This is a genomic window from Rheinheimera sp. (assembly GCF_037442525.1).
In the GTDB taxonomy this organism is placed as follows: domain Bacteria; phylum Pseudomonadota; class Gammaproteobacteria; order Enterobacterales; family Alteromonadaceae; genus Pararheinheimera.
On sequence record NZ_JBBIQD010000014.1, the window covers coordinates 1 to 40,843 of the forward strand.

Below are 40,843 nucleotides of genomic sequence, written 5' to 3' on the forward strand. Positions count from 1 at the left end.
GTTTTTTCTGAATGACCTGCCTGCTTGCAGGTCTTTTTATTTATGGGGTACTGAATTATGGCATTTCCAATTCCAGTGGCGGTTGCTGATTTAACGTCAGCCCTGACAGAGCCGCAGTGGGACGCATTGTTAGTGGTGGCTGAAGATTTCTCTGCATTAGCTCCGGAAAAACTGCAGGCCGCTGTGACTGCTTTGCAACAGATTGACCAGCGTATTGGCAAAGAAACTGTGTTGTGTCAGACCGATGCGGCACCGGGCGGGCGGCTGGTTTTAGCGGCGACAGGCCCGCTGCACCGGGATTACGATGACGTACGTGCTTTTACGGATGCCGCGAAGCAAGCTGTGACTCAGGCCAAAGCTGCAGGCGCCCGCTCGCCTTTATTACTGGTGCTGGCACCGCAAACAAAGGAGTTCGCACAGGCTCAGGCTGTTGCTTACCTTGGGGCTTGCCAGGCCTTATGGCAGCCGCTGGAAGGCCGTGAGGCGCTGGGCGAAAGTAAAGTGGAACCTGTACAGCAGATTGGTGTGGTGGGCATCAGCAGCGCAGAGGCTGACTACCTGAATGCAGTGGAAGCAGGTAAAAGGTTGGCGCGCGACTTGTGTGGCACTGAGCCCGAGCGTATGGCACCACGCCGTTTTGCTGATTATTGCGTCGAGGCGTTTGCCGGCACTGCAGTGTCGGTGACAGTGCAAACGGATGTGATGCAGCTGAACCAGGATTATCCGCTGCTGATGGCGGTGGCCCGCTGTTCATTGCAGGTGGAACGCCATAAACCTGCAGTGATCCGTCTGGAGTACCAAGGGGAAGGCCCAATCGAACAGACCTTGTTGTTTGCCGGAAAAGGCCTGGTGTATGACACAGGGGGCGCCGATTTAAAAACCGGCGGTGCCATGGCGGGTATGAGCCGGGATAAAGGTGGCGCAGCTGCAGTGGCAGGCTTTTTAAAGACGGTCGCCTTGCTCAGGCCAAAAGGCTTAAAAGTCGTTGCTGAAATTGGTGCCGTGCGCAACAGCATTGGGGCCGATGCCTTTGTGCCGGACGAAATTATCCAAAGCCATGCAGGTGTACGGGTCCGTATTGGCAATACAGATGCGGAAGGCCGCCTGGTGCTGGCCGACCTGCTATCCCATTTGCGGGAAGAGGCCAAAACGGCTGTGAATCCGATCTTGTTTTCCATCGCGACGTTAACAGGTCATGCGGCCCGCGCTGTCGGGCCTTACAGTGCATTGGTTGAAAACGGTGCCGCGCGGCAGCAACAGTTGTCGGCTCAGTTGGCACAGGTGGGGGACGTGTGGGCAGACCCGAGTGAAATCTCACGCAGTCGCCGCGAAGACTTCAGCTTTATCAAGGGCCGCAGCTGTGCCGACGATATTTTAAGCTGCAACAACGCACCATCCTCCGTGACACCACGTGGTCATCAGTTCCCTATGGCATTTTTAGTGGCGGCCTCAGGCTTGGACCAGCATGCACTGGCATCAGAGCAGCCTGTGCCTTATTGCCATATTGATATTGCCGGCAGTGGTGTGGATGGGGGCGACTGGCAACACAGCAAACCTTCAGCGGCACCGGTGCAGGCACTGGCAGCGCTGTACTGCCGTTAATCGAAGGCATACAAAACCCGGAGCTTTTACTCCGGGTTTTGTGTTTCTGATGCTGCAGTCGCCGTCCAGGCTGCTATGCTATAACCCTTTGAAGATAGTGAGAAAGTTCAATGAAATCTTTGCTGGACCGCTGGTTTCGTATCAGTGAGCGCCAAAGCTCATTAAAAAAAGAGCTGGTTGCGGGTCTGACCACCTTTATGGCCATGAGTTACATCCTGTTTGTGAACCCCAGTATGTTGGCGCAAGCCGGTATGGATGCCGGGGCTGTTTTTGTGGCCACCTGTCTGGCTGCTGCTTTTGGTTCCATCCTGATGGGGTTGCTGGCGAATTTGCCGGTGGCTTTGGCACCAGGTATGGGGCTGAATGCATTTTTTACCTATGTGATAGTGCTAGAGCAGGGGTATGCCTGGCAGACCGCGCTGGCGGCCGTGTTTTGCTCAGGGGTGTTGTTTTTATTGCTCAGTATTTTCCGCATCCGGGAGTGGATTATTCAAAGTATTCCTTTTGCACTGAAGATGGGCATAGCCGCAGGTATTGGCATGTTCCTCGCACTGATCGCATTAAAGACAGCGGCAGTGATAGTGGCAAGCCCAGCGACTCTGGTGAAACTGGGGGATTTACATGACCCTCAGGTGTTGCTGGCTATTTTAGGTTTCTTCCTGATTTTTGCGTTAGCGCACCGTAAACAACAGGCAGCTGTCTTTATCAGCATTTTGCTGATCAGTCTGATTGGCTTATGGCGTGGTGATGTGGAGTTCCACGGGCTGGTGGCTATGCCGCCAAGTCTGGCACCGACTTTTCTGCAGCTGGATTTCGCCGCTGCGCTGCAATGGGTGATGATCCCGGTGATCCTTAGTTTGTTATTTTTGGATCTGTTTGATACCTCTGGTACTTTGGTGGCTGTCAGTCAGCGTGCAGGGCTGATGAAAGCCAATGGCCAGATCCCGCAGCTGGATAAGGCTTTATTGGCAGACAGCTCTGCCACAATAGCCGGCTCTCTGCTGGGCACATCCACGACAACCAGTTATGTCGAAAGCACAGCTGGTGTGGCTGCCGGTGGCCGCACAGGTTTCACTGCCGTAGTGACAGGGATCTGTTTTCTGGCGGCGCTCTGGTTGTCACCGCTGGCCGCTATGGTGCCTGCTTATGCCACAGCAGGCGCTTTGTTTTATGTGGCGACCCTGATGCTCAGCAGTTTGCAACATGTGCATTGGGATGAAGTAACAGAAGCGGTGCCTGTGGTTGTGGTGTTGGTGATGATGCCACTGACTTTTTCCATTGCAGATGGCATAGGTATGGGGTTTATCAGCTACACACTGCTGTGTGCCATGACCGGCCGTTGGTCACAAATCAGCCTGAGTGTCTGGGTATTAACGGCGGTGTTTGTCGCTAAGTTTGTGTTTTCCTGATTGTGCAGGAACAACAGTCAGATGGCGTCTGTACTTGGATCAGGCCTTATTTGCTTGTAGTTCCAGCAGGCTCTTTGTATGCTGATTGTCTTCTTTCAGGACGACGGTTGAACTACCCAGGGTATTCATGAGGTTACGCGAAACATTAGTGGTGTATATGCTACCAGTGATGGTCGTGCCTTTGTTATTTCTGGGCTATTTGTCTTACCACTACAGCAGCCGCTACTATGAGCAGCAGTTGTTTGCCCAAAGCCAAAAACAGCTCAATGCTGCCCGGCAACACTGGTTGCTTGGGTTAAAACATTATCAGGATGCACTGGCGTTGCTGAGTCAGCAACAAAGTGTCAGCCGTTATCTGGCCGGGGACACAGACACCGAAACGGCAGTGATCGACATGTTTGAGCAGTTTCGTTCGGTGAACCCTGACGTTGCTGGTGTCAAGTTTGTTCGTCTGAATGGCGATTACCAACTGCGTTTACCTTTGGATCAGCAACTGAAGGATGCCAACCGGCTGCGCAACCAATATTTCTCCTCATTGCAATCGATGATTGGCGATCAGAGCTTTTTTTTGTCGACTGAGTACGGCTCGGATCAAATCAATCTTTTTGTGGCGCAGAAACTGTATCAGGCCAGATACAGTGGCAATGATATTAAAAAGGTTTGGGGTTATCTGGTGCTGGTCATTAAACCCAACCTGTTTCGTCAAGTGCTGCTGCAGCTGAAATCCCCGCAGCAGGTGCCGCTGTTTATCAGCAATTCGGCCAATATTGCCTTTGCAGAAAATCCGTTGCTGATTGGCAGTGTATTTGGGCCCGCCAATTTTCAGCAATTGCAGCAGAGTGTAGGGCATTCTGAATACGAACAAAGCCTGCTGTTAGGGCAACGTATGTACGTCACCGGCATTGAACTGGATGGCCCTTATCAGTTGCTTCTTGGTTTAACACCAGAGCTGGTGCGGCAGCACCTGGGTTACAAACCTCTGTTATTTGCGGTATTCAGCCTTGTTTTTGTGATAGGGCTGCCACTGTTTTTTTATTATGTACTGGCACGTTTTATTCTGACACCTATTCAGCAACTGACCAATGCGAAGACCACAGTGGGGCGCGGGGATTTGACGGTTCTGCTACCGGTGCAAAAACAGGATGAAATGGGGGACATGTTCGCCGCGTTTAACGTGATGGTCAGGCAGCTGCGGGTCTATCGGGAGCGGGAACGGGCTTATCAGCAACAGCTGGAAGATAAAGTGATCAGCCGGACTCAGGATCTGGCCAGAGCCAATAGTCAGTTGGAAGAAACCAACCATCAACTGGTGCAGGCTCGGGAAGTGGCGGAACAGGCCAGCAGGTTGAAAAGTGCTTTTCTGGCCAATATGAGCCATGAGATCCGCACTCCACTCACCGCCATCCTTGGTTTTAGCGAACAAGCGTTGCAAGAGACTGACCCTCAGCGTCAGCGTGATTATCTGCAACGGGTGCGTAGCAGTGGCGATCATCTGCTGGCTTTAATCAATGATGTACTGGACTTGTCTAAAATTGAGGCGGACAAACTGGAGCTGCTGACAGAGCCATGCTCTTTAGCATCCTTGTTGGACGATACCTTTCAACTTGTCAGACAACAGTCGGAACAAAAAGGCTTGCAGGCTGAACTGAACCTCAATTTCCCCTTACCTGAAATACTGAAGGTCGACAGCCTGAGGTTCCGTCAGGTACTGATAAACCTGACCAGCAATGCAGTGAAGTTTACCCGGCAGGGGAAAGTGGTGATCACTGTCAGTTATTTGGTGCCGCAGGAACAGTTATCGATCCGGATTCGAGATACAGGTATTGGTATGACCCAGCAGGAAATGAATCGTTTGTTTCAGCCTTTTGTGCAGGCCGATGCCGCTGTTACCCGGCATTTTGGCGGTTCAGGGTTGGGCCTCTGTATTTCCAAACGCCTGATGCAGCAAATGCATGGTGATATTCTGGTGGAAAGTGTCAAAGGGGTTGGCAGTTGTTTTGAAATCAGGATGAACTGCGAACATCAGCATCTGAGTCTGGTGTCTGAATTTACCCAAAAACCGGCTGAGCCTGCAGAACCAGGCCTTCCCGTTCATCTCGGTGCTTTGCGTATCCTTGTTGCGGAGGATAATCCGGATAACCAGTTGCTGATTCAGCTGTTGTTACAAAAAATGGGGCTGCAAAGTGAAATCGTCGACAATGGCCACAAAGCGGTAGAGCGGATCTTGTCCGAGCATTTCGATTTGGTACTGATGGATATGCAGATGCCCAAAATGGGGGGGGAAGAAGCCACTATGTTGTTGCGTCATGCGGGCTGTCAGATCCCTGTTATCGCGTTGACAGCCAATGTGATGGCTGAAGACAAAGCCCGTTACCTGAAAGCGGGGTGTCAGGCGGTGCTGGCAAAGCCTATTGTGCATCATGAGTTTGTCCGGTTGATCCAACAGCTATCGAACAGTACAGTAACGGATGACATGCAGCAGCTGAAAGAGCAACTGGAGCAGGACCCCGTGATCCAGCAACTAAAACTGCAGTTCAGAATGCAGCTGCCACAATTGGAACAGCAACTGGAATTATTCTGGACTCAGAAAAACTGGTCCCGGCTGGAGTATGAAGCGCATAGTATCAAAGGCAGTGCCGGCAGTATGGGCTTCCCTGAACTGACAGAGCTTACCGCTCAGATCGAGCAGGCCGTCAAGCAACAGCAGTACCAGCAAGTTCGTCCGCTGCTTGACAGATTACATCATCAGATAGCCAGTATAGTGGCAACAACAGGAGCACCTCTGGATGCCTGAAGACTTTCATTTGGCCTCTGAATTCAGTCGGGACAGCCTGTGGCTGGCCGATTGGCCTTTATGCCAGCTCAGATTACAAAATGATGCCAATTACCCCTGGCTGATCCTAATCCCCAGACTGCCTGACTTAGTGGAAATTATTGATTTATCTGCAGCTGATCAGCAGCAGCTTTGTGTTGAAAGTGCTCATCTGGCTCGTTTTTTACGAGAGAAATTTTCTGCAAAAAAGCTTAATATTGCTGCCCTTGGTAATATGGTGCCCCAGCTGCACATTCATCATATTGTGCGCTACGAAGACGATCTGGCCTGGCCTGCTCCCGTTTGGGGTAAGCACCAGGCCCGGCCCTACAATGAAGTGGAGCTGGCCAGAATGATGCAAAAACTGGAAGGCCTGGGTGCGCCTGACAAAATGTTCTGAGTGTTAACCTGCTGCTTTGGCACAGAGGAATTTTGATATGTCGGCTGAAAATGCCTTGCTTACTATTCTGATTGAAAAAATTCGAACCGACTTACTGGTGCTGCCTACGTTGCCAGAAATTGCCATCCAGGTGCGCCGCACAGCCGACGATGCAAACAGTACACTGCAGAGCATGACGGACGTGATTGCTCAAGATCCGGCGTTGGCGGCCCGGATGATCAAAATTGCCAACAGTGCTTTTATGGGGCGTTCAATCCGGGTGACCTCACTGAACCAGGCGGTGACCCGTATTGGGTTCAGCCAGGTAAAAAATATTGCCACAGCCATGGCGATGGAACAGCTGTTTATCTCTCAGCATGAACAAATTAAAGAGCGCATGGCGCAGGTGTGGAGCGACAGTGTGCATGTCACCAGCGTGGCTATTGCCTGTCTGAAGTTTTATATGGAAAACAACCGACAATGCGGCCTGAACCTGGATGTGATGACGCTGGCGGGTTTGATGCATCAGATCGGCGCTTTGCCTATTCTGACTGAAGCAGAGCGTTATCAGACGGTATTCGGAGATCCGCGTTTTCTCGATCAGGCACTGAACAGTCTGACCGGTCAGATAGGGGCTGCCATTATGCGGGCCTGGGACTTTGCAGAACCATACCCTGAAATAGTGCAAAACTGGAATAACCCTTCCTACCTCACTGTTGAAGCCGGTTATATTGATTTTGTCCGAATTGGCGTGATCAGCCGGACTGTGGCGGATGATGGTCAGCGGTTTGCGTTGCTGCAGCCTTACGTGGAACGGGGATTGCTGCCAGAACTGCACTTTATGAAGCTGCCGGAAATCGGTGGAGTGTCTGAGGAAATCAGAGCTGTGCTGAGCTAATCAATATTGGGGCTGGTATCACAGAGACAAAAAGGAGGCTTAGCCTCCTTTTTGTCTCTGTGATTACTGCTCCAGGTTCTGCAGTAAAGGCTGTAAAGCTGCGCGCAATAATTGATGCATCAGCAGCAAATCGGCATCCAGTCGGGCCGCCAGGTCGTCCCAGCCCATTTCATCATTCTGCTGGCAAACCACGTCATGGAATTTCAGCCGTTTAATGCTGCTGTCTTCACAGACCAGCAGACTGAGTTGCTCAGGTAACTCCAGAGCCAGCCGGGTCACCAGTTTATCTTCCAGATGACTTTGTACTTCGGTTGCGCTCAGCACGTGATTGCTAAAACGAACCTTGGCCCCTTCTTCATCCGGTGCTTTCAGTTCTGCTTCATGGCCTAATTCAAAACCAGCAGGCAACTCCTTCCCTTGCAACCAGAAATGCAGCTGCTGATTGAGTTTGTGATTGTCCAGCAGAGGCAAAGCGGGTAAAGAGCCGAAGGCCTTACGCATCAATGCCAGCACTTCTTCCGCTTTGGAGCTGCTGCTGGTATCAACCAGTAACCACTGTTGTTCACGGTCGTACAAGGCTCGAGTGACACTGGAGCGACTGAAAGCGCGTGGCAGCAATGCCTGAACCAGCTCTTCTTTGAGCGCCTGCTTTTCTTTGCGGCTGAGCGGGCGGCCTTTCTCCTGTTCAGCGGCGGCAATTTTCGGTTCCAGTTCTTCCTGGACTACAGCACCTGGCAGCACTTTTTCCTGACGTTTGACGGCCACCAGCATCAAGTCTGACGTCAGGTGACAAAAAGATTTAAAACTGGGATGCAGCGGGCTGGTAAAACCAATTTTCATCGCTTCCTGCGCCATGCAGGGGCTGAACTTGAATTCGGTCAACTGACGTTCAAGTTGTTCCTGATCGCCGCTCAGCGCTTCATTCACTTTGTAAAGGCGTAAATTTTTAAACCACATAACTTAACTCTGACGCTTTAAACAAAGGCCAGAGTATACATGAGGCGGTTGACCTTTCAGGGAAATTTTGGCTGAAAATCTCACTGCGAGATGTCAGCGCACAGTCATAGTTCAGACATTGCGTTTCAGGTTTTTTGGAAAGCGGATATGGTAGCTTAATCCCTGACCAGGTTCGCTGCTGACCTGAATACTGCCACCCAGTGTCTGGCGGACCAGGTTGTAAGTGATATGGGTGCCTAAACCACTGCCCCCCTGATCACGTTTGGTGGTGAAAAACGGGTGGAACAGTTTTTCCAGCTGTTCCTGCGTCAGACCGCGACCATCGTCTGAATAGGTAATATCGACCATGGATCCTTCATCCAGCACAGTAATACGAATATGGCCTTCGTCCATTTCTTCAAAACCATGGATCAACGAATTCATCAGCAGATTGGTAAAAATTTGCGAAATAGCACCAGCCGGGCAGCTCAGAATCATATTTTCCGGGCAGTTCACATCGATATGATGGCGTGTCTTTTTAAAATTGGGCTGAAGCGAACGAATCACTTCACTCAGGTAATCCGCCAAATTGATGGTGCGCAGCGCGTCACTGGTCTGGTCAACGGCAATTTGTTTAAAGCTGGCAATCAGTTCGGATGCGCGGGTCAGGTTCGACTGCAGCAAGGTACTGCTTTGTTTGGCCTCTTCAATAAAATGTTCCAACATCTTTGGTGTCAGGGTTTTGTCTTTGTACTGGCTTTCCAGTGTGGCCAGCTTTTCCGCCAGAAAACTGGTGGCAGTGACGCCTATGCCAACTGGGGTATTCACTTCATGAGTGATACCTGCGACAAAACCGCCCAGAGCCGCCATTTTTTCTGATTGCACCAGACGATCCTGTGCCTGCTTTAAATCATCGACCGACTTTTCCAACTCGGCTTGTTTTTGCCTTAAGGCTTCTTCACTGTGGCGGCGACGCTCGATTTCTTCGCGCAACGCCTGTTGTTTCACTTCCAGTTCTTGCTTTTGCTGCTGCAGGTCCATCATGGCCTGGCTCAGGCCTGAGGTTTTGCGGGCCACTTCCTGCTCTAGCAGCAAGTTGTGCTGATCAAGTTTTTCGTTGGACTGCAGCAACTGCTTTTGCGTGCTTTCAAGTTGAGACTTGTAATCCTGTACCCGGGCAATCAGCCGGTTAAAGGCATCGGCCATGACCGACAGTTCGTTGCTTTCATTGTGCTGGATCTCGACCCGGGTGCCTTCCAGGTGGTCCAACTCTAAGTCTTCAATTTGTTGAGTCAGTTCATTCAGAGGCAAGGTGAGCTGGCTGCGAAACGCCAGCAAAAACAGAATGATCAGGAAGGTGGTTTTTAACACCGCATTGCCGACCAGGAAATAAATACCAATTTTGATCCGGTCCAGCACCACGGCCCGGCTGGAAAACAAGGTGACATCACCGACTTGGGTGGCCCGGCCGGAGAATTCAAAAATCAGCGGAAAGGTATAACCAAACAACCCTGAGTTTTGTTCAGTCAGCCGCACGCCTTCCTGCACCAGGGAGTTACCATAACGTTCACTGATATCGACATAACGACCGAGTTGGGTGATTACAGCACCGCTGTCATCGCGCACTATGATGCCTTCAATGGCCGGAATAGCCAGCAGGCCATCGGCAATAATCATGGCCTGCTGAGTATTCAGCTCCCAGATGGCACGGGTCAGGCTGCCGGCAAAAGTTTGTTGTAAGGTCGCCAGCTCGCCATTGATATGGTCTTTGGTATTAAAATACTCAGCGACAATCTGACCCAAAGTGACGACAAACGTCAGAATAAAATACACTGACAACACTTTAGTCAGCAGCTTGCGGGATAAACTTTTTTGCTGCATCCGGTTACCTTGCACGGAGATACGGGTTCAGTAGTCTGTAACTAAGTTAAACAAGTTTGTTAAAAATGAAAACACCAGCGCCGAGAAATATCTGTGAGACTAGGCAACAGCGGATCCTTTCGCAACAAAAGTACGGCAATTCACTGAAAAAATTAAATTTTCGCGGTGATCCTGTGGGCAACATAACCAACTTTCAGTTAAGGTAGAAGCGAGTTCATAAAAATGAAAAACAAGTCATAGAAAATGGCAGGAACGACTACGGAGTAATGTTGTATGGCACTGTCAGTGCTGATTTGTGATGATTCACTTCTGGCGCGTAAACAGGTTCGTAAATCTTTACCCGACGATCTGGATGCCGAATTTTTTACCGCTTCTAATGGCCGCGAGGCACTCGAAGTTCTGCAACAACAAGAGATAGGTTTGGTGTTTTTGGATCTGACCATGCCTGAACTGGACGGTATTGGTGTGCTGGAGCAAATTCGTTTGCGGCAGCTGGATTGTTTTGTGGTAGTGGTTTCGGCAGATATCCAACCCGAAATGCAACGCAGAGTCAATGAGTTAGGCGCTTTGGCTTTTGTGCAAAAGCCCGTCAGCGCAGATAAATTATCTGGTCTACTCAAGCAATATGGGCTGCTCTGAATGAACTTCAGTGCCGAACAAAAGGACTGTCTGCAGGAGCTGATCAATGTTGCGATGGGGCTGGCCAGCGATAAACTGGCTCGCTTTCTCGGCACTTTTGTTCATCTGCAGGTGCCTGCCATTGAATTTATTCAGTCCTGCGATATAGCGGAGCACTTTGATCAACATGTGTGCAGCTCAGAGCAGGCCATGATCAGCCAGGGTTTTTTAGGCAATGATGGCATTCGCGGCGAAGCTATTTTGCTGTATCAACTGGAAAGCGCTCACACTCTGGCATCGTTGTTTGACTACGAGCAAGGCACCAGCTCCGATCTTGAAATGCTGATGGATATCAGCACCATTTTAAACAGCACCTTTCTGAACAGTCTCGCCAGTCAAATGATGCTGCAGCTAACCTACAGTGCGCCAAAAACTGTGGCGACGAACGGCGCCGGTGTCAAGGAGGCATTCGTTTTCTCCTTGCAAAACGCACAACTGGCGCTGAAGGTGGATATTCGGTATCAACTGACAGACTATGCCTTTGACTGTGATATGTTGCTGTTGATACCGGGAGACGCTGTGGTGCCGCTGCAGCGTATTCTGAGCTGTATTCTGGAACAATATTAATGAATGAAACCTGGTTATTTGGCCCTGTGTTGAATCAGCTCAACAGCGGGGTGTTAGTCGTGGACCCAGCCTTCAGGCTGGTTTACCTGAATCATTTTCTGGAACGACATGCCAAACTGCAGTTGCAGGATGTAAAAAACAAATCCTTGTTTGAGGTGTTCACCGATCTGCCTGAAAGCTGGCTGCGACGTAAATTCGAAACGGTATTCAGCCTGCAAACGCCGGCATTCAGTACTTGGGAGCAGCGTCAGTATATTGTGAAATTGCCGCATTTGCGCCCGGTCACCAGCAGCAGTCAGTACATGGCGCAAAACTGCACCATGTTGCCGCTGACCGATCCGGAAGGTGGCCAGTATGTTTGCCTGCTGATTGAAGATGCGACGGACGCTTTTGTCTACCAGCAGCATCTGCAACAGGCCATGGCACAACTGGAGCAAAGCAACAGACTCGATGGCCTGACCCAATGCCTGAACCGGCGTTTCTGGGAGCAACAGCTCAAACTGGAAGTACAACGCGCTGAACGGTACCAGACACCTTTGTCGCTGCTGCTGTTTGACCTGGACAGGTTTAAACAGCTGAATGACAGGTATGGTCATCAGGGTGGCGATTTTGTACTGGTGGAGCTGGCCGCTCAGGTCAAACAGTTGCTGCGCGACAGCGACTGGTTTGGCCGTTATGGTGGTGAAGAGTTTGGCATTGTGCTGACCAATACAGACAAAGCCGGTGCTTTTGAGGTGGCTCAGCGTTTATGCCAACAAATCGCAGCGACCAGCTTTCACTATCAGCAACACAAAATACAGGTCACGCTGAGTATTGGTGTGGCGGTATTGCAGAACTTTGATGAACGCGCTGCAGAGCAACTGATCTCAGCGGCTGATCAGGCCTTGTATCAGGCCAAACGCTCTGGCCGCAACCGGGTCTTGTGTTTCGACAGCGGCCTGACCAGTATTTAAACAAAAATGATCTGAACATTTAGATTGACAGACGTCTAAATGTTCAAGCATAGTGGTTTTATGAAAATAAAAAATCGCAATACCGTCACCATTATTACAACCACCAGCCCCACGGGGTAGGAGGTCGGCGGCGTATTGCATCCAGAAAAGGCCCGAGACCTCCCCGTCTCGGGCCTTTTTGCTTAGTAAGGAGTGCAACATGAGGGTACTGAAGTTTGGCGGCTCATCGCTGGCCACTGTGGTCAGGTTTGCGGAGGTCGCTGATATAGTGGCAAGCCAAATCGGCACAGAGCCGGTTGGATTGGTATTGTCTGCACCACAAGGGGTGACCAATACCCTGGTGGAGCTGACAGACCTGGCTTTTTTAGGCTCAGACTACCTGCCGTTGTTGCAGCAATGGCGGCAGCGGCTGGCACAGCTGATTGAAGACGCAACACTGCGGACCAGCGCAGATCAGCTGCACGCTGTTCGTGAATTGGCAGCCGCTCAGGACGAGCGGTTGACTGAAAAATTGCAAGGCATTCGGTTATTGGGTTATTGCCCTGACCATATTAAGGCGCAAATCCTTGGCATGGGGGAGCAATTCAGTGTGGCGCTGATGACGGCACTGCTCAAAGGCAAACAGCTGAAAACTGTGTTACTGGATTCGGTGGCCTTGGTAAAAAGTCAGGGTGATTACCTGAATGCGGTGGCAGATATTGCAGCCTCTGAACTGAGTTTTGCGGCTGCACTTTCCAAACAGCAGGCCCAGGTGTATGTGATGGCCGGTTTTGTGTCCAGCAATGTGCAGGGCGAGCTTTGCCTGTTAGGCCGTAACGGCTCTGATTATTCAGCGGCTATTGTGGCGGCTGCGGTGAAAGCCTCAGTCTGTGAAATCTGGACTGATGTGGACGGCGTCTACAGTGCCGACCCGCGTCAGGTAAAAAATGCCAAGCTGATTTCGCATTTATCCTACGACGAAGCGATGGAGTTGTCGTACTTCGGTGCCAAAGTGCTGCATCCAAAAACCATAGGCCCGCTGGCACGGTTTCAAATTCCTTGTTACATCAAAAACACCCTAAACCCGTCGGCACCGGGCTCCTGTATTGATCAGCACAGCAGTGGCGACAGCTTGGTCAAAGGCATTTCCAGCCTGGAACATCTGGCGCTGATCACGGTGTCCGGCCCTGGTCTGAAAGGGGTGGTCGGCATGGCGTCGCGCGTGTTTGCCGCCATGGCGCGGGAACAGGTATCGGTCAGTCTGATCACTCAGTCCTCATCCGAGTTTTCCATCAGCTTCTGTGTTGCGCAATCCGATTTAAAAGCAGCACAGCAGGCACTGGCGGCGGAGTTTGAACTGGAACTGGCCAACAAATTGCTGCGTCCTGTGCATATTCAGTCAGACATGGCCATTGTCAGTCTGGTCGGTGATGGCATGCGACAGCACCGTGGTGTTGCGGCGAAATTTTTTGCCTCTTTGGCGCAAGCCCGGGTCAACGTGGTGGCTATTGCCCAGGACAGCAGCGAGCGGTCTATTTCGGCGGTGGTGGAGCAAAAATCCTGTCAGGATGCGGTGAAAGTCTGCCACGAAAACTTCTTCAGCCATATCCCAAGCATTGATGTGTTTTTGGTTGGCTGTGGTGTGGTTGGTGGTGAGTTATTGGCGCAGTTTCAACGCCAGCAGGCGTTTTTGCAGCAGCGCAATGTGCGTCTGACCGTCTATGGGATCGCCAACTCCAAAGCCTTGTTACTGGACCCAAAAGGGATAGACCTGGCGCACTGGCAGGCGCAGATGCAAGACACCAAAGCGCAGTTCAGCGTGGCGCAACTGAGCCAGTTTGTCACTGAACAACACCTGACCAACCCGGTATTGATTGACTGTTCCAGTGCCGAACCTGTGGCGGGTCTGTATGTGGATTTCCTCAAGGCAGGTTTCCATGTGGTGACGCCGAACAAAAAGGCCAACACAGCGTCTCTGGATTATTACCGCCAGCTGCGTCAGGTCGCTCAGCAGCACAGACGGCGTTTTTTGTATGAAACCACTGTGGGGGCCGGTCTGCCGGTGATTGACACCCTGCAGGGCTTATTTAATGCCGGCGATGAACTGCTGGCCTTTGAAGGGATTTTGTCAGGTTCGCTTTCTTATATTTTTGGCTTGCTGGAGCAAGGCGTCAGCCTGTCACAAGTGACACAAAAAGCGCGGGATTTAGGCTTCACAGAACCTGACCCGCGCGATGACCTTTCCGGTATGGACGTGGCGCGCAAGCTGCTGATTATGGCACGGGAGTCTGGCCTGATGCTGGACCTGGCCGATGTGGACGTAGAAGGCGTATTGCCTGCAGGTTTTGCCGAAGGCAGTGCTGTGCCTGAGTTTATGGCGCAGTTGCCCCAGCTGGATGCACTTTTTGCCGACAAAGTGGCCGCTGCGAAAGCCAATGGCCAGGTACTGCGTTACATCGCAGAAATCCGCGAAGGGCGCTGTAAGGTCGCGATTAAAGCTTTGGACCTGGATCACCCCCTGGCCAAAGTCAAAGACGGCGAAAATGCGCTGGCGATCCACACCCGCTATTACCAGCCGATTCCATTTGTGTTGCGTGGTTACGGTGCTGGGGCTGCGGTGACTGCGGCGGGGGTATTCAGTGATGTGATGCGGACTTTGTCCTGGCAGCAGGAGATGTAACATGAGTCGTTATTTTGCGCCCGCCTCCACCGGTAATTTGTCGGTCGGTTTTGATTTATTGGGAGCGGCTTTTGAGCCAACAGACGGGCAGGCGCTGGGGGATGAGTTAATCATCCTGGGTGAAAGTGACAGGCTGCAGCTGAGTGTGTCAGGCCGTTATGTGCACCAGTTACCGGGCGATCTGAACGATAATCTGGTGATCAAATGCTTTTATGCTTTCGAACAGGCTGTTGGCCGCAGGCTGCCACCTTTGCAGCTTGAGCTGGTCAAGCATTTGCCTGTCGGCAGTGGGCTGGGGTCCAGCGCCTGTTCTATCGTGGTGGCTCTGTATGCTTTTAACCAACATTTTGGCCAGCCACTGTCTGACAAAGAACTTTTACAACTGATGGCCCAACTGGAAGGGGGCGTCAGTGGTTCAGTGCATTACGACAATGTGGCGCCGTCATTTTATGGGGGCCTGCAGTTAATGCTGCAGGACAGCCCGCAGATTTGCCGCGCTTTACCCTGGTTTGATCACTGGCGTGTGGTGCTGTGTTACCCCGGCACTGTGTTGTCCACCAAAGCAGCCCGGGCTGTATTGCCCACAGAATTGTCGCTGAAACACAGCATTGCCTTTGCCGGTATGCTTAGCCGTTTTGTTGCCGCACTGTACAGCCGGGATGAACAGGATGCGTTGGCGGCCTTGCAGGATTTAGTGGCAGAACCAGCGCGGCGCAGTCTGATGCCAGAGCTGGAACCGTTACGCGCAGCCTTAATGGCCGAAGGGGTTGGCCATGTCGGTATTTCCGGTGCAGGGCCGACCATTTTTGCCATCTGCAGTAACGGGCAACAAGCCCAGTTTGCCGCCAGTTACCTGCAAACACAGTATGCAAAAAATCAGGATGCCATGACGGTGGTGTGCCGTCTGGCGCAACAAGGCGCACGGGCGCTATAGGATCAGAACACAGGATTAAGCAGATGCAATTAACGAATATTAAAGTTCCTTCGCAGCAAGTGAGTTTCCTGCAGGCCGTTCGAATTGGGCTGGGTGAACAGCAGGGGTTATTTTTCCCGACACAATGGCCGCAGCTGGATGTGCCCCGTTTACTCGACATGCCCTTTGTCGAACGCAGCAGCCATATTCTGGCCAGCCTCATTGGGGACGAGTTAACGGCAGCAGAAGTGCAGCAAATGGTCGAAGCGGCCTTTGCCTTCCCTGCGCCTTTGGCGCCTGTCGCAGAAGGAGTGGCGTGCCTGGAATTGTTCCATGGGCCGACACTGGCCTTTAAAGACTTTGGTGGCCGTTTTATGGCGCAGGCACTGCTCAAAGCCCAGCAGGCCGAAAACGTCAGTAAAACAACTATAGTCACTGCAACTTCGGGTGATACAGGGGCTGCTGTGGCCCATGCCTTTTACCAGCAACCTGGGGTGGAGGTGGTGATCCTGTTCCCGGAAGGCAAAATCAGCCCGCTACAGGAAAAGCTGTTTACTACCCTTGGCAGGAACATTCACACTCTGGCCGTAAATGCAGATTTTGATGCCTGTCAGGCGCTGGTCAAAGAAGTGTTTAATGACAAAGCTCTGGTGCAGCAACTGAATATCAACTCAGCCAACTCCATCAATATCAGCCGTTTGTTTGCGCAAATTTGTTATTACTTTGAAGCAGTCGCTCAGGTTCCGGCCAATCAGCGTGATCAGGTGGTGATTGCTGTGCCGAGCGGTAATTTTGGTAACCTGACCGCCGGGCTTATTGCCCGGGTCTTAGGCCTGCCAATCAAACGGCTTATCGCCGCAACAAACGCCAATGATACAGTGCCCCGCTACTGGAAAAACGGCGACTGGGCGCCGCATAAAACAGTGGCGACTTTATCCAATGCAATGGATGTCAGTGCCCCCAATAACTGGCCCCGGGTTGAAGCTTTGCTGGCGCAAGGGCTGGTGGAGCGGGATGCGCTGGAAGCCGTGATGGTGGATGAAGAAGACACCCAGCTGTCGATGCGTCAGCTCGCTCAGTTGGGGTATGTCAGCGAGCCGCACGCTGCTGTGGCCTATAAAGCCCTGAAGCGCAGCCTGCAGCCTGGTGAATATGGCATCTTCCTTGGCACAGCTCATCCGGCCAAGTTTAAAGAGCAGGTGGAAAACATTCTTGGCAGCCCTATTGCCCTGCCAGCTGAGCTGGCTGCTGTCGCCAGTGAGGCAAGTTTGGCTGTGGCGATGAACGCTGATTATGTACAATTGCGCCAGGCATTATTGGCATTGGACAATCAAGCGTGAGTGTAAGCTGGCAAGACGTGATTGGGGCTGAGAAAAATCAGCCCTATTTTATCGACACCATCAACTATCTGAAGCAACAACGGGCCGCAGGGCAGGTGATCTATCCACCTGAATCTATGGTATTTAACGCCTTTAAATACACGCCTTTTGATCAGCTGAAAGTGGTGATTATCGGGCAAGACCCTTACCATGGACCAAACCAGGCCCATGGCCTGAGTTTTTCGGTGCCCCAGGGAGTGGCCATTCCGCCTTCGCTGCGCAATATCTACAAAGAGTTGCAGCTGGAGTATGAAGATTTCCGCTATCCGGACCATGGTTGTCTGGAGAACTGGGCCCAGCAGGGCGTGTTGTTGCTAAACACTGTGTTGACCGTTGTGGCCAACGAAGCCAATTCACACCGGCAATTGGGCTGGGAACAATTTACCGACCAGGTGATCCGGGCTATCAGTGCGCAAGCACAAGGTATAGTTTTTTTGCTCTGGGGCAGTCATGCAATTAAGAAGGGTCAACTGGTGGATAAACAAAAACACCATATTCTGACCGCACCTCACCCATCGCCTCTTTCTGCACATCGCGGTTTTTTGGGATGTGGTCATTTTGTCAAAGCCAATGCACTCTTGACAGAACAGGGCAAGGCGCCAATCTGTTGGCAGGTTTAGACGTCAGCTAAAACAAACCATCGCGAAAGCGATGGTTTGGGGCCTGAATTGTGGAATGAAAAAAGCCCCGTCCTGCTGGACGGGGCTTTTTTTAACTAAATTCCAAATCGTTCAACTCAGGTTCGATGGTCCAGTCAATGTCTTCTAATTCGCGCTTCAGACGTTGACGTTCTTTTACTGCTTCGATTTCACGCCATTTACGTTTTACCGCACGGCTTTTCGTTGCAGGACGCTCCAACAGGTTCAGTAAATCTTCGAAGCTTTCCATTTTTGCCCCTCTGAGTTGTTGTTATTTTCAACAAATTAGTACCACAGTCTGAATGAAAATAAAATAACCTTTTGACACAAAAATGAACGAAAAATGAATGTTTTTTGTCGGTTAGCTGTTCCTGAACTGGTTAAATTGAGCGATGAGCGCCTCTGTAGACGCGTCAAACCGGCTTTCCTTCTGCCCTGACAGGACCTGATAAATAGGTGTGGACAGTTGTTTGCCAAGCTCGACACCCCACTGATCGAAGGAATTAATATTCCACAGTACACCCTGGCAAAACACCTTGTGTTCATACAATGCGATCAGTGCACCTAAGTAGTAAGGGGACAACTCGGGCAGCAACAGGGTATTACTTGGTTTGTTGCCTGGAGATACCTTGTGCGGCGCCAGGGCGATAGCTTCAGCCTCAGAGGCGCCGCTGGCCAGTACTTCTGCTTTGGCTTCGTCAAAGGTTTTGCCTTGCATCAAGGCCAGGGTCTGAGCGAAGCAATGCGCCGCCAGACGATGGTGATGGTCGGTCAAGCTGTGACTGACCCTGGCCGGCAGAATAAAGTCGCATGGCACGGCCAAAGCGCTTTGGTGCAGCAACTGGTGATAGGCATGTTGGCCGTTGGTGCCAGCGTCACCCCAAATCACCGGCGCTGTGGCCAGCTGCAGTGGATTCCCCTCAGCATCAACGCTTTTGCCATTACTTTCCATATCCAACTGCTGTACATAGGATGGCAGCAGGCGCAGGTAGTGGCTGTATGGCAATAACGCCTGAGCCTGACAGCCTTTGGCGTTGATGTACCAGACACCTAACAGCGCCAGAATCACCGGCAGGTTTTGCTCAAAAGGAGCGGCGTAAAAATGCTGGTCCATGGCGCGGGCACCGGCCAGCAACTGTTCAAACTGTGCCATACCCAGCTGCAGGGCCACCGGAAAGCCGATGGCGGACCACAAGGAGTAGCGACCGCCGACCCAATCCCACATCGGCAGAATGTGTTCGGCGCTAATGCCAAACTCAGCCGCCGCTTTGATATTGGACGAGGTGGCCCAGAAATGCCGTGCAATAGCGGCTTTGTCGGCGCCCTGGTCGATAAACCATTGACGCACCGCCAGCGCATTCTGTTTGGTCTCTTCGGTGCCAAAAGATTTGGAAGCAACAAAGACCAGGGTGGTCGCCGGGTTTAAGCCTTTGACCACATCACTGACCACAGCGCCGTCAATATTGCCGGCAAAATGAATACGCACCGGGCTCTGGTTATAAGGCAACAAGGCTTCACAGGCCATTTGTGGGCCTAATAAAGAACCACCAATACCAATCCAGATGAGATCAGTAATAGCCTGGCCCTGATAACCCAGGTATTCACCTTTGTGCAATTGTGCGATCAGGCTAGCCATCTGGGCACGGCACTGTGCAATCTCAGGTGCTAAATCCACTCCATCCAGCAGCAGTGGCTGGCCGGCTTCGGCGCGTAACGCCATATGCCAGACGGCACGCTGCTCAGTGCTGTTGATTTTGTCGCCTTGTTGCATTTGCTGCGCTTTGCGCTGAATGTCACTTTGGTTCGCCAGTTCCAGCAGGGTCTGCCAGATACTGTCGGTGATCAGGTTTTTGGAAAAATCCAGGTGGATACCACAGGCTGTGGCCTGGAATTTTTCGGCCCGTTTTGGATCCTGTGCAAATTCCTGCCGTAATGAAATGGCTGTACTGGCTTGCTGTTTCAGCGAAGCCCACACCTTAGATGACATTCAGTTTCTCCCCTTAATAGCCTCAGGCTTGCAGTTGCGCCTGGATCAATGTTTCTAATTTGCGCTGATCGATAGCAAACTTGCGGATGCCTTCGGCCAGTTTTTCAGTCGCCATGGCATCTTCGTTCAGTGCCCAGCGGAATTCGGTTTCGGTCATGGCTGGCTTGGCACTTTCTGTCACGCCCTGGTCTTGTAAATGCACCTGCAGCTGACCTTGGGTGTCGCTCAGTTCCTGCAGTAAACCCGGGCTGATGGTCAGGCGGTCACAACCGGCCAACGCCAATACTTCACCTGTGTTGCGGAAGCTGGCACCCATCACCACGGTTTTGTGGCCATGCGCTTTGAAGTAACGGTAGATTTCACGCACAGACACCACGCCAGGGTCTGTTTCTGAGTCGTAGTCCTGTTTGGTATTGGCTTTGTACCAGTCGAGAATACGGCCGACGAAAGGCGAAATCAGAAAGACGCCAGCTTCTGCACAGGCACGGGCCTGCGCCATATGGAATAACAGCGTCAGGTTACATTGAATGCCTTGTTGCTCCAGTTCACGCGCCGCCTGAATACCTTCCCAGGTGGAGGCAATTTTGATCAGGATACGGTCTGTGCCCAGGCCATTTTCTTTATACAGCGCGACCAACTGCTTGGCTTTGGCGACAGTGGCCGCTTTATCGAAAGACAAACGGGCATCCACTTCAGTTGAGATGCGGCCTGGGATCAACTGGCTGATTTTAGTGCCGATATCGACGGCAAATTTGTCACCAGCAATGCTGATTTGTTCGGCCAGGTCACTGCTTCGTGCTTTGGCATAAGAGGCGGCGGCGGCCAATAATGGCTTGGCAAACTCCAGTTGGCTGGCGTTCAACAACAGCGATGGGTTGGTGGTGGCGTCTACAGGGCGGAATTGTTCAATGGCGCCTAAGTCGCCACTGTCGACCACCACAGTGGTCACTTGTTTTAACTGGTCAAGTAAGCTGCTCATATTGTTTTCTTACCGTTATTTAGATCACATCCGGCTTGGAGGGTGATTCATACTAATAAAATGTAGGAAAATTACAACATAAAACCGGTTGATGCAGTGACTTTCCTACCCTGGAATTCAGCTGGGTCTGGCGGCGTCAATCAAGGCAAGACCACAGAATTCCATGGTACCCATAAGGTGGCTTGATTTAAAGCCAAAAGCGGCCGCAACTCCGCAATCTGTCTGAACTTTTTGCTATAACACAGAACCAGTCTGCACAGGCAGGTGTAACTTGGTACACTAGGCGCGTTTTTGCAGTACAGGAAAGTTGTTATGTTAACGGTGATTTCACCAGCCAAAGACCTGGATTACCAAAGCCCGCTGGCTGTGTCAGAGTACAGCCAGCCGGCCTTGCTGGCCGAGGCACAGGCCCTGATGCCGGTGTGTCGCGATTTAAGCCCGCAACAGTTGAGCAGCCTGATGGGGATCAGCGACAAGCTGGCCGGACTGAATGCAGCCCGATTTGCCCAGTGGTCCACACCTTTTACACCGGACAATGCCCGCCAGGCGGTGTTTGCCTTTAATGGTGATGTATACCAGGGCTTGCAGGCCCAGAGTCTGAGCAGAGAGGATCTGGCATTTGCGCAGCAGCATTTACGTATTTTAAGTGGTTTGTATGGCGTGTTAAGGCCCTTGGATCTGATGCAGCCTTACCGGCTGGAAATGGGCACCAGTCTGGCCAATCCTCGTGGTAAAAACCTGTATCAGTTCTGGGGCAGCCGGATTAGCGAGGCCTTGAATCTGCAACTGGAACAGCTGCAAAGTGACACCCTGCTGAACCTGGCGTCGCAGGAATACTTTAAAGCTGTGGATAAAAAAGCCCTGAAAGCCCGTGTGGTCAATGTGGAATTCAAGGACTTTAAAAATGGCCAGTATAAAGTGATCAGCTTCTATGCCAAAAAGGCACGTGGTCTGATGGCGCGTTTTGTCACAGAGCAGCGACTGACCAGCGTGGCAGGCATAAAAGACTTTGATGTCGCAGGCTATCGGTTCAGTGCTGAACAATCGACGCCTGAGCAGTTTGTGTTTACCCGACAGATGCCTGCCGTTTAATCCGCAAAGCGGAAGACACCACAGAAAAATGGGCAGATAAAAATGCCTAGTTCTGTGGTGTTTTTTTGCTAAAATGCGCGGCTTCGAATCAGAGCGTGTTCATTATGAAATTTCCGGGTCGTCGTAAACTTAAACACTATTTTCCTGTCTCCCAGCCAAAGCTGACGTTGCCCAGCTACGAAGTCCGGCCTGAACTGGATACCTATGTAGTGGGTCTGGACCAGACCATAGTGGATGTCATTGCCAATGTCAGTGACGACTTCCTGCAGAAATACGGCATAGGCAAAGGCCTGTCCAATCTGGTCGAGCATGGTAAAGCCGACCTGATTTATCAGGAGCTGGTGGCGTCCAATGCGATTTCTGATCATTTTGCCGGTGGTACCATAGGCAATACCATTCATAACTATTCGGTACTGGCCGACGACAAATCGGTATTGTTGGGCGTGATGTCCGCCAATATCAGGCTGGGGTCACCGGCTTACCACTACCTTTGCCATACCTCCAGCAAAGTGGATATGAACCATTTGCAGGGGGTTCAGGGGGATGTCGGCCGTGGCATTACCATGGTCACCCCTGATGGTGAACGCACCTTTGTGATTGACCCCAGTGATATGGATGAGCTGGCGCCCAGCCATATTCCAACCGACATTATCCGCAAAGCCGCTGCTGTGGTCGCCAGTGCTTATCCGCTGCGCGCCACCGCCAAACCTATTCAGCAGGCGATGCTGAAAATGCTAAACGATGCCAAAGCGGCTGATGTGCCCGTGGTGATGAGCCTCGGCACCAAACACCTGGTGCAGGAACATAAAACACTGCTCCTGGACACTCTGACCAACTACGTCAATATACTGGCGATGAACGAACAGGAAGCCGAAGCCCTGACGGGGTTTGCCGACCCGCTGCTGGCGGCCGAAGCCGCGCTGGATTATGTGGATATGGTGCTGCTGACCGCAGGCCCTGAAGGGTTATATCTGTGTGGTTACACCGATGTGCAGTCGAAACGTGAAACCAGCAACCCAATTAAATCCGGTGCTTTGGCGGACTACAACCAGTTTGAATTCAGCCGCCCTATGCAGAAAAAAGACTGTGTCGAACCTGTGAAGGTGTATTCACATATAGACCCTTACCTTGGCGGGCCTGAGCGTATTAAAAACACCAATGGTGCCGGCGATGGTGCTTTGGCCGCTATTCTGCATGATATTGCGGCCAATCATTTTCATCGTCAGACCTTACCTTTATCCAGCAAACACGAGCTGCCTTATCTGGCCTACTCGTCTTTTGCACAGATCTGCAAATATGCCAACAGGGTCAGCTACGAAATTCTGGTGCAAAATGCACCACGGCTGTCCAAAGGTTTGCCGGAGAAAGAAGACAGTCTGGAAGAAAGTTACTGGGAGCGTTAAGTTCAGTTAATTCCTGTAACAAAAAATCTGCAGAAAAGGCTGGTACTCCCGGCCTTTTTCTTTACTATCGGCCGCAGAATCAGAAGGATAGGACCCATGTTGTTAAAAATTTCCGCCTGTGTTTTGGCTTTGTGCTGTTCTGCCGCCGTCTGGGCGCAGTGGGCTATTCCGAAAACAACAGCACAAGTTCAGGTTGATGGTGTGCTGGATGAAGCACTCTGGCAGCAGGCCAACAGAGTGCAGCTTACCATCAACAGCTGGCCCTCTGAAAACAGCCCTGCACCTGTGCAGACAGATGCCCTGCTGATTGAAAACGGGGAGTATTTTTATCTGGCCTTTATCGCCAATGACCCGGATCCCAGCCAGATCCGCGCCTACTTAACCGACAGGGATAAAGTCTGGGAGCATGATCTGGTTGGCGTCAAAATAGATACCTACAACGATTCCAAGCTGGCCTACCAGTTTTTTGTCAACCCGCTTGGGGTGCAGGCTGACGCCATCGAAAACGAAATGACCCGCAGTGAAAGCGACAGCTGGGATGCGATTTGGTACAGCGCGGGTCACGCGACAGCGCAGGGGTATCAGGTAGAAATTGCCATACCGTTGCGCTTACTGAACTTTAACGACCAGTTGGCTGTGCAAAACTGGCGGATTGAGCTGGTGCGTTATTACCCACGTGACCTGAAGCACAGGTTGTCGACCAACAGGATTGAACGCAGCAACCCCTGCTGGATTTGTCAGATGACACCGGCTTCAGGTTTTGCCGGTGCCAAACAAGGCAATCACCTGGCATTGGTGCCGTCGCTGGTGACGGGCCGGTCTGAGCAGCGCGACCCTGCGGGCCGCCCGGACTGGCAAGGAGAATCGGATACTGCGGCCAGCCTGGATTTGAAGTGGGGGATTACACCGGACATTAACCTGAACGCCACCCTCAATCCTGATTTCTCCCAAGTGGAGGCGGACGTGGCACAGCTGTCCGCCAATGATCCTTTTGCATTGTTTTATGCCGAAAAACGGGCGTTTTTTCTGGACAACCAGGATTATTTCAGTTCGCCACTGGATTTAGTCTACACCCGCAATATCGCAGCGCCGGATTTGGGGGCGCGATTAACGGGCCGGGCGGGGCAGCATTCGTTTGCCTTTTTTGCCACAGACGACAGTCAGACCACCTTTTTTGTGCCCGGCAATTTGGGCTCTGATGTGGCTATTCTGGCTGAGCAAAGTAAAAATGCCGTGTTGCGCTACCGACAGGACCTGAGCCCTGAATTGTCGCTGGGCTGGATCAGCACGCTGCGCCAAAGTGACAATTACCATAACTATTTGCATGGTGTTGACCTGAAGTATCAGTTCAGTGAGCAGGACAAACTTCAACTGCAGTATTTGCATGCCGACTCTGCGTACCCGCAGGTGCTCAGGAACAGTTACGCTGGCTCCGAAGCCGGCTTGCGTCTGCAGGACGAGTTATCCGATCCGGCATTTTTTCTGAACTATGAACACGACGATGGCGCCTGGTTCTGGTACACCGAACTGTTACAACTGGACAATGAGTTCCGCGCCGATATGGGCTATATGCCGCAGACCGATTATCGCAAGGCGGTGCAGGGACTTGGCTACAACTGGTTCTCAGCTGAGCACTGGTGGAACCGGGCCAGTCTGGCGGGCGACTGGGATATCAGCCATAACAGCCAGGGCGAGTTGCTGGAAAAAGAACTGGAAATGGCGGCAGAACTATGGGGGCCACAACAAAGTTATCTGGAGTTGTCACTGATAGACCGCGACAAGGCAGGTCCTCGTCATAATGCAGATTCCTTGGCGATAGATGGCAATACCACCCTGTTTAATGAACAATTGCTGGGGCTTTGGCTGGAATTCAGACCCTGGCCCAGTCTGTTCAGTGGTGTTTGGCTGGAAGGTGGCGACGCCATTGACTACCGCAATAACCGACTGGCGTCTTTGCGTGAAATCGCGCCTGAGTTGGGCTGGAATGCCAGTACGCACTTACGGATTGATTTGCGTCACACCTACAGAGCCATGACGACGGGCGGTGCGGAAATTTTTACCGCCAATCTGACCGACCTGCGGTTCAGCTATCAGTTTTCGGTGCAGAGCCAGTTGCGTCTGACCCTGATCTACAACGATCTGCAGCAAAACCCGCAGACCAATCCAGGCTTAACCCAACAGCGCGACCGCAGTCTGGGCTCGCAGCTGCTGTATTCCTACAAGTTAAATCCTCAGACCTTATTGTATGCCGGCTACAGTGACAATGCGGTGCAGGATGACCAACTGACCAGTCTGGAACGGGACAGCCGTTCGGTCTTTATGAAATTCAGTTACGCCTTTTTACTCTGAGGAGTAAAGAACAACGCAGCCTGTTGGCTGCGTTGTTCTTTCCGCGGTTAAGCGTTGGTTTTGGCCGCTTTTTTCAGCGCTTTTTTCTTGGCCGCTGTTTTCGGCTTTTTCTTTTTGGTCGGCGGGCTGGCTTCTTTGTGTTTGGGTCGTAAGCCTTCAATCACCCGGCGCTTCAGCGCCTGTTCGGTGTACCGTTCTATTTTACCAACAGCAGCAATATCGTGTGCTTCCACCAGTGAAATGGCGGTGCCTTTTTTACCGGCGCGGCCAGTGCGGCCAATACGATGCACATAGACATCGGCCGTTCTGGGCATATCGTAGTTAATCACATGGGTAATATCGTCGATATCCAGGCCCCGTGCTGCTACATCTGTTGCCACCAGAATACGGACTTTACCCGTGCTGAAAGCAGCTACTGCGGCCTGACGTTTGTCTTGTGGCATCTCGCCCTGCAGCCAGTTACAGCGCAGCTCTGCACTTTGCAGCTGACCTGTTAAGGTGGCCAGCCGTTCGCGGGTTTTCACAAAGACAATGGCTTTTTTCACATCGTCCTGCCGCAGAATATGGATTAACAGGGCCAGCTTGTGGGCGGCGTCGTCGGCCAGATGGATCCACTGGGTGATTTTACCGCGCTCCCGGCGTGGCGGGTCGGCTTCCAGCTGCAGCGGTTCTTTCAGTGCCCGTTCGGCAAAACGACGGATGCCGATGCCTTCAAGGGTGGCGGAAAATAATAAGGTCTGACGGCGGCGTTTAGCTTCGTCGATGATGCGGTTCATTTCACCAACAAAACCCATATCCAGCATCCGGTCGGCTTCGTCGAGGATCAGCACTTCGACTTCGTCCGCCATAAAGGTTTCGTTGTCCAGGTACTCAATCAAACGGCCTGGGGTGGCGACCAGAATGTCATTGTTTTTGGTCAGGGTTTCTTTATGGCTGCCATAGTTCACGCCACCTGTGATTACCCCGGCGTGTAGGTCTGTCCCCGCAATCAGCTGCTGCGCCTGCTCAAACACCTGATAAGCCAGCTCACGGGTTGGGGTCATCACCAGCACCCGGGCAAAACCCGGGTCACGGCGCGGAAAGTCCAGCAGGTACTGAATAGCAGGTAATAAAAACGCCAGGGTTTTGCCTGTGCCTGTTGGTGCGCTGGCCAATAAATCCCGGCCTTCCAGAGCACCGGGAATGGCCAGTTGCTGAATACTGGTGGCTTCTTTAAAGCCGGCTTTTTGCAGGGCCTGCTCCAGTTCGGGGGCTAAATCAAAGGCAGAAAAAAGCACTTTTTCCTGCGTGGGAAGTGTATCAGTCAAGCTCTGTTCCTTCTGTGTCAGACTGTCAGCTGACAGCCGTTACGGATTCTTTTACACTGGCCGTTTTCCGGCGCAGGGCCTGTGATGAACCAGGGATTTCGTTGTAAAGAGTTTTTTGTTGCCCATGATCTGTGTGCCATGAAAGTGAGTACAGACTCACTGCTGCTGGGCGCTTGGCTGCGGCTGCCTGTCAGCGCACCATCCCTGCGTCTGCTTGATATCGGCTGTGGCAGCGGTTTGCTGTCGCTGATGCTGGCGCAGCGCCTGGCTGCAGCCCAAATGCAGTATCAGATTGATGCGGTTGAAATTGACAGCATGGCGGCAATGCAGGCCGGGCAGAATGTGCAGGCCAGCCCCTGGGCACCTCAGATCCAGGTGATTCAGGCGGATATTCTAACCTATGCCACAGCGGATCACCATGTTGCGGCTTATCAGCTGTTGGTTTCCAACCCACCTTATTTTGAGAACAGCCTTAAATCTGAAGAGAGCAGGCGGGCACAGGCCCGTCATACCGACAGCTTGCCTTTACTGTCTTTGCTGCAGGTCAGTGCCCGCTTAGCTACCGCTTCAGCGTCGCTCGCCCTGGTATTGCCAGCCTCAGTGGCTGAAACCTTAGTGCCCGAGGCTCTGCAGCAGGGCTGGCATTTGCATCGGTTATGCCGGGTCAGCGAGCGGGAGGGCAAAGCCGCCCGCTTATGGCTGATGCAATTCAAGCGCACCCCCGGGCCTTGCGAAAGCAATGCGCTGTTGATCCGGGATGCCCAAGGCCAGTACAGTCAGGCCTACCGACTTTTATTAGCCGACTTTTACCTGAAATTTTAAATGAAACAGCAGTCCAGCCCATTCAGCCCAACTCAATTACGTCAACTGGTGTTGCAGCAACAGGGCTTGCTAAAGCCCCAGCAAGGTCAGGGGGCTGTGGCCCGAGTGGTCCGACAGCTCGGTTATGTGCAGGTAGATTCCATCAATGTGGTGGAACGCGCCCATCACCATGTGTTGTTTAACAGAGTACGGCGTTACCAGCCTGATTTACTGCAGCAAGCCGTTGCACAACAGCAGCTGTTTGAGTACTGGGCGCATGCGGCCGCGTTTTTGCCTATGGAAGATTTTCGCTTCAGCCTGCAGCGCAAACTGCCACTGCGGGCGGGCGAGACACATTGGTTTAATCCTGAGCAAGAGCTGATGCAGCAGATCCTGACCACCATAGCTGAACAAGGCGCTTTACCTGGACGGTTTTTTACGGAATCGGGCAGTAATCAGGGCGGCTGGTGGAACTGGCAGCCAGCCAAGCAGGCGCTGGAACAGCTGTTTATGCAAGGGCATTTGTCGGTGCTGCGTCAGGGCAATTTTCAGAAGCTCTATGAGCTGACGGAACGACTGTATCCACAGTGCATTGGGTTGAGAGAACCTTCCGCTGCCGAATTTGCCAGCTATTTAATTGAACGGACTTTGCAAAGCCAGGCGGTGGCCACTGCAGGGCAAATTTGTTACTTACGAAAGAACTGCAAAACCCAAGTTCAACAGCAGCTGCTAAGTGCGGTACAAGAAGGCCGGCTCTGCAGTTTCGCAAAAGACGGTCAGGTTTACTTTTATTCCCCCCAGTTAGCGCTTACTGACAAAGTCCCGGATAAAGTCTGGTTGTTGTCGCCATTTGACAACCTGGTGATCCAACGCGAACGGTTGCGCCAGTTGTTTGGGTTTGATTACCAGATGGAAGTGTATGTGCCGGCGGCTAAACGTAAGGTGGGTTATTACAGCTTGCCCGTCTTGTACCGGGATCGCTTTGTTGGTCAGGTGGATGTGAAAGCAGAACGAAAAGAAGGGCTGTTATTGCTGCAGCATCTGCAGCTGGAGCCCGGTACCCGCCTGACGGAAGGGTTCAGACAAGCGCTGCTAAAAGCACTGAAACAGTATGCAGACTTTAACCAGTGCCAGCGTATTGAGCTCAGGCAGGCGGCAGCTGAAGTACGGGACTGGCTGGCAACAGGCCTGGCTGCAATTGGCTGATGGACGCAGACAAGGCGCCGGAAGGGCTCGTGCCTGCGTTCAGTCAGATCAGAAGTTATCCTTACGGCCATACTCTTTGGTAATTTTGTCCAGATACCCCATCGCAAAGGCAGACACCACAAAGGTCATATGGATCAGCAGGTACCACATGATTTTGTCGTTATCGATATTTTGGGTGTCCATAAAAATTTTCAACAGATGAATGGAACTGATCGCGACAATAGAGGCGGCCACTTTGTTTTTCAGCGAGTTGGAATCCAGTTTGCCCAACCAGCTCAGTTTGTCGCTGTCGCCGTCCACATCCAGCCGTGACACGAAGTTTTCATAACCGGAAAACATCACCATCACAATCAGGCCACCAACCAGGGAAATGTCAATCAGCGACAACACCACCAGAATTAAATCCACCTCCTTCATACTGAAGATGATCGGCAGAATATGGAACACCTCCTGAAAAAACTTCAGGCCAAGTGCCAGCAAGGCCAGGCTTAAACCAAGGTAAATCGGCGCCATCAGCCAGCGGGTTGCGTAGATCAATTTTTCCAGTACGGGTTCCATGCGGTTGTCCTGTCAGGTAAAGCTTTGGGCATTATGAGGTCAAAGCCCTGAAATTCAAGCAGAGTCCGGGTTTACTTTTGGCAGAAAAACCGCAGAATGGGGCAGGTTAACCGCGTGACATACGCTTTATTCCGGCGCTAGCCAAGGATACCCAATGAAAAAAACTATTCTGACTCTCGCACTGAGCCTGGCCGCTGTGGTTCAGGCTGATGAAGGCATGTGGCAACCTCATCAGCTTCCTGAGCTGGAAGCTGTATTAAAAGCCAAAGGTTTGCAGATTGACGCAAAAAGTATTGCCCAGCTGACGGCCTTTCCGATGAATGCAGTGATTAGCCTCGGCGGCTGTACTGCCTCTTTTGTGTCGCCTCAGGGCCTGGTGGTCACCAACCATCACTGCGCCTATGGCAGTATTCAGCATAACAGCACCGCGGACAACAACCTGCTGGCCAATGGCTTTTTAGCGCAATCGCTGGAACAGGAATTGCCGGCTGCGCCTGGTTCGAAAGTCTTTGTCACTCAGGAAGTGACCAATGTCACACCGGCCATTAATCAGGAACTGAGCCCGCAATTAAAAGGCAAAGCCCGTTTCGACAAAATTGATGAACTGCGTAAAAGCCTGGTCGCGGAGTGCGAGACTCCGGGTTACCGCTGTGACGTCTACAGCTTCCATGGCGGTCTGGAGTATTACCTGATCAAACAAATGGAAATCCGTGACGTGCGGCTGGTGCATGCCCCGGCCAGTGGGGTGGGCAAGTTTGGTGGTGATATCGATAACTGGATGTGGCCACGCCACACCGGGGATTATTCGTTCTACCGGGCTTATGTCGGCAAAGACGGTCAGCCGGCCGATTTCAGCCAGGACAATGTGCCTTTTACGCCGCCGTCTTACCTGAAAGTGTCGGCCAAAGGGGTGCAGGAAAACGATTTTGTGATGGTGATTGGTTACCCTGGCCGTACCAACAGGTACAACAGTGCGGCAGATGTACGGAATCAGTTTACGCAAGTGTTACCTCAATCCAAAGCTTACCGCGAGCAAGCCATGGAGGTGATTAAACAACATGCGCCTGAAGGCTCTGAAGCACGGATCAAATACGAAAGCATTCTGGCCGGTTTGGCTAACTATGCGAAAAACTTCGAAGGCATGATCCAAAGCTACCAGACAGGCAGCACGCAACAGCGTAAAGATGAGTTTGAGAAAGTACTGAACCGCTGGATTAAATCCAGCCCGGCCCGTCAGGCGAAATACGCCCCTGCAGTGCGCCAGCTGAATCAACTGGTCGCACAACAGGCCGAAACTCAGCAGCGTGACCTGGTGCTGAATTACTTCGGTTATGCTCAGCTGTTCAGCACGGCCGAGCGGCTCTACCGGCTGGCGCAGGAACAACAAAAGCCGGATGCAGAACGTGAAACTGGTTATCAGCAGCGCGACCTGGAGCGTTTTGCTGCCTCCATGAAGCGGTTAAGCCGCAGCTTCGATGTCACAGTGGAGCAGGAGCTGGCACTGCATTTCCTGAAGCAATACGCCGCTTTACCTCAGGCGCAGCGCCTGGCGGCTTTTGATGGGTATTTTGGCCTCAATGGTGCGGTGGATGAAGCTGCGCTCAGGCAAAAGCTGGCCGGTATTTATCAGGGCAGTCAATTAAGCGACGAAGCTGAGCGCCTGGCCTGGATGGGTAAATCGGTGGAGGAGTTTAAAGCCAGCACCGACCCGTTAATCCAGTTTGCCGTGGCCATGTACGACAGCCGGATGGCCTTAGAGCAACAACAAAAAGAACAGGCGGGGTTAATGGCGGTCGCCCGTCCTTTGGTGATGGAAGCGGTGATTGCCTTTAACAAGAGCCAGGGCAAACCCGTGTACGCCGATGCGAACAGCACACTTCGGGTGACTTATGGCTCAGTGCAGGGCTATTCACCAAAAGACGCTGTGACCTACCAGCCATTTACCACCACGGCCGGTATTTTACAAAAAGCGACAGGCGAGGAGCCGTTTGACGCGCCGAAAGCCCAGCTTGAAGCCATCAAAGAAGGCGACTTTGGTCATTATAAAAATGCGGCAGGTCAGTTGCCGGTGAACTTCTTAAGTACTGTGGACACCACGGGAGGCAACTCAGGCTCACCCACCCTGAACGGCAAAGCCGAGCTGGTGGGTTTGCTTTTTGATGGCGTAATTGAAGGTATTATTGCCAACTGGGACTACGACCCGGCGACCAACCGCTCTATCCATGTTGACAGCCGTTATATGCTGTGGCAGATGGAAAAAGTTGATGGTGCGACTAATCTTTTAAAAGAAATGGATATTGTAAAAGAATAGAATGGCTGGATGAAAACAGGCGGCATTTGTAGCCGCCTATTTTTGAATGTGGAAGTTAATTATCCAAAGTTCAGATTTTCATTTGTTGAACAATAGGTAATAATGAGCTATGTTTGATTAAATGCTTCATCGCCATTAATAATTACGTGCTGCATGTTAGTATGATATGTTGTTGGGTAATTATTATGGATAAGGATATTGTTGTGAAATGCCCATGTTGCAAAATAGATATAAGTGTATTTTCTAAAGTTCTAAATTCATCTGGGAAGGTGAGAACATGCCCACAGTGTAAAGAGCAATTAGTTATTGGAATCGACTATAAAAAAGCATTGATATTACTGCCATTGTTCGCAGTCGTTCATGTTTTTTTGTTAGGTCCATTTTTAAGATCTATTGGCTATGGGAATATTGGTCCAGCATTTTTGATAGGTTCATTGTTAATTTATGTTTCAACAAAATTAAAAAAATATACTGGCTGACGAAGTATTAAATAATTAATTTAATGTTGTTTTTTGTGCAGTAATCCTTTAGATATTTCAGAAATTCCACGCCATCTTTGGATGAATACCATTCTGGTATCCTGAATAAGACTTCCTGATAGCGTATAAACTCAACTGAATATGAACCAGTGAATCCACTACTAAGTATATATACTTGGCTTACCTTAGACAAACTTACATGCTTTTTACCAAATGTTATCAGTGACTTTTCAGCATGAAAATACATTTCTTTAGGTCTGCTTAATTTGTACAGTATTAAAATTGTACTTATCGTTGGAAATGCTAGTGAAAAATGTGAAATAAATGCGTAACCGCGTTTGGATATCAACTCACCTGGCGGATATGTAGTGTAAAGTAAAATGATGGCAACACTTAGGATGATAAAAGGAAACTGAGAAATAAAAAAAATTCTATAATTAAAAACGGCATTCATTAATCAGTTCCTTGTGGTAGTTTGTTGTGGGTTTACATCTTCGATTAATTTATCTTTGTTTTTAAAAGTATGCTATATGCATGACCATTCTTTTCTTTTAAATGTAAAGCACCACTTCTATTCTCTTGGGCTTCAAAATAAAATATATGTTCTATCTTGTTTTCCCCAACCTGCTTGTGCTTGATAGACTCCTTAGATGGTTGGTTTAAATAAAGACTAATACCATGGAGTGATAGACTATCCACCTCATCCGAAGAGCTAATACCATCAGAATTCAAATCATCCCATAAATACAGTTTTTCATATATCGGGTCACTGCTATCAATTATCCCGTCATCTTGATAGTCAAATGTCATCAATCCTTCTATATCTGATGCTGTTTTCTTTGGTGAATATAAAGAAAACATAAATTCAGCTCTTGTGTCAATAGTGCCGGAACCATTCCAATCAGCAAACAATACAGCGTTTCCTTTAGTTGGCCAGCTAAGTTTATCTTGAACTTTATCATTGTTCACATCAAATTTTACCTTGCTTTTTGACAATGTAATGAATTCTATACCATTACCATCTAAGTCCAATACTATAGGTGGAGTCATGCAGTGCGGGTATAAATCTCTTTTGTGAGGAGGGATTGTGCTGCAGAGTATTTGATTGCTTATGTCATCAGGAATTATAAATATGCTCGGAATTTTGAATCTTGTATTTATTTGTTCTAAGAAATTAATGTAATTAAACTCCTCTAATTGCTGATCTAAAAACAATTCAATACGAGGCAATAAATACATGCCAGCAATTAGCATCATTGTTCTTTGAAGTATTATCGAGCCTCCGCCTCTTGTAAGCATGGCCGTAATTACCGCGCCACCAACAATCGTCGCCAGTTGGCTTCCTGCAAACCCCCATTCTTGATTAATCAAATGGTTTGTTACTTGACCTGCATCCGTTATTTTGTCTATAAGATCAGATGCCTGAAATGCAGCTGATGCAAGCTGCTCTTTCATTTCAGGGGTTAAATTATAAGCAGTAATTAATGCGTTGAGGATTATCTTAATCTTTGTAAGACTTGATATGAGTGTTTGTATTTCCTCGTAACTCCAAGGGGTCTTATCATACTGACTTGCTAATTCATTCTCTAAATCCTCTGCTGTTACATAGTTAGGGTAAGGGTTTCCAGATAAATAATTTATTTCAGGTCTATACTGATTGTGGTATATTTGTGTGAAATCTATATATACGTCTGTATTCCCTGTTTTGTGAATTGTTTCACAGTGATATATGCCGTTATTGTGCTCGCATGAAGTTGTATTCTGCATGGCAATACTGCCACTAGTAAATAAAAGTGATATCAGGCATGAATAAGTTTTTTTTTATTTTGTTAGGCATTTTAGTGTCCCTTTGTGTAATATGATTTTTAATCCATAAACTGCTAAAAATGAAAGATGTTTTCTATTTACATATACTCACTGAAATTAAACCTATATTTTAGGAATATATTGCAGTTTTAGTTAAGGCTCCTTATTCTTGGCGCTGTATCTCATTGGTGTCAACAAAATTTTTTCAAAATTACCTGATTTGGGTGTTTGTTGAGTTAGCTGCCAACCATAATTAAACCTCATCTTTAAAAAGCTTAATTTGATGAAAGCTTTAAGTTTATTTGCATAGCTGTTTATACGTTGTCCACTTTTCATTCGAGTTTTACTTCAGGAGCTGTCATCACGATGTTTTCACGGAGCCAAAGTTTATAGCCTTAAAAAGTTGGAAGCTTGTAACTAGTGAACAGATACTGCGGTATAGACTTGAATGAGCTTTTTTTCCCTGTGTTTCTCACTAATTGCACGGCAAAGCCGAATGGGTCGTCACCTAGCTGTATGATTGAAAGTGTCATCAGCAGCTAAGGCGGCTTTAGGACCGTTTCACTATTTTCTTGCTGCATTTCCGTCTGTTTTTGCACGGCCTGGTGACCTTCAAAGCCGTATTCGCTCTGCAAATCGCCTTTTTCTGCTTTGACTATTCTTACTCCCCCCGCTTTTGCAGTAAGATACGCCTCTTTTTGTGGCCATTTGGGCTTCGACTGCCGCAGTGACAGAAGGGTAAAAGTTCGTGGTTCAGAAAGTTCAGGTAAAACTTATCATACGCCGGGTGCCGATGCAGGCTGCTGTATCATGGCTGAGCAAAGCCTGGGAATTGTTCCGCCAGGCGCCATCCACCTTGATTGCTATGGTCGCTTTTACCACTGTGTTAAGTTTGGTGGCGCAGTTGCATCCTGTTCTTGGTGTTATGTTGGTACTGGCCAATCCGTTTTTAAGTGCTGGTTTTTATAAAACCATAATGCTGTTACAACAACAGCAAACTGTTAGTTTTCAGCTGATTTTTAGCGTCTTCAAAGAAGAACGTTATCGCCGTATTTTTATCCGGTTGGCTGGTGCGAATTTGCTGGCAAATATTCCGCTTATGTTGCTGGTCGCCCAGTTTATGGAACAAGCCAAGGCCGGGGTAGTGGACCCTGTCACTCTGTTTTTACTTGCTGTGGTTCTGAGTCTGGTGTTTATGCTATTTGCTTATGCGGTGGCTATTGCTTATTTCCTTAACGAGCAACGTTTGCTGGCTATTTTAACTGCTAGTTTAACTGCGTGTTGGCGAAACATCATTCCACTTATAATCTTTGCTATTATGGCCGTTACGCTTGGTATGTTAGGTGTGGCTACTTTGGGTTTTGCTTTTATTGTCATAGTTCCTTTGCTGCAAGTGGCATTCTTTTTATCTTTTAGCGCCTTTTTTGCCTTGCAACTGGATAACTCAGCGCCTGCTGTACTGGAAGTCTGAGCATGGCAGAGCCGCAACCTTCGCAAGAACCAAAGCCTCTCACAGAGCAGGAATTGCGGCAATGGCTGTTGGCTTTGTTATCGCGCCGTGAATACAGTGCGCTGGAGCTGAAACAAAAGTTAAAGCAAAAAGGCGCTTCGGCTGAACAAACAGCAGACTTGCTGGACTGGGTACAGCAGCGGAATTACCAAAGCGAACTACGTTATGCCCGTCAGCTCATCCAGGCAAAGTTGCATAAAGGTTATGGCTGGTTTTACATTAACCAGCTTTGTGCCGAACAGGGGCTGGAAAAAAGCCTGGTCCAGGCCGTTCTGGACGAATTAAATGTCGACTGGTTGAGTATTGCTTCAGAGGCTTACCAGAAAAAATACGCCGATAAACCCATAGTGGATTATCAGGACAAACAAAAACGCATGAGATACCTGCAAAGCCGTGGTTTTGACGGTCAGGTGATCCAACAGCTATTTAAACAGCTTTAACAGTAGGATGTGGTTATGTACATGACGTCTGCCCAACTTCGCCGGGCTTTTCTGGACTTTTTCGCCAGCAAAGGGCACCAAATTGTGCCAAGCAGCTCACTTATTCCGGGCAATGACCCGACCTTGCTGTTTACCAATGCAGGTATGGTGCAGTTCAAAGATGTATTTTTAGGTCAGGATAAACGTCCTTACAGCCGTGCTGTCACCGCACAGCGCTGTGTGCGTGCCGGTGGTAAACACAATGACCTGGAAAACGTCGGTTACACTGCCCGTCACCACACCTTCTTTGAAATGCTGGGTAACTTCAGCTTCGGTGATTACTTCAAGCAGGACGCTATTCGTTTTGCCTGGGAGTTTTTGACCGAAGTGGTCAAGCTGCCCAAAGAAAAGCTGTGGATCACTGTGTACGCTACAGATGACGAAGCCTTTGATATCTGGACCAAAGAGATTGGTGTACCGGCTGAGCGCGCTATCCGTATCGGTGATAACAAAGGTGCGCCTTACGCGTCCGATAACTTCTGGGCTATGGGTGATACTGGCCCTTGTGGTCCTTGCACCGAAATTTTCTATGACCATGGCGACCATATCTGGGGTGGTCCTCCGGGTTCACCGGAGGAAGACGGCGACCGTTTCATCGAGATCTGGAACAACGTTTTTATGCAGTTCAACCGCCATGCTGATGGCCGGATGGACCCGCTGCCAAAACCAAGCGTGGACACGGGGATGGGCCTGGAGCGTATTGCCGCTATTCTGCAAAACGTGCACAGCAACTATGAAATTGATACCTTTGCTGCGCTGATTAAAGCCACCGCCGAAGTGACAGGTGCAACCGACTTAACCGATAAATCGCTGCGTGTCGTGGCGGACCATATCCGCAGCTGCTCTTTCCTGGTGGCGGATGGTGTGATGCCATCCAATGAAGGCCGCGGTTATGTGCTGCGCCGTATTATCCGCCGCGCTGTGCGTCATGGGAATAAGCTGGGCGCCAAAGGCGTGTTTTTCAGCAAATTGGTCGCAGCCCTGGTGGAGCAAATGGGGGAAGCGTACCCAGAGCTGGTGGAACGTCAGGCCGTCATTGAAAAAGTGCTGCGCCTGGAGGAAGAACAGTTTGGTAAAACGCTGGAGCGTGGTCTGGTCATTCTGGAAGACGCGCTGGCGGCTTTAGGTTCCAGTACAGAGATCCCGGGTGAAGTCGCCTTTAAGTTGTACGACACCTACGGTTTCCCATTGGATTTAACCAATGACGTGGCGCGCGAACGCGGTTTCACTGTCGATCAGGCTGGCTTCGAAGCGGCGATGGAAGAGCAGCGTAAACGGGCTCAGCAGGCCTCTAACTTTGGCGCTGACTACAACCAGGCGCTGAGCTCGGCGCAGTGCACCGATTTCAAAGGTTATAGCGAGGTCAAGGCTCAGGCCAAAGTGGTGGAAATTTTGCTTGGTGGTGAGCAGGTGCAGTCATTAACTGACGCTACTGAAGCACTGGTGGTGTTGGATCAGACACCATTTTATGCTGAGTCGGGTGGTCAGACGGGGGATACCGGCCGTTTAACCTTAAGCAATGGTGCCGTGTTTGAAGTGACAGACACTATTAAAGTGGGCAAAGCTTTTGCCCATAAAGGCACCTTAAAAGGGGCTTTGGCCGTTGGCGACATGGTCGATGCGGCCATCGACCAGGCCCGTCGGGATGCCATTCGTAAAAACCACTCAGCCACTCACTTATTGCATGCAGCACTGCGTACTGTGTTAGGTGAGCATGTCACCCAAAAAGGCTCGTTGGTCGGGCCGGACCGGCTGCGTTTTGACTTTTCGCATTTTGAAGCAGTGAAAGCCGATGAAATCCGTCGTATTGAACAGCTGGTCAATGAACAAATTCAGCAAAACCATGAAGTGCTGACCCGTCTGATGAAGATTGACGATGCCAAGGCTGCTGGTGCTATGGCGCTCTTTGGCGAGAAATACGACGACGAAGTGCGCGTATTGTCGATGGGGGAGTTCAGCATTGAATTGTGTGGTGGCACTCATGTCAGCCGCACCGGTGACATAGGTTTATTCAAAGTGGTTGCTGAAGGTGGTATTGCCGCAGGCGTACGCCGGATTGAAGCGGTCACAGCGACCGGTGCTTTAGCTTATTTACATCAGTTAGAGCAGCAAGCACAAACTGTGGCGGCGATGCTTAAAGGCGACGTGCTGTCTATAGCCGACAAAGTGGCTCAGGCGCTCGACAAGAGCAAAGCCACCGAAAAAGAGCTGGAGCAGGCAAAAGCTAAACTGGCCAGTGCGGCAGGTGCGTCACTGCTGGATAAAGCCGAGCTGGTGAATGGCGTAAAAGTACTGATTGCACAACTGCCTGGAGTGGACCCGAAAGGCTTCCGTACCTTAGTGGATGAACTCAAAGTAAAAATTGGTTCAGGTGTAGTGTTACTGGCCACTGCCGCTGATGACAAAGTCAGCCTGATTGCCGGTGTCACCACAGACTTAACCGACAAAGTGAATGCCGGCCAGCTGATTGGCTGGGCCGCTGCTGAACTGGGTGGTAAAGGTGGCGGTAAGCCGGATCTGGCTCAGGCCGGTGGTACCGATGTAGCGGCACTGCCTCGGGTACTGGCAGAAGCCAAAACCCAGATCGTTGCCAAGCTGTAATTCTCTGTGGCGCTTTATGTGCAAAAATTCGGGGGTACCTCAGTAGGTACCCCCGAGCGTATCGAGGCGGTGGCAGAGCAGTTGACGGAAACTGTACGCGCCGGTCATAAAGTGGTGGTGGTGGTGTCTGCGATGGCGGGTGAAACCAACCGACTGCTGGGGCTGGCGCATCAGATTGACAGCCGGCCTTCGACCCGTGAACTGGATATGCTGGCCGCCAGCGGTGAGCAGGCCAGCATTGCGCTGCTGGCGATAGCACTGATTAAACGGGGTTACCCGGCTGTGTCATTGTTGGCCGATCAGGTGGGCATTCTGACCGACAATAAATTCAGCCGGGCGCGTATTTTGTCGGTGGCGACAGAGCGGTTGTGGCAGGAGCTGGAGCAGGGCCACATTGTGATTGTCGCTGGTTTTCAGGGCCGGGATATCGAAGGCAATATCACCACCCTTGGCCGAGGAGGCTCGGATACCACGGCTGTGGCGCTGGCGGCTGCACTGAAGGCTGATGAATGCCAGATTTTTACCGATGTTGATGGTATTTACAGCATAGATCCGAGAATTTGTGCTGCAGCATACCGTTTACCTGTGGTTGACAGCGACAGTATGCTGGAGCTGGCGAGTTTAGGGGCTAAAGTTTTACATTCCCGTTCTATTGAATATGCCACTACTCATCAGGTGCCACTGCGGGTCTTGTCCAGTTTTAAACCGGATCAGGGCAGTCTGATCTGTTATCAGGGAGCAGGTATGAGCTTACCCAAACTGACCGGCATTGCTTGTCAGAAAGATGAAGTCTGGTTGCAGCTGACTGGGATCAGCACGGCACAACAAACCCAGTTATTTAAAGAGTTTGCCCGGCAGTCGGTGGAAACCGATCTCTTTAGTTTGCTGGGTCCACAACAAATTGGTTTCAGCCTGAACCGTGCGGACCTGACAGTGGTCGAAGACCTGTGTGGTGAATTGGCAGAAAAACAACGCTTTGATTGGCTGGTATTCACGGGGCTGGCGAAACTCTCTGTTGTTGGGGTGGGGGTGAAAGCCAACCCTGAGGTGATGGCGGTGGTTCTGGAACAGTTACAACTTCTTGCTGCAGAGCCTGTGGCTATCCAATGCAGTGAAATTAAATTGTCGGTGTTGCTGCTGGAACGTCATTTGGTCAGTCTGGCGAATGAACTGCACCGGCTTTTATTAATTACAGAAAATTAAGTGTAAGATTTTCATAAATTTGTTCTCTGGGTTATCATTTAACCGACAGGTCCGCCCTGGCGGCCATGGGAAGCTGGAATCACAGGAAAGGAGCTTAATATGCTTATTTTAACGCGTCGTGTGGGTGAAACTTTAATGATCGGTGACGAAGTCACTGTGACTGTATTGGGGGTGAAAGGCAACCAGGTCCGTATTGGTGTCAATGCGCCAAAAGAAGTCTCTGTACACAGAGAAGAAATTTATATGCGAATTCAGGCCGAAAAGGGAACTCCTGGCGGTTATAGCGGCAACGACGCAGAATAAAGAAAATTCAGGGGTTTGCCGGGTTTTTTGTGATTTTTAACGAGTTTGAGTCAATAATTGTGCGAATTGCTTAAAAGCTCAGCAAACAAGAATTCCAGCCCCAAAAATTGTTTGACTTATTTTCCTGAAACATTAATATACGCACCGCAACGTAGTGCGGAGAAGTGGCCGAGAGGCTGAAGGCGCACCCCTGCTAAGGGTGTATACCTCAAAAGGGTATCGAGGGTTCGAATCCCTCCTTCTCCGCCATTTTGTGTCATGCTGGACGCGTAGCTCAGCTGGATAGAGTACTCGGCTACGAACCGAGCGGTCGGAGGTTCGAATCCTCCCGCGTCCGCCATATGACACAAAATAACAATGCCACGACAATTTCGACAAATGGACGCGTAGCTCAGCTGGATAGAGTACTCGGCTACGAACCGAGCGGTCGGAGGTTCGAATCCTCCCGCGTCCGCCATTAAACCTGCTTAGTGCAGGTTTTTTTGTGTCTGAAATTCAGTAGATTGAAGCTCGAATGACGCGGTAGGTGAGAACCTCCGCAAGGTTCGAGCAATTTGCCGGGAGCAAATTGCGACAGCCGCAGGCTGGCCCCGCAGGGGCGTTTGCCAGGACGGCAAACGCAATCCACCCGCGATTCCGGCCCTTCGCAGAGCTCAGGGCGTTCAGCCGGCAGCATGCCAAACTGTTGGCATGCTGAGATCCCGTCTTCCTCCGGCCCTTCGCAGAGCTCAGGGCGTTCAGCCGGCAGCATGCCAAACTGTTGGC

At 50.7% G+C, this 40,843-nt stretch carries 32 protein-coding genes and 3 tRNA genes; 26 read left to right on the forward strand and 9 right to left on the reverse strand.

Annotation, left to right across the window (positions count from 1 at the left end):
* The first annotated feature begins 57 nt into the window (after window positions 1-57).
* The 5 genes from WKJ03_RS15950 to WKJ03_RS15970 all read left to right on the forward strand — a co-directional run bounded on the left by WKJ03_RS15950 (window position 58) and on the right by WKJ03_RS15970 (window position 7,100).
* The gene (locus WKJ03_RS15950) at window positions 58-1,602 is read left to right on the forward strand and encodes a leucyl aminopeptidase family protein (protein WP_337843232.1); all 1,545 of its coding nucleotides are present in this window, start codon (window positions 58-60) and stop codon (window positions 1,600-1,602) included.
* Between the two features lie 110 nt (window positions 1,603-1,712).
* On the forward strand, window positions 1,713-3,011 hold the full coding sequence (locus WKJ03_RS15955; RefSeq protein ID WP_337843233.1) for an NCS2 family permease: 1,299 nt from the start codon (window positions 1,713-1,715) through the stop codon (window positions 3,009-3,011).
* Between the two features lie 127 nt (window positions 3,012-3,138).
* Window positions 3,139-5,805: an ATP-binding protein gene (locus WKJ03_RS15960; protein ID WP_337843234.1), complete on the forward strand. Its 2,667-nt coding sequence runs from the start codon at window positions 3,139-3,141 to the stop codon at window positions 5,803-5,805.
* Entirely contained in the window at window positions 5,798-6,223 is a 426-nt protein-coding gene (locus WKJ03_RS15965; RefSeq protein ID WP_337843235.1) for an HIT domain-containing protein, read from the forward strand. The genes WKJ03_RS15960 and WKJ03_RS15965 overlap by 8 nt, the downstream gene beginning before the upstream one ends.
* Window positions 6,224-6,260: 37 nt before the next feature.
* A complete protein-coding gene (locus tag WKJ03_RS15970; RefSeq protein WP_337843236.1) occupies window positions 6,261-7,100 on the forward strand; it encodes an HDOD domain-containing protein in 840 nt (279 codons plus the stop codon).
* Between the two features lie 63 nt (window positions 7,101-7,163).
* Here the strand turns inward: WKJ03_RS15970 and WKJ03_RS15975 are convergent, their stop codons facing one another.
* The gene (locus WKJ03_RS15975; protein WP_337843237.1) at window positions 7,164-8,057 is read right to left on the reverse strand and encodes a recombination-associated protein RdgC; all 894 of its coding nucleotides are present in this window, start codon (window positions 8,055-8,057) and stop codon (window positions 7,164-7,166) included.
* A gap of 111 nt (window positions 8,058-8,168) precedes the next feature.
* Window positions 8,169-9,917 (reverse strand): ATP-binding protein, encoded by a 1,749-nt coding sequence (locus WKJ03_RS15980; RefSeq protein ID WP_337843238.1) that lies wholly within the window; start codon window positions 9,915-9,917, stop codon window positions 8,169-8,171.
* Window positions 9,918-10,190: 273 nt separating this feature from the next.
* On the opposite strand from WKJ03_RS15980, the gene WKJ03_RS15985 reads away from it, so the two are divergent.
* From WKJ03_RS15985 to ung, 7 genes are all read left to right on the forward strand, one after another.
* Window positions 10,191-10,556: a response regulator gene (locus WKJ03_RS15985; RefSeq protein ID WP_337843239.1), complete on the forward strand. Its 366-nt coding sequence runs from the start codon at window positions 10,191-10,193 to the stop codon at window positions 10,554-10,556.
* Entirely contained in the window at window positions 10,557-11,162 is a 606-nt protein-coding gene (locus tag WKJ03_RS15990) for a chemotaxis protein (RefSeq protein WP_337843240.1), read from the forward strand.
* Window positions 11,162-12,115, forward strand: coding sequence for a diguanylate cyclase (locus WKJ03_RS15995; protein ID WP_337843241.1), 954 nt, complete (start codon window positions 11,162-11,164; stop codon window positions 12,113-12,115). Before WKJ03_RS15990 ends, WKJ03_RS15995 begins: the two co-directional genes overlap by 1 nt.
* Before the next feature lie 199 nt (window positions 12,116-12,314).
* A complete protein-coding gene (thrA, locus tag WKJ03_RS16000; protein WP_337843242.1) occupies window positions 12,315-14,774 on the forward strand; it encodes a bifunctional aspartate kinase/homoserine dehydrogenase I in 2,460 nt (819 codons plus the stop codon).
* Window position 14,775: 1 nt separating this feature from the next.
* Window positions 14,776-15,708, forward strand: a complete 933-nt coding sequence (gene thrB, locus WKJ03_RS16005) for a homoserine kinase (protein WP_337843243.1) — start codon at window positions 14,776-14,778, stop codon at window positions 15,706-15,708.
* A 23-nt stretch (window positions 15,709-15,731) separates the two neighbouring features.
* Window positions 15,732-17,027: a threonine synthase gene (gene thrC, locus WKJ03_RS16010; protein ID WP_337843244.1), complete on the forward strand. Its 1,296-nt coding sequence runs from the start codon at window positions 15,732-15,734 to the stop codon at window positions 17,025-17,027.
* Window positions 17,024-17,686 (forward strand): uracil-DNA glycosylase, encoded by a 663-nt coding sequence (gene ung / locus WKJ03_RS16015; RefSeq protein WP_337843245.1) that lies wholly within the window; start codon window positions 17,024-17,026, stop codon window positions 17,684-17,686. The genes thrC and ung overlap by 4 nt, the downstream gene beginning before the upstream one ends.
* A gap of 91 nt (window positions 17,687-17,777) precedes the next feature.
* Here ung and WKJ03_RS16020 read toward each other — a convergent pair whose 3' ends face one another.
* From WKJ03_RS16020 to tal, 3 genes are all read right to left on the reverse strand, one after another.
* Window positions 17,778-17,954: a DUF3545 family protein gene (locus WKJ03_RS16020; protein WP_337843246.1), complete on the reverse strand. Its 177-nt coding sequence runs from the start codon at window positions 17,952-17,954 to the stop codon at window positions 17,778-17,780.
* Between the two features lie 111 nt (window positions 17,955-18,065).
* On the reverse strand, window positions 18,066-19,691 hold the full coding sequence (gene pgi / locus WKJ03_RS16025; protein ID WP_337843247.1) for a glucose-6-phosphate isomerase: 1,626 nt from the start codon (window positions 19,689-19,691) through the stop codon (window positions 18,066-18,068).
* A gap of 22 nt (window positions 19,692-19,713) precedes the next feature.
* Entirely contained in the window at window positions 19,714-20,670 is a 957-nt protein-coding gene (gene tal, locus WKJ03_RS16030) for a transaldolase (RefSeq protein ID WP_337843248.1), read from the reverse strand.
* Window positions 20,671-20,982: 312 nt separating this feature from the next.
* On the opposite strand from tal, the gene yaaA reads away from it, so the two are divergent.
* The 3 genes from yaaA to WKJ03_RS16045 all read left to right on the forward strand — a co-directional run bounded on the left by yaaA (window position 20,983) and on the right by WKJ03_RS16045 (window position 25,514).
* Window positions 20,983-21,762, forward strand: a complete 780-nt coding sequence (gene yaaA / locus WKJ03_RS16035) for a peroxide stress protein YaaA (RefSeq protein ID WP_337843249.1) — start codon at window positions 20,983-20,985, stop codon at window positions 21,760-21,762.
* Window positions 21,763-21,866: 104 nt separating this feature from the next.
* Window positions 21,867-23,165, forward strand: a complete 1,299-nt coding sequence (locus tag WKJ03_RS16040) for an inosine/guanosine kinase (RefSeq protein ID WP_337843250.1) — start codon at window positions 21,867-21,869, stop codon at window positions 23,163-23,165.
* Window positions 23,166-23,261: 96 nt separating this feature from the next.
* A complete protein-coding gene (locus WKJ03_RS16045; protein ID WP_337843251.1) occupies window positions 23,262-25,514 on the forward strand; it encodes a DUF5916 domain-containing protein in 2,253 nt (750 codons plus the stop codon).
* Window positions 25,515-25,561: 47 nt separating this feature from the next.
* On the opposite strand, the gene srmB is transcribed toward WKJ03_RS16045, so the two are convergent.
* Window positions 25,562-26,821, reverse strand: coding sequence for an ATP-dependent RNA helicase SrmB (srmB, locus tag WKJ03_RS16050; RefSeq protein ID WP_337843252.1), 1,260 nt, complete (start codon window positions 26,819-26,821; stop codon window positions 25,562-25,564).
* An 84-nt stretch (window positions 26,822-26,905) separates the two neighbouring features.
* Here srmB and WKJ03_RS16055 point away from each other — a divergent pair, with 84 nt between their 5' ends.
* Window positions 26,906-27,643, forward strand: coding sequence for a methyltransferase (locus tag WKJ03_RS16055; RefSeq protein WP_337843253.1), 738 nt, complete (start codon window positions 26,906-26,908; stop codon window positions 27,641-27,643).
* Window positions 27,644-28,828, forward strand: a complete 1,185-nt coding sequence (locus WKJ03_RS16060; RefSeq protein WP_337843254.1) for a crosslink repair DNA glycosylase YcaQ family protein — start codon at window positions 27,644-27,646, stop codon at window positions 28,826-28,828.
* A 48-nt stretch (window positions 28,829-28,876) separates the two neighbouring features.
* Here WKJ03_RS16060 and WKJ03_RS16065 read toward each other — a convergent pair whose 3' ends face one another.
* Window positions 28,877-29,386, reverse strand: a complete 510-nt coding sequence (locus tag WKJ03_RS16065) for a TIGR00645 family protein (protein WP_337843255.1) — start codon at window positions 29,384-29,386, stop codon at window positions 28,877-28,879.
* Between the two features lie 154 nt (window positions 29,387-29,540).
* Here WKJ03_RS16065 and WKJ03_RS16070 point away from each other — a divergent pair, with 154 nt between their 5' ends.
* Window positions 29,541-31,697 carry a S46 family peptidase gene (locus WKJ03_RS16070; RefSeq protein WP_337843256.1) on the forward strand — a complete coding sequence of 719 codons (2,157 nt, stop codon included), beginning with the start codon at window positions 29,541-29,543 and terminating at the stop codon, window positions 31,695-31,697.
* A gap of 977 nt (window positions 31,698-32,674) precedes the next feature.
* On the opposite strand, the gene WKJ03_RS16075 is transcribed toward WKJ03_RS16070, so the two are convergent.
* Window positions 32,675-33,943, reverse strand: a complete 1,269-nt coding sequence (locus WKJ03_RS16075; RefSeq protein WP_337843257.1) for a hypothetical protein — start codon at window positions 33,941-33,943, stop codon at window positions 32,675-32,677.
* 934 nt (window positions 33,944-34,877) lie between these two features.
* On the opposite strand from WKJ03_RS16075, the gene WKJ03_RS16080 reads away from it, so the two are divergent.
* The 8 genes from WKJ03_RS16080 (at window position 34,878) to WKJ03_RS16115 (ending at window position 40,535) form a co-directional block, all read left to right on the forward strand.
* Window positions 34,878-35,453, forward strand: a complete 576-nt coding sequence (locus tag WKJ03_RS16080) for a hypothetical protein (RefSeq protein WP_337843258.1) — start codon at window positions 34,878-34,880, stop codon at window positions 35,451-35,453.
* Between the two features lie 2 nt (window positions 35,454-35,455).
* Complete coding sequence (locus tag WKJ03_RS16085; RefSeq protein ID WP_337843259.1) at window positions 35,456-35,932, forward strand: regulatory protein RecX; 477 nt, start codon at window positions 35,456-35,458, stop codon at window positions 35,930-35,932.
* A gap of 15 nt (window positions 35,933-35,947) precedes the next feature.
* Window positions 35,948-38,572, forward strand: a complete 2,625-nt coding sequence (alaS, locus tag WKJ03_RS16090) for an alanine--tRNA ligase (protein ID WP_337843260.1) — start codon at window positions 35,948-35,950, stop codon at window positions 38,570-38,572.
* A gap of 18 nt (window positions 38,573-38,590) precedes the next feature.
* On the forward strand, window positions 38,591-39,775 hold the full coding sequence (locus tag WKJ03_RS16095) for an aspartate kinase (protein ID WP_337843261.1): 1,185 nt from the start codon (window positions 38,591-38,593) through the stop codon (window positions 39,773-39,775).
* 99 nt (window positions 39,776-39,874) lie between these two features.
* Window positions 39,875-40,078 carry a carbon storage regulator CsrA gene (csrA, locus tag WKJ03_RS16100; RefSeq protein ID WP_337843262.1) on the forward strand — a complete coding sequence of 68 codons (204 nt, stop codon included), beginning with the start codon at window positions 39,875-39,877 and terminating at the stop codon, window positions 40,076-40,078.
* Window positions 40,079-40,236: 158 nt separating this feature from the next.
* Window positions 40,237-40,327, forward strand: a tRNA-Ser gene (locus WKJ03_RS16105).
* Window positions 40,328-40,341: 14 nt separating this feature from the next.
* Window positions 40,342-40,418: transfer RNA gene (locus WKJ03_RS16110), tRNA-Arg, on the forward strand.
* A 40-nt stretch (window positions 40,419-40,458) separates the two neighbouring features.
* A tRNA-Arg gene (locus WKJ03_RS16115) sits at window positions 40,459-40,535 on the forward strand.
* On the opposite strand, the gene WKJ03_RS16120 is transcribed toward WKJ03_RS16115, so the two are convergent.
* Window positions 40,536-40,843 (reverse strand): hypothetical protein (locus tag WKJ03_RS16120; protein WP_337843263.1); only part of this gene is annotated, 308 nt, incomplete at its 5' end.

Bases quoted from the DNA above. Each gene is read 5' to 3' on its own strand.
- WKJ03_RS16065 (WP_337843255.1), bottom strand. From the start codon at position 29,386: ATGGAACCCGTACTGGAAAAATTGATCTACGCAACCCGCTGGCTGATG.
- WKJ03_RS16055 (WP_337843253.1), top strand. From the start codon at position 26,906: ATGAACCAGGGATTTCGTTGTAAAGAGTTTTTTGTTGCCCATGATCTG.
- WKJ03_RS15965 (WP_337843235.1), top strand. From the start codon at position 5,798: ATGCCTGAAGACTTTCATTTGGCCTCTGAATTCAGTCGGGACAGCCTG.
- WKJ03_RS16040 (WP_337843250.1), top strand. From the start codon at position 21,867: ATGAAATTTCCGGGTCGTCGTAAACTTAAACACTATTTTCCTGTCTCC.
- thrA (WP_337843242.1), top strand. From the start codon at position 12,315: ATGAGGGTACTGAAGTTTGGCGGCTCATCGCTGGCCACTGTGGTCAGG.
- WKJ03_RS16020 (WP_337843246.1), bottom strand. From the start codon at position 17,954: ATGGAAAGCTTCGAAGATTTACTGAACCTGTTGGAGCGTCCTGCAACG.
- thrC (WP_337843244.1), top strand. From the start codon at position 15,732: ATGCAATTAACGAATATTAAAGTTCCTTCGCAGCAAGTGAGTTTCCTG.
- WKJ03_RS15990 (WP_337843240.1), top strand. From the start codon at position 10,557: ATGAACTTCAGTGCCGAACAAAAGGACTGTCTGCAGGAGCTGATCAAT.
- WKJ03_RS16045 (WP_337843251.1), top strand. From the start codon at position 23,262: ATGTTGTTAAAAATTTCCGCCTGTGTTTTGGCTTTGTGCTGTTCTGCC.
- tal (WP_337843248.1), bottom strand. From the start codon at position 20,670: ATGAGCAGCTTACTTGACCAGTTAAAACAAGTGACCACTGTGGTGGTC.
- WKJ03_RS15970 (WP_337843236.1), top strand. From the start codon at position 6,261: ATGTCGGCTGAAAATGCCTTGCTTACTATTCTGATTGAAAAAATTCGA.
- pgi (WP_337843247.1), bottom strand. From the start codon at position 19,691: ATGTCATCTAAGGTGTGGGCTTCGCTGAAACAGCAAGCCAGTACAGCC.
- WKJ03_RS16075 (WP_337843257.1), bottom strand. From the start codon at position 33,943: ATGCAGAATACAACTTCATGCGAGCACAATAACGGCATATATCACTGT.
- WKJ03_RS15975 (WP_337843237.1), bottom strand. From the start codon at position 8,057: ATGTGGTTTAAAAATTTACGCCTTTACAAAGTGAATGAAGCGCTGAGC.
- WKJ03_RS16060 (WP_337843254.1), top strand. From the start codon at position 27,644: ATGAAACAGCAGTCCAGCCCATTCAGCCCAACTCAATTACGTCAACTG.
- csrA (WP_337843262.1), top strand. From the start codon at position 39,875: ATGCTTATTTTAACGCGTCGTGTGGGTGAAACTTTAATGATCGGTGAC.
- WKJ03_RS15995 (WP_337843241.1), top strand. From the start codon at position 11,162: ATGAATGAAACCTGGTTATTTGGCCCTGTGTTGAATCAGCTCAACAGC.
- yaaA (WP_337843249.1), top strand. From the start codon at position 20,983: ATGTTAACGGTGATTTCACCAGCCAAAGACCTGGATTACCAAAGCCCG.
- WKJ03_RS15955 (WP_337843233.1), top strand. From the start codon at position 1,713: ATGAAATCTTTGCTGGACCGCTGGTTTCGTATCAGTGAGCGCCAAAGC.
- alaS (WP_337843260.1), top strand. From the start codon at position 35,948: ATGTACATGACGTCTGCCCAACTTCGCCGGGCTTTTCTGGACTTTTTC.
- WKJ03_RS15980 (WP_337843238.1), bottom strand. From the start codon at position 9,917: ATGCAGCAAAAAAGTTTATCCCGCAAGCTGCTGACTAAAGTGTTGTCA.
- WKJ03_RS16070 (WP_337843256.1), top strand. From the start codon at position 29,541: ATGAAAAAAACTATTCTGACTCTCGCACTGAGCCTGGCCGCTGTGGTT.
- thrB (WP_337843243.1), top strand. From the start codon at position 14,776: ATGAGTCGTTATTTTGCGCCCGCCTCCACCGGTAATTTGTCGGTCGGT.
- WKJ03_RS16085 (WP_337843259.1), top strand. From the start codon at position 35,456: ATGGCAGAGCCGCAACCTTCGCAAGAACCAAAGCCTCTCACAGAGCAG.
- WKJ03_RS15950 (WP_337843232.1), top strand. From the start codon at position 58: ATGGCATTTCCAATTCCAGTGGCGGTTGCTGATTTAACGTCAGCCCTG.
- WKJ03_RS15960 (WP_337843234.1), top strand. From the start codon at position 3,139: ATGAGGTTACGCGAAACATTAGTGGTGTATATGCTACCAGTGATGGTC.
- WKJ03_RS15985 (WP_337843239.1), top strand. From the start codon at position 10,191: ATGGCACTGTCAGTGCTGATTTGTGATGATTCACTTCTGGCGCGTAAA.